The organism is Streptomyces sp. NPDC042346, assembly GCF_055581845.1.
Window position 1 is genome coordinate 502,362 of record NZ_JBVJEH010000001.1, and the last position, 53,661, is coordinate 556,022.

Annotated in this window: 59 protein-coding genes, 3 tRNA genes and 1 pseudogene (2 of these 63 running past the window's edge); 28 read left to right on the top strand and 35 right to left on the bottom strand. The window is 69.1% G+C overall.

Annotated elements, in window-relative coordinates:
• The 5 genes in view from ACZ6K0_RS02405 to ACZ6K0_RS02425 are tightly spaced (each overlapping or abutting the next) and all read right to left on the bottom strand, a layout consistent with a single transcriptional unit that may run on beyond the window.
• Nucleotides 1-131, bottom strand: the start of a protein-coding gene (locus ACZ6K0_RS02405) for an RRQRL motif-containing zinc-binding protein (RefSeq protein ID WP_469229342.1). Its footprint begins 205 nt before the window's first position; 131 of the gene's 336 nt are visible here — the first part of the coding sequence; its start codon is at nt 129-131; its stop codon lies off the left edge, out of view.
• Complete coding sequence (locus ACZ6K0_RS02410; RefSeq protein ID WP_469229344.1) at nt 128-370, bottom strand: hypothetical protein; 243 nt, start codon at nt 368-370, stop codon at nt 128-130. Before ACZ6K0_RS02410 ends, ACZ6K0_RS02405 begins: the two co-directional genes overlap by 4 nt.
• Nucleotides 370-1,377, bottom strand: a complete 1,008-nt coding sequence (locus ACZ6K0_RS02415; RefSeq protein WP_469229346.1) for a DUF2637 domain-containing protein — start codon at nt 1,375-1,377, stop codon at nt 370-372. Before ACZ6K0_RS02415 ends, ACZ6K0_RS02410 begins: the two co-directional genes overlap by 1 nt.
• Nucleotides 1,374-1,712 (bottom strand): hypothetical protein, encoded by a 339-nt coding sequence (locus ACZ6K0_RS02420; protein ID WP_469229348.1) that lies wholly within the window; start codon nt 1,710-1,712, stop codon nt 1,374-1,376. Before ACZ6K0_RS02420 ends, ACZ6K0_RS02415 begins: the two co-directional genes overlap by 4 nt.
• Nucleotides 1,709-1,975, bottom strand: a complete 267-nt coding sequence (locus tag ACZ6K0_RS02425) for a DUF6284 family protein (RefSeq protein WP_469229350.1) — start codon at nt 1,973-1,975, stop codon at nt 1,709-1,711. Before ACZ6K0_RS02425 ends, ACZ6K0_RS02420 begins: the two co-directional genes overlap by 4 nt.
• Nucleotides 1,976-2,695: 720 nt before the next feature.
• Between ACZ6K0_RS02425 and ACZ6K0_RS02430 the strand changes: the two genes are divergently transcribed.
• Nucleotides 2,696-3,466 (top strand): helix-turn-helix domain-containing protein, encoded by a 771-nt coding sequence (locus ACZ6K0_RS02430; protein WP_469229352.1) that lies wholly within the window; start codon nt 2,696-2,698, stop codon nt 3,464-3,466.
• Nucleotides 3,463-3,936 carry an NUDIX hydrolase gene (locus ACZ6K0_RS02435; protein ID WP_469229355.1) on the top strand — a complete coding sequence of 158 codons (474 nt, stop codon included), beginning with the start codon at nt 3,463-3,465 and terminating at the stop codon, nt 3,934-3,936. The genes ACZ6K0_RS02430 and ACZ6K0_RS02435 overlap by 4 nt, the downstream gene beginning before the upstream one ends.
• Here the strand turns inward: ACZ6K0_RS02435 and ACZ6K0_RS02440 are convergent.
• The 6 genes from ACZ6K0_RS02440 to ACZ6K0_RS02465 form a co-directional block, all read right to left on the bottom strand.
• Entirely contained in the window at nt 3,924-4,493 is a 570-nt protein-coding gene (locus ACZ6K0_RS02440) for an HD domain-containing protein (protein WP_469229357.1), read from the bottom strand. The two genes, ACZ6K0_RS02435 and ACZ6K0_RS02440, sit on opposite strands and share 13 nt — an antisense overlap.
• Before the next feature lie 11 nt (nt 4,494-4,504).
• Nucleotides 4,505-4,951, bottom strand: a complete 447-nt coding sequence (locus tag ACZ6K0_RS02445) for a GntR family transcriptional regulator (RefSeq protein ID WP_469229358.1) — start codon at nt 4,949-4,951, stop codon at nt 4,505-4,507.
• A gap of 33 nt (nt 4,952-4,984) precedes the next feature.
• Nucleotides 4,985-5,668 (bottom strand): hypothetical protein, encoded by a 684-nt coding sequence (locus tag ACZ6K0_RS02450; protein ID WP_469229360.1) that lies wholly within the window; start codon nt 5,666-5,668, stop codon nt 4,985-4,987.
• Complete coding sequence (locus ACZ6K0_RS02455) at nt 5,665-6,711, bottom strand: GmrSD restriction endonuclease domain-containing protein (protein ID WP_469229362.1); 1,047 nt, start codon at nt 6,709-6,711, stop codon at nt 5,665-5,667. The genes ACZ6K0_RS02450 and ACZ6K0_RS02455 overlap by 4 nt, the downstream gene beginning before the upstream one ends.
• 296 nt (nt 6,712-7,007) lie before the next feature.
• Nucleotides 7,008-7,664, bottom strand: a complete 657-nt coding sequence (locus ACZ6K0_RS02460; RefSeq protein ID WP_469229364.1) for an NAD(P)H-binding protein — start codon at nt 7,662-7,664, stop codon at nt 7,008-7,010.
• A 2-nt stretch (nt 7,665-7,666) separates the two neighbouring features.
• Nucleotides 7,667-8,956 (bottom strand): amidohydrolase family protein, encoded by a 1,290-nt coding sequence (locus ACZ6K0_RS02465; protein ID WP_376408647.1) that lies wholly within the window; start codon nt 8,954-8,956, stop codon nt 7,667-7,669.
• Between the two features lie 229 nt (nt 8,957-9,185).
• Between ACZ6K0_RS02465 and ACZ6K0_RS02470 the strand changes: the two genes are divergently transcribed.
• The 6 genes and pseudogenes from ACZ6K0_RS02470 to ACZ6K0_RS02495 form a co-directional block, all read left to right on the top strand.
• Nucleotides 9,186-9,258 (top strand) — tRNA-Thr (locus tag ACZ6K0_RS02470).
• Nucleotides 9,259-9,302: 44 nt separating this feature from the next.
• Nucleotides 9,303-9,375 (top strand) — tRNA-Met (locus ACZ6K0_RS02475).
• Nucleotides 9,376-9,461: 86 nt separating this feature from the next.
• Nucleotides 9,462-9,626 carry a 50S ribosomal protein L33 gene (rpmG, locus tag ACZ6K0_RS02480; RefSeq protein ID WP_007265873.1) on the top strand — a complete coding sequence of 55 codons (165 nt, stop codon included), beginning with the start codon at nt 9,462-9,464 and terminating at the stop codon, nt 9,624-9,626.
• A 109-nt stretch (nt 9,627-9,735) separates the two neighbouring features.
• A complete protein-coding gene (locus ACZ6K0_RS02485; RefSeq protein WP_024755361.1) occupies nt 9,736-10,188 on the top strand; it encodes a MaoC family dehydratase N-terminal domain-containing protein in 453 nt (150 codons plus the stop codon).
• Nucleotides 10,189-10,190: 2 nt separating this feature from the next.
• Nucleotides 10,191-10,619: a MaoC family dehydratase gene (locus ACZ6K0_RS02490; RefSeq protein WP_376408643.1), complete on the top strand. Its 429-nt coding sequence runs from the start codon at nt 10,191-10,193 to the stop codon at nt 10,617-10,619.
• Nucleotides 10,620-10,659: 40 nt separating this feature from the next.
• Nucleotides 10,660-11,733: pseudogene (locus tag ACZ6K0_RS02495) on the top strand (UDP-N-acetylmuramate dehydrogenase); the annotation flags it as partial.
• Between the two features lie 23 nt (nt 11,734-11,756).
• Here the strand turns inward: ACZ6K0_RS02495 and ACZ6K0_RS02500 are convergent.
• On the bottom strand, nt 11,757-12,395 hold the full coding sequence (locus ACZ6K0_RS02500) for an NAD(P)-dependent oxidoreductase (RefSeq protein WP_469229367.1): 639 nt from the start codon (nt 12,393-12,395) through the stop codon (nt 11,757-11,759).
• An 87-nt stretch (nt 12,396-12,482) separates the two neighbouring features.
• Here ACZ6K0_RS02500 and ACZ6K0_RS02505 point away from each other — a divergent pair, with 87 nt between their 5' ends.
• Nucleotides 12,483-13,073, top strand: a complete 591-nt coding sequence (locus ACZ6K0_RS02505; RefSeq protein ID WP_376408637.1) for a TetR/AcrR family transcriptional regulator — start codon at nt 12,483-12,485, stop codon at nt 13,071-13,073.
• Nucleotides 13,074-13,125: 52 nt separating this feature from the next.
• Here the strand turns inward: ACZ6K0_RS02505 and ACZ6K0_RS02510 are convergent, their stop codons facing one another.
• Both ACZ6K0_RS02510 and ACZ6K0_RS02515 read right to left on the bottom strand, forming a co-directional pair.
• The gene (locus ACZ6K0_RS02510; protein ID WP_469229370.1) at nt 13,126-14,148 is read right to left on the bottom strand and encodes an adenosine deaminase; all 1,023 of its coding nucleotides are present in this window, start codon (nt 14,146-14,148) and stop codon (nt 13,126-13,128) included.
• 122 nt (nt 14,149-14,270) lie between these two features.
• Nucleotides 14,271-15,497, bottom strand: a complete 1,227-nt coding sequence (locus ACZ6K0_RS02515; RefSeq protein ID WP_376408631.1) for a pyridoxal phosphate-dependent aminotransferase — start codon at nt 15,495-15,497, stop codon at nt 14,271-14,273.
• Between the two features lie 206 nt (nt 15,498-15,703).
• Between ACZ6K0_RS02515 and ACZ6K0_RS02520 the strand changes: the two genes are divergently transcribed.
• The 10 genes from ACZ6K0_RS02520 to ACZ6K0_RS02565 all read left to right on the top strand — a co-directional run bounded on the left by ACZ6K0_RS02520 (nt 15,704) and on the right by ACZ6K0_RS02565 (nt 28,922).
• A tRNA-Trp gene (locus tag ACZ6K0_RS02520) sits at nt 15,704-15,776 on the top strand.
• Between the two features lie 104 nt (nt 15,777-15,880).
• Nucleotides 15,881-16,168, top strand: coding sequence for a preprotein translocase subunit SecE (gene secE, locus ACZ6K0_RS02525; protein ID WP_024755368.1), 288 nt, complete (start codon nt 15,881-15,883; stop codon nt 16,166-16,168).
• 44 nt (nt 16,169-16,212) lie between these two features.
• Nucleotides 16,213-17,151 carry a transcription termination/antitermination protein NusG gene (nusG, locus tag ACZ6K0_RS02530; protein ID WP_376408628.1) on the top strand — a complete coding sequence of 313 codons (939 nt, stop codon included), beginning with the start codon at nt 16,213-16,215 and terminating at the stop codon, nt 17,149-17,151.
• A gap of 158 nt (nt 17,152-17,309) precedes the next feature.
• The gene (gene rplK / locus ACZ6K0_RS02535) at nt 17,310-17,744 is read left to right on the top strand and encodes a 50S ribosomal protein L11 (protein WP_315891551.1); all 435 of its coding nucleotides are present in this window, start codon (nt 17,310-17,312) and stop codon (nt 17,742-17,744) included.
• A gap of 78 nt (nt 17,745-17,822) precedes the next feature.
• Nucleotides 17,823-18,551, top strand: a complete 729-nt coding sequence (gene rplA, locus ACZ6K0_RS02540; RefSeq protein ID WP_024755370.1) for a 50S ribosomal protein L1 — start codon at nt 17,823-17,825, stop codon at nt 18,549-18,551.
• Between the two features lie 127 nt (nt 18,552-18,678).
• Nucleotides 18,679-19,608 (top strand): SCO4651 family lipoprotein, encoded by a 930-nt coding sequence (locus ACZ6K0_RS02545; RefSeq protein ID WP_376408624.1) that lies wholly within the window; start codon nt 18,679-18,681, stop codon nt 19,606-19,608.
• Between the two features lie 245 nt (nt 19,609-19,853).
• On the top strand, nt 19,854-20,384 hold the full coding sequence (rplJ, locus tag ACZ6K0_RS02550; protein WP_024755372.1) for a 50S ribosomal protein L10: 531 nt from the start codon (nt 19,854-19,856) through the stop codon (nt 20,382-20,384).
• A gap of 110 nt (nt 20,385-20,494) precedes the next feature.
• Entirely contained in the window at nt 20,495-20,875 is a 381-nt protein-coding gene (gene rplL, locus ACZ6K0_RS02555; protein WP_376408621.1) for a 50S ribosomal protein L7/L12, read from the top strand.
• Between the two features lie 549 nt (nt 20,876-21,424).
• Nucleotides 21,425-24,907, top strand: a complete 3,483-nt coding sequence (gene rpoB, locus ACZ6K0_RS02560) for a DNA-directed RNA polymerase subunit beta (RefSeq protein WP_376408618.1) — start codon at nt 21,425-21,427, stop codon at nt 24,905-24,907.
• Nucleotides 24,908-25,007: 100 nt separating this feature from the next.
• Nucleotides 25,008-28,922: a DNA-directed RNA polymerase subunit beta' gene (locus ACZ6K0_RS02565; protein WP_376408615.1), complete on the top strand. Its 3,915-nt coding sequence runs from the start codon at nt 25,008-25,010 to the stop codon at nt 28,920-28,922.
• Between the two features lie 98 nt (nt 28,923-29,020).
• Here ACZ6K0_RS02565 and ACZ6K0_RS02570 read toward each other — a convergent pair whose 3' ends face one another.
• The 14 genes from ACZ6K0_RS02570 to ACZ6K0_RS02635 all read right to left on the bottom strand — a co-directional run bounded on the left by ACZ6K0_RS02570 (nt 29,021) and on the right by ACZ6K0_RS02635 (nt 41,526).
• Nucleotides 29,021-29,284, bottom strand: coding sequence for a hypothetical protein (locus ACZ6K0_RS02570; protein ID WP_376408612.1), 264 nt, complete (start codon nt 29,282-29,284; stop codon nt 29,021-29,023).
• Nucleotides 29,271-29,504 carry a hypothetical protein gene (locus ACZ6K0_RS02575; RefSeq protein ID WP_362253242.1) on the bottom strand — a complete coding sequence of 78 codons (234 nt, stop codon included), beginning with the start codon at nt 29,502-29,504 and terminating at the stop codon, nt 29,271-29,273. Before ACZ6K0_RS02575 ends, ACZ6K0_RS02570 begins: the two co-directional genes overlap by 14 nt.
• A 22-nt stretch (nt 29,505-29,526) precedes the next feature.
• Nucleotides 29,527-30,453 (bottom strand): peptidoglycan-binding protein, encoded by a 927-nt coding sequence (locus ACZ6K0_RS02580; protein ID WP_376408609.1) that lies wholly within the window; start codon nt 30,451-30,453, stop codon nt 29,527-29,529.
• 87 nt (nt 30,454-30,540) lie between these two features.
• Nucleotides 30,541-31,098 carry an ATP-binding protein gene (locus tag ACZ6K0_RS02585; RefSeq protein WP_469229375.1) on the bottom strand — a complete coding sequence of 186 codons (558 nt, stop codon included), beginning with the start codon at nt 31,096-31,098 and terminating at the stop codon, nt 30,541-30,543.
• Between the two features lie 32 nt (nt 31,099-31,130).
• Nucleotides 31,131-31,841 carry a hypothetical protein gene (locus ACZ6K0_RS02590; protein WP_376408604.1) on the bottom strand — a complete coding sequence of 237 codons (711 nt, stop codon included), beginning with the start codon at nt 31,839-31,841 and terminating at the stop codon, nt 31,131-31,133.
• Nucleotides 31,841-32,941 carry a hypothetical protein gene (locus tag ACZ6K0_RS02595; RefSeq protein WP_376408601.1) on the bottom strand — a complete coding sequence of 367 codons (1,101 nt, stop codon included), beginning with the start codon at nt 32,939-32,941 and terminating at the stop codon, nt 31,841-31,843. The genes ACZ6K0_RS02590 and ACZ6K0_RS02595 overlap by 1 nt, the downstream gene beginning before the upstream one ends.
• 12 nt (nt 32,942-32,953) lie before the next feature.
• Entirely contained in the window at nt 32,954-34,102 is a 1,149-nt protein-coding gene (locus tag ACZ6K0_RS02600) for a hypothetical protein (RefSeq protein ID WP_469229377.1), read from the bottom strand.
• Nucleotides 34,103-34,136: 34 nt separating this feature from the next.
• Nucleotides 34,137-35,318, bottom strand: a complete 1,182-nt coding sequence (locus ACZ6K0_RS02605) for a hypothetical protein (protein WP_469229379.1) — start codon at nt 35,316-35,318, stop codon at nt 34,137-34,139.
• A gap of 49 nt (nt 35,319-35,367) precedes the next feature.
• Nucleotides 35,368-36,564, bottom strand: coding sequence for a hypothetical protein (locus ACZ6K0_RS02610; RefSeq protein ID WP_376408592.1), 1,197 nt, complete (start codon nt 36,562-36,564; stop codon nt 35,368-35,370).
• A 160-nt stretch (nt 36,565-36,724) separates the two neighbouring features.
• A complete protein-coding gene (locus ACZ6K0_RS02615; protein WP_469229381.1) occupies nt 36,725-37,648 on the bottom strand; it encodes a phage distal tail protein in 924 nt (307 codons plus the stop codon).
• Between the two features lie 132 nt (nt 37,649-37,780).
• Nucleotides 37,781-39,034: a phage tail protein gene (locus ACZ6K0_RS02620; protein ID WP_376408586.1), complete on the bottom strand. Its 1,254-nt coding sequence runs from the start codon at nt 39,032-39,034 to the stop codon at nt 37,781-37,783.
• A complete protein-coding gene (locus ACZ6K0_RS02625) occupies nt 39,031-40,230 on the bottom strand; it encodes a phage tail protein (RefSeq protein ID WP_376408583.1) in 1,200 nt (399 codons plus the stop codon). Before ACZ6K0_RS02625 ends, ACZ6K0_RS02620 begins: the two co-directional genes overlap by 4 nt.
• A 30-nt stretch (nt 40,231-40,260) precedes the next feature.
• Nucleotides 40,261-41,223 carry a hypothetical protein gene (locus tag ACZ6K0_RS02630; RefSeq protein WP_469229384.1) on the bottom strand — a complete coding sequence of 321 codons (963 nt, stop codon included), beginning with the start codon at nt 41,221-41,223 and terminating at the stop codon, nt 40,261-40,263.
• Between the two features lie 90 nt (nt 41,224-41,313).
• Nucleotides 41,314-41,526: a hypothetical protein gene (locus ACZ6K0_RS02635; protein WP_469229385.1), complete on the bottom strand. Its 213-nt coding sequence runs from the start codon at nt 41,524-41,526 to the stop codon at nt 41,314-41,316.
• A 305-nt stretch (nt 41,527-41,831) separates the two neighbouring features.
• Between ACZ6K0_RS02635 and ACZ6K0_RS02640 the strand changes: the two genes are divergently transcribed.
• Nucleotides 41,832-42,608: a hypothetical protein gene (locus ACZ6K0_RS02640; RefSeq protein WP_469229387.1), complete on the top strand. Its 777-nt coding sequence runs from the start codon at nt 41,832-41,834 to the stop codon at nt 42,606-42,608.
• Nucleotides 42,609-42,635: 27 nt separating this feature from the next.
• On the opposite strand, the gene ACZ6K0_RS02645 is transcribed toward ACZ6K0_RS02640, so the two are convergent.
• The 4 genes from ACZ6K0_RS02645 to ACZ6K0_RS02660 all read right to left on the bottom strand — a co-directional run bounded on the left by ACZ6K0_RS02645 (nt 42,636) and on the right by ACZ6K0_RS02660 (nt 44,612).
• Nucleotides 42,636-42,851, bottom strand: a complete 216-nt coding sequence (locus ACZ6K0_RS02645; protein ID WP_376408571.1) for a hypothetical protein — start codon at nt 42,849-42,851, stop codon at nt 42,636-42,638.
• A gap of 215 nt (nt 42,852-43,066) precedes the next feature.
• Nucleotides 43,067-43,357 carry a hypothetical protein gene (locus ACZ6K0_RS02650; RefSeq protein ID WP_376408568.1) on the bottom strand — a complete coding sequence of 97 codons (291 nt, stop codon included), beginning with the start codon at nt 43,355-43,357 and terminating at the stop codon, nt 43,067-43,069.
• A gap of 88 nt (nt 43,358-43,445) precedes the next feature.
• A complete protein-coding gene (locus tag ACZ6K0_RS02655; RefSeq protein ID WP_376412940.1) occupies nt 43,446-44,057 on the bottom strand; it encodes a phage tail tube protein in 612 nt (203 codons plus the stop codon).
• A 144-nt stretch (nt 44,058-44,201) separates the two neighbouring features.
• Entirely contained in the window at nt 44,202-44,612 is a 411-nt protein-coding gene (locus ACZ6K0_RS02660) for a hypothetical protein (protein WP_376412943.1), read from the bottom strand.
• Nucleotides 44,613-44,897: 285 nt separating this feature from the next.
• Between ACZ6K0_RS02660 and ACZ6K0_RS02665 the strand changes: the two genes are divergently transcribed.
• The gene (locus tag ACZ6K0_RS02665) at nt 44,898-45,743 is read left to right on the top strand and encodes an ATP-grasp domain-containing protein (RefSeq protein WP_469229392.1); all 846 of its coding nucleotides are present in this window, start codon (nt 44,898-44,900) and stop codon (nt 45,741-45,743) included.
• Nucleotides 45,744-45,811: 68 nt separating this feature from the next.
• On the opposite strand, the gene ACZ6K0_RS02670 is transcribed toward ACZ6K0_RS02665, so the two are convergent.
• From ACZ6K0_RS02670 to ACZ6K0_RS02680, 3 genes are all read right to left on the bottom strand, one after another.
• Complete coding sequence (locus ACZ6K0_RS02670; RefSeq protein ID WP_376413040.1) at nt 45,812-46,015, bottom strand: MerR family transcriptional regulator; 204 nt, start codon at nt 46,013-46,015, stop codon at nt 45,812-45,814.
• Nucleotides 46,016-46,044: 29 nt separating this feature from the next.
• Entirely contained in the window at nt 46,045-46,776 is a 732-nt protein-coding gene (locus tag ACZ6K0_RS02675; RefSeq protein ID WP_376413043.1) for a hypothetical protein, read from the bottom strand.
• 124 nt (nt 46,777-46,900) lie between these two features.
• Entirely contained in the window at nt 46,901-47,176 is a 276-nt protein-coding gene (locus tag ACZ6K0_RS02680; protein ID WP_125744776.1) for a WhiB family transcriptional regulator, read from the bottom strand.
• A 251-nt stretch (nt 47,177-47,427) separates the two neighbouring features.
• Here ACZ6K0_RS02680 and ACZ6K0_RS02685 point away from each other — a divergent pair, with 251 nt between their 5' ends.
• The 7 genes from ACZ6K0_RS02685 to ACZ6K0_RS02715 form a co-directional block, all read left to right on the top strand.
• Nucleotides 47,428-47,877 (top strand): helix-turn-helix domain-containing protein, encoded by a 450-nt coding sequence (locus tag ACZ6K0_RS02685; protein ID WP_376412949.1) that lies wholly within the window; start codon nt 47,428-47,430, stop codon nt 47,875-47,877.
• A 357-nt stretch (nt 47,878-48,234) separates the two neighbouring features.
• Nucleotides 48,235-48,606, top strand: coding sequence for a 30S ribosomal protein S12 (rpsL, locus tag ACZ6K0_RS02690; RefSeq protein WP_003948652.1), 372 nt, complete (start codon nt 48,235-48,237; stop codon nt 48,604-48,606).
• A gap of 2 nt (nt 48,607-48,608) precedes the next feature.
• Nucleotides 48,609-49,079 (top strand): 30S ribosomal protein S7, encoded by a 471-nt coding sequence (rpsG, locus tag ACZ6K0_RS02695; RefSeq protein ID WP_024755400.1) that lies wholly within the window; start codon nt 48,609-48,611, stop codon nt 49,077-49,079.
• Nucleotides 49,080-49,118: 39 nt separating this feature from the next.
• Nucleotides 49,119-51,248 carry an elongation factor G gene (fusA, locus tag ACZ6K0_RS02700; protein ID WP_376412953.1) on the top strand — a complete coding sequence of 710 codons (2,130 nt, stop codon included), beginning with the start codon at nt 49,119-49,121 and terminating at the stop codon, nt 51,246-51,248.
• Nucleotides 51,249-51,398: 150 nt separating this feature from the next.
• On the top strand, nt 51,399-52,592 hold the full coding sequence (tuf, locus tag ACZ6K0_RS02705) for an elongation factor Tu (protein ID WP_125744782.1): 1,194 nt from the start codon (nt 51,399-51,401) through the stop codon (nt 52,590-52,592).
• 202 nt (nt 52,593-52,794) lie between these two features.
• A complete protein-coding gene (locus tag ACZ6K0_RS02710; protein ID WP_376412957.1) occupies nt 52,795-53,157 on the top strand; it encodes a YciI family protein in 363 nt (120 codons plus the stop codon).
• Nucleotides 53,154-53,661 carry the 5' portion of an RNA polymerase sigma factor gene (locus ACZ6K0_RS02715; RefSeq protein ID WP_469229395.1) on the top strand. Its footprint extends 731 nt past the window's final position, so 508 of the gene's 1,239 nt are visible here — the first part of the coding sequence; its start codon is at nt 53,154-53,156; the stop codon falls past the right edge of the window. Before ACZ6K0_RS02710 ends, ACZ6K0_RS02715 begins: the two co-directional genes overlap by 4 nt.

The window sequence follows — 53,661 nt, forward strand, 5'->3', positions numbered from 1 at the left end:
CGACGGCGGGGACGTTCGAGCTGGGCCACGACCGGCTGACCACCGGGCCGCAGCCCCTGGGCCCGGAGCTGCCGGAACGTTGCCAGCCCCTCGGGGGCCAGACGCCAGCGGTAGACGGGGAGGCTGGTCACGTGCGCAGGTGGTGGTAGGCGCCCCGGCAGACACTGGCGTGATCGTTGGCGAGCTCTCGGGCGTGGTGGACCGCGGTGCCGACACCGGAGAGGGAGCCGTCGGCGCAGCCGTGGCAGACCCAGAGGGCCCGCATCTCGTGGACCTTGCCGGTGACGTCGACGGCGGCGCCGACCTGGTTGTGGAACCGGATCAGCAGCTCGGCGGGCTCGGGCGTGCTGGACTGAACGGTCAGCTTCATCACGCGACTCCTTCCAAGGAGCGGGCAGAGGCGGTGTGCTCGTCGCGGAGTTCCTGGTAGCGGGTGGAGACCCAGCCGACGGACCAGCCGCACAGCTCGGCGGCCTGCCGCACCGGGGCGCCGGCGTGGAACGCGGCGGCCACGGTCTTGCGGGCCTGCTCCTCGGACTGCTTCACCGGTGCGGGGCCGGCGGCGATGAGCTGGGCGCGTTCACGCTCGGCGCGCTCGGCCTGCTCGCGCTGTTCACGCAGCCGCGCCGCCTCACGCTCCCGACGCTCCTTCTCCGCCCGAGCGGCGGCCTCACGTTCAAGGCGTTCACGCTCGGCGCGCTGTTGTTCACGCTCACGCTCACGGCGTTCACGCTCGGCCCGCTCCGCCCTCTCGGCGGCTTCGACCCGCTCGCGCTCCTCACGCCGTGCGCGCTCCTCCCGGTCGGCCTGTTCACGGAGCAGCGAGGCTTCGTGCTCACGCTGTTCACGGGCCATCCGGGCCTCGAACTCCCGCTGCTCCCGCGCCCGCTTCTCGGCCGCGTCGGCACGCTCGACAGCGGCCTTCTCCCGCTCGGCCCGTTCGGCCCGTTCACGCGTCTGCATGGCCGTGAGCGCGTCCGTGATGGCCCGCCGGTAGGCGAGGCCGGTCTCTGCGGTGACGATCAGCAGGAGCGGCGCGACCGCGTGGACCGCGACGCCGACCAGGTCTTTCTTCAGGGCGGAGTCCGCGACGTTCAACGCCAGCGTCATACCGCCGGTCATCCAGCGCAGCGCCACCGGCCACCGTCCGCCGTGCCCGCCCAGGCGGGCCAGGGCGGAGTCGAGGCGGACCACGATGACGACGGCCGCGTCCACCACGAGCGGCAGAATCGGCGACGTCCACCGCCACGCGTCCGGCGTGTGGGCAGCCATCAGCGGCGTGACCGTGAGGACCGAGTACAGCATCGCCCCGCCCACGATCAGCCACGTGCCCACCGACAGGGCCCGCTCCGCTGAACGGATCTGAACGCCGTTCACGACCCGACCCCCGAACCCGCGAGCACCGGTGCCACGGCCGGGACCTTCGCGTAGCCGGTCAGTTCCAACTCGGCCCCGGCGAACGTCGTGAACGCGTTGAGGACGCCGGTCCGGCCGTCACCCTGAACGTGGTGAACGACCGACTCGGGGGCGATGTTCAGGGCCTCGCGCCACGCCTCGAAACCGGCGAAGTCGTCGTGCAACGCCAGCGAGAGACGGTTCGGGTAGACCGTCGAGACGTGAATGCACGGCGCCGGCAGAAGCGGGAACTCCGCCCCCATCATGCGCAGCGCGATCAGCGGGGCGGACATGTCCGCCAGCGTCAGGGTGCTCACGCGGCGCCGCCCGTCCGCACCACGCTGGCGCGGTTCGTCAGGTCCAGGCGGGCCGCCACAACGCGGTGACGGGCCCGGCGGATCCGCCGCTCGTCCAGCTTGGTCGCCGGACGGTCCAGCGTCTTGATCACCGCGTCGAGCAGCTCGACGTCCGCCAGGATCAGCGGCATCTCCTGCTCGATCGCGTCCAGCTCGGCGTCCGTCGGCTCGCCGTCGAACGGGGTGGCCGTAACAACGGCCTGAAGTGCAGCGATGGACAACATTGGGTGTGTTCCTCTCAGACAGGAACGGCCTGAAACGAGGCCCCGGTGGTAGGACACCGGGGCCTCTCGCCGTAGAACCAGGAATCTCCGGCTCCCCTCGACCCCGCCCGTACGGAACCCTCGTACGGGGTCCGGACGGGCGGAGGAGGCAACCGACCGCAGCAACCGCTGCGCAGGTGACCTGACGTCCGCGAATCACCGGATAGCCCGGTGCGCCCGAAGCGGGCGGCGGATCAGGAGGACGCGTTGTAGGCGTGGCCGTCGTGCCGGTCCAGCACGGTCGGCGCCCAGAGCATTCGTCGGTACATCGAGGCCCCCCTTGGGTCGGTTGGACGGGATGAAGCACTGCAAGGGGGACCTGTGTCCCCACTCTCCGGCCGTTGCTCGCGGTCGCCGGGCCACCTCGCCAGTCGGGCCGAAGCCCATTGCGTCCTACCTGGCCTTTAGCGGGATTGCAGCGTCCCCGCCCTGAACTCGTGGGCAGCACACCTCACCGGACCGAAGCCCGATGAGGTACATGTACTACCTGTTCCTCATCATGCTGAGAAGGATTCGCATCGTCAAGTCCCTTGGTTCTTCGGGCTTCGCGAGTCCGTCCCGTTCGATGTGCCCAGCTTGGCTTGATCAGGGCAGACGCTGGACTCCGCGCATGTACGGCTCCGAGACGACTCGCTACGGTGAAAGTCGTCCCAAGTCGTCCCGTCGGGGGGAGAGCACGACATGGCCAATGAGCGGCTGCGCGGCGCGATCATCGAAAGCGGTATGACGCTCGATCAAGTCGCAGAGCGACTCGGAGTCTCGGCGAAGACTGTCGAGCGCTGGATCAACGAGCCCAAGCGTCAGCCGTACCGCCGCTTCAAGTACGCCGCGGCCTCGCTCCTGCAGTGCGAGATGTCCTACCTGTGGCCGGAGGAGCGGACGTCTGCCGAGGTCACCGAAGCGGGGAACGCGGAGCTGGTGAAGCTTTACCCGCACCGCTCCGTAGTGCCGAACCGGCTCTGGCCGCAGCTCTACGCCGGGGCCACGCGGCACTTCGACGTGCTGGTCTACTCGGGCTTCTGGCTCACCGAGGACGCCGCCTTCCATCAGGTGGTCAAGGAGAAGTCGGCCGCCGGCGTCCCGGTCCGGTTCATGCTCGGGGACCCGGACTCCGCCGCGGTCGCGGTACGGGGTGGCGATGAAGGTATCGGGGGCGCGATGGCGAGCAAGATTCGCAACGCGCTGGTCAACTACGCGCCGTTGTTCGGGCTCCCCGGCGTGGAGTTCCGGCTCCACTCCACGACGCTCTACAACTCCATCTACCGGGCCGATGACGAGATGCTGGCCAATGGGCACCTGTACGGCGTGGGCGCGTATATGGCGCCGGTCCTCCACATCCAGCGGATCCCCGGGGGCGAGCTGTTCGACGCCTACGCTGAGAGCGTCGAACGGGTCTGGGAGACTGCGCGCCCTATCTCCTCGCCCACCGACCTGGGAGGTTCAAGCGCATGAGTCGGATCGACTACTTTCGTGACCCCAAGGCACCGAAGGCCAACTCGGTGGTGCCTTCGGTGACGGTGGTCGTCCGTGACGGCGCTGGGCGACTCCTGGTCATCCACAAGACCGACAACGACCTGTGGGCGCTTCCTGGCGGCGGCCACGACATCGGCGAACGGATCTCCGACACAGCCGTGCGCGAGGTGGAGGAAGAGACCGGGATCAAGGTCGTGGTGGACGACATCGTCGGGCTCTACACCGACCCTGAGCACGTGCTCGCGTACGACGACGGCGAGGTGCGGCAGCAGTTCTCGATCTGCTTCCGGGCCCACCCGGTCGGCGGGTCCCTCCGCACGAGCAGCGAGTCGAAAGAGGTCCGCTGGATGGCTCCAGCGGACCTCGATGGGTTGGACATCCACCCGTCCATGCGGCTGCGCATCCAGCACGGCCTGGACGAGTTGCGACGCGAGCCCTACATCGGCTGAGCGTCGGCGGTGGCGGCGGCCAGGCGTCGCTCCACGCGCTCATTGGCGGCGTGGATCTCCGGCGCCGCCCGTTGGATGAAGCGGCCCACGATCGTGTCCGGGCCGTACCGCTGCACGATCTCGTCCAGCCTGGCCGCCGGCGTCGTGTGCTCGCCGTCCGGGGTCGTCGTCATGTCGGACACGATCAGCGCGTCCACCAGCTCCCGCCGCTCCAGCTCGAACTCGGTCTCCAGCTCCTGCCGGAGCCCCCGCTCCTCGGCCTCCAGGAGCGCGCAGGAGTGATGCGCTACGAGCCGGACGACCCGCTCATCGGCACCCTCCTGGTCCCGGAGGAAGCGGGCGCCGTCGAGCGGGTGGAAGCCAGTACTGGCGATGGAGGGGGAGTAGCCGACGTCGTGCAGCACGGCGGCGGCCTCCAGCAGCTCGGCGTCGGCCCCGAGGATCGGGCTCAGAGATCGGGCCCGCTTGGCGACGCCAAGGGAGTGCGCCCAGCGGCGTGGCAACGGCTCGGACAGCAGCGATTCAGAGAGCGAGTACGCCCACTCAGTAAGCCCCATGGGCGCCAAGGCTACGGCTCCTTGAAAGGAGTCGGTAGGGCCCGCACAGTGCGGCCCTTGCCATGGACAGTGTTGAGCATGCCGCTTCCTTCCATCTGAGCGAGTGCACGGCGGATGGCTGTGCGAGAGGCCCCGAAACGATCGCGGAGCTTCGATTCGGACGGATATGGGTCCCCAACAGCGAGGGAGTCTTCCGTAATTACCTCAGTCAGACGCTCAAGAAGAGAGCGGCGTTCGCTGCCATGGGTGACCCGCCAGCCGCTCCCAGGCACCGACTCGACCATGTGGGAGCCCGCGAGCGCATTGAGTGCACGACGGACTGTGTTGCGGGAGACGCTGTGCGATTGCATGAGTTCACCCTCGGACGGAAGCGCGTCGGTAATTTCTCCGGCGTCGATTCTCTTTCGCAGGATTTCTGCGATTACAAGGTAGGTCCCACGCGGACTGCGCTCGGTCACACTCGCTCCTTTCTCGAAAAACGGTGCGAGAGGCTAGGCTGGCGTTCGTTCTTCGAACCAGTAGCAGATGTGTAGCAGTGTGTGGTCGAGGAGGGCTACCAGCTGATCAACCATCTCAACCAACGATGAAGGTCTTTTGCTTCGGCCGATATCAACTGGATCGGCCTCCCAGTGTGCCACATCGTTGCGCTTGGACTTGATCTCCCTTAGTAGGAAGACATCGTTAGGAGAGTTTCTCCACTCTCCAGGTAGATCCAGAAGGGCCCAGAGCGCTTCAAAGTTCTTTTGGCCAATGGTGGAGCCATCCGCCAACTTGAGTGAGTCGCTAAAATCCTCAACAACTCGTGCATCAAAAGCATGAGCAACCGCGCCCTGAAGGATTGCGGTGCGGGCTAGCAGTGCCCCTATTGTTCCATCACCGCACTTTCGGAAGGCGGAAGCCTCTAGCGCCGCGACAAGCCCTAGGGGGAGCTTGCTGCGGGGAATTTTCAATGCGGCAACGTCTGTCGCCAAGGCCCGGGGGAGATCCCGCATGAAGCATTCGAGCACTCCCCCCATGATCACGTACGACAACGCCCTCCCAACTGCTAGGAAGCCGTCGCGGTCAAAGGTCTGGGGCTCAGGCTGGCTGGCGAGATGTTCCAGGCGGCGCCTCTCTCGCGCAAGGCGGGTTACCGCTTCCGAGAACACGCTCTCGACCGCCCCATAGGTCGTCACGACATAAGCTCTTCGGCTCGCGCGATCCTGTTCAGTAGCATCGAGCGGGTGTTTGTGGCGCCCGTGCTGTAACCTACGAGTTTTTCGTCATTGAGCCACCCGGATGGGGGCGTTCTCAAATCCTGTCCTCGACGCAGTATGTTTCCAGCGCCCACGAGTACAGCTTCGAATTGATTCAAGGGGGTAATTGCAACGTTCCGGCGAAGGAAAGGTCCGTTGGTTACGGATAGTAGGAACTCGGTCGCACTCTTGAAGATCTCCCTGTCTTTGCTTAGGTCGCTGTCCGTCATTCGGCTCTTCATGTAGTCGTTCAGGAAGTTTGCGACTCTTCCGTCGAACACGGCTGCGCGATCGAGGTACGCGAAGAATTTGAGCACCACTTCCTCTGGTGTCCCATTGGTCTGGTTCTGCCTTTGAAGCTTCAGGAGGGATTTGAAGTTATCATCTCCGGCCAACTCCTCCAGGAGCTCGTGGAAGGGGCCACGAAAAATGCAGCTACGGATTTCCTGAGGTGTAAGCGCAACGGCGCCTGCGTTGAGTCGACGGAATAGTTCGTAGCGAACTTCCGGTTCGGACTTGTCGCTGAGAACTTGAACTCGCAAGAAGCGTCGATCGAGGGTCATGCGGATCGGCCGTGGGAGTTCTTCGTAAGTGACGTCCCCAAATCCCGTAAGCGTCTTCAGTTTCTGCAGTCGCAGGGGGGTGACGCTGAATCGAAACAGATCCGATTCGGGGGCGTCGACTCCCATGAATCTCAGGATGGTGCAGATCCGCTGCAGGCCGTCCACGACATCCCATGTGGCGTCCTGGTTAGTTGCGACGAAGATCGCTGGCACTGGCAAGCCGAGCAGAAACGACTCGATGAGTGCGGACTGGGTCTCGTCGTCCCAACGGAACTGACGCTGGTAGGCGGGTGCGATCTTGATCTCTTCTTCGGTCACCATGCGCACGAGCTCACGCAGCGAGAGGTCGAAGTAGTCCGTGTCGACGGAGCGCCGGTGTTGGTTGAGTTCGGCCAGCAGTCCAGCCTCATCTAGCAGCATGGTCGTCGTTGTATCAGACCGGCACGGAACGCGACTTGGCGTTGGGTGAGCTGCAGGCATCAGGGCGCGGCTCGATGTGGACGAGACGCGGACGGAGGTAGGCGGTGCGGAGTGCTACCCGCCCCTCTCTGCAGGTCAACTGGCAGGTGTCGAAGGCGGAGTCAGGAGACTGTAAATCCGTCGGCTTAGCCTACCCAGGTTCGAATCCTGGCGTCGCCACGTGAAGAAGGTCCCCGGTGTTCGCACCGGGGACCTTCACTCGTTTCCGGACCTCGCGGGCGCCGCCCGTCCTCGGGTCAGTTTCCGGCCACGTCCTTCACCGCGACCGAGAGCGGCGTCGAGCCGCTGGTCAGTTCCAGGGTCAGACCGGCCGTCGCCGGGGTGTCGAGGAGCTCCGCGAGGACCGCCGCCACGTCGTCGCGCGGGACCATGCCCCGGCCCGTGTGGGCCTCCAGGCGGACCAGGCCCGTGCCCGCGTCGTTCGTCAGGGCGCCCGGGCGCAGGATCGTCCAGTCCAGGGCCGTACGCGCGCGGACCGAGTCGTCGGCGGCGCCCTTCGCGCGGAGGTACGCGTCGAACACCTCGTCGCCCGCCTTGGCCGCGTCGGCGCCCATCGAGGACACGACGACGTAGCGCCGTACGCCCGCCCGCTCCGCCGCGTCCGCGAAGAGCACGGCCGCCGCGCGGTCCACCGTGTCCTTGCGGTCCACCGAGCTCCCCGGACCCGCGCCCGCCGCGAAGACCGCCGCGTCGGCGCCCTGGAGCACCGCCGAGACCATCTCCACCGACGCCGTCTCCAGGTCCAGGACCACCGGCTCCGCACCCGCGTCCCGTAGGGCGTCGCCCTGTTCGGGCCTGCGGATGATCCCCGCGACCTCGTGCCCGCCCGCCGACAGCAGCCTCTCCAGGCGCAGGGCGATCTGTCCGTGTCCTCCAGCGATGACGATGCGCATACTCACGACCGTACGACGGGACCGGCCGGAGGGCTTCCCGGCTCGGGCGGCTGCGGCCGCTCCGGTCGCACCTGCCGGGGCAGGTCCAGGGCCGCCGCCGAGTCGCAGTACTCCCGCACCGCGCTCGTCCGGGCCACCACCCGCCCCCGGTGCACCACGATCCGGCTGTACGCGAGGGACAGCACGCCCGCGAGCCGCTCGCCGCGCACCGCGAGCAGCTCCGCCGGGAAGCCCGCCTCCACCCGCACCTCCGGCAGCCCCATCGCCGCCCGCGCCCCCGCGCTCACCGCCGCGTACGCCTCCTGGGGCGGCAGCCCGCCCAGCGAGGCGAGCAGGTACGCCGGCTCCAGCGGGTCCCCGCGCCCCACCGGGTTGGACACGTCCCGCAGCGCCCCGCTGCCCGCCGCGACCCGCACCCCGGCCGCCCGCAGCAGCCGGACCGGGGCCGCGCCCCGCAGCTCCGTCCCCCCGCAGCCGCCCTGCGGCAGGCACACCACCGTCACCCCGGCCGCCGCCAGCTGGTCCGCCGCCCGCCGCGCCACGTCCGAGGGGAGCCGGCCGAGCCCGGCGCACGGCCCGATGGCCACCCCGGGCCGCAGCCCGCCGGCCATCGCCGCGAGCCGGGCGAGCCGGGCCGGGTCGTCCCCGTCGGTGTGCAGGTCCACCGGGCAGCCGTGCTCGGCCGCGACCTCCAGGACCGCCTCCACGTACCCCGCCGGGTCCGGGTCTAGGTCCGGGCAGCCGCCGACCACCCCGGCGCCCATCTTCACCGCGTCCCGCAGCATCGCGAGCCCGTCCGCGCCCGCGATCCCGGTGAGGAGCCGGGGGACGGCGACGGCCGTGAGGTCGGCGAGGCCGCGCAGCGAACGCCGGGCCTGGAGCACGGCTTCGAGCGGGCCGAGGCCGTGGACGTCGCCGATCCGCACGTGCGCGCGGAGCGCGGTCGCGCCGTGCCCGAGCTGGAGCAGGGCGGCCTCGGTGGCCCGGCGCTGCACCTCGTCCGGGGCGTACGAGACGGGGCCCGGGGTGTCGGCGGAGAGCGCGGTGTCGGCGTGGGCGTGGGGTTCGGCGGCGGCGGGCAGCAGCAGATAGCCGGCGAGGTCGACGCGGGAACCGCCGCCGGCGCTGAGGCTGCCGGCGGTGCCCACGGCCTCGATGCGCCCGCCGACGAGCCGGACGTCCACGGTCCGGCCGTCGGTGAGGCGGGCGTGGGAGAGCAGGAGCGAGGTCGAGTCGGCGGTGGTGGCGGCCCCGTCCTCGGGCGGCTGGGGCTGCTTGCTGTCGGCTGACATCGGGCTCCTCAAGGCCTCTCAAGATCAAGATCGCGCAAGGTGGGGCAGAGCCTAGGGGGGCTCGGACCGACCTTCGAGGAGGAGCGCAATAGTCGTACCGATGAGTCCACGAGTGGCGTACGTGACGCCTGGTGAGAGCCGTCGCGGACGCTTGGCGAAGGCCGTCGCGAGGGCGCGCGGAAACCGATTTGGGTGATGGGCGGGAGACCGTGTAATGTCTTCCTCGCTCGCCCCAATAGCTCAGTCGGTAGAGCGTCTCCATGGTAAGGAGAAGGTCTACGGTTCGATTCCGTATTGGGGCTCTGGTGAGAAGGACCCCGCCCTCGGGCGGGTTCCAGATCATCAAAGCGGTGTAGCTCAGATGGTAGAGCAAGCGGCTCATAATCGCTGTGTCACCGGTTCAAGTCCGGTCACCGCTACACACGGTAGCCGATTGTGGGGTCGGTCCTTCGATCGGCTACTCTTTTATGCGTTCATCCGTCCCATCCGTCCAAGGAGCACTCACGTGGCTGCCACCGACGTCCGCCCGAAGATCACGCTGGCCTGCGTGGAGTGCAAGGAGCGGAACTACATCACCAAGAAGAACCGGCGTAACAACCCGGATCGCATGGAGATGAAGAAGCACTGCCCCCGCTGCAACTCGCACACTGCGCACCGCGAGACGCGCTAAACAGGCTCGTACACGAGGCCGTCCCCACCAGGGGGCGGCCTCGTGTCGTTTCTCCGCAGCATCCGCAGCATTGGCACCATCGGCAATACATCCAGGAGGTATCGAGTCCATGGCGCTCGACCAGTCCTTCGTGGGCCGGACCTATCCGCCCACCCCGCCCTACGAGGTCGGCCGCGAGAAGATCCGCGAGTTCGCCGAGGCGATCGGTGACGCCAATCCCGCGTACACCGACACCGAGGCGGCCAAGGCGCTCGGGCACTCCGATGTGATCGCCCCGCCGACTTTCGTGTTCGCCATCACCTTCAAGGCCGCCGGCGCCGTCATCGAGGACCCGCAGCTCGGCCTCGACTACAGCCGCGTGGTCCACGGCGACCAGAAGTTCGCCTACACCCGGCCCGTACGCGCCGGGGACCGGCTCTCGGTCACCTCCACCATCGAGGCGATCAAGTCCCTCGCCGGCAACGACATCCTGGACATCCGCGGCGAGGTCCACGACGCCTCCGGCGAGCACGTCGTGACCGCCTGGACGAAGCTCGTCTCCCGCGCACCCGAGGGGGCCTGACCATGACCGCCAAGATCGCCTACGACGAGGTCGAGGTCGGCACCGAGCTGCCCGCCCAGAGCTTCCCCGTGACCCGCGCCACACTCGTGCGGTACGCGGGCGCCTCCGGGGACTTCAACCCCATCCACTGGAACGAGAAGTTCGCGGTGGAGGTCGGCCTCCCGGACGTCATCGCCCACGGCATGTTCACCATGGCCGAGGCGATCCGCGTCGTCACCGACTGGACCGGCGACCCCGCCGCCGTCGTCGAGTACGGCGTCCGCTTCACCAAGCCGGTCATCGTCCCCAACGACGACCAGGGCGCCCTCGTCGAGGTCAGCGCCAAGGTCGCCGCGAAGCTGGACGACCGGAAGGTGCGGGTCGACCTCACCGCGACGAGCGCGGGCCAGAAGGTCCTCGGCATGTCGCGCGCCGTCGTCGAGCTCGCCTGACGGTACGAGCGTCACGGGCCCGTCGCGGAAGCGGCGGGCCCGTACCCTTGAGCCCGTGCAGCCACTCCACGACGCCCCCCTCGCGCCCCTGACCACCTTCCGGCTCGGCGGACCCGCCACCCGGCTCGTCACCGCCACCACCGACGACGAGGTGGTCGCGGCCGTCCGCGAGGCCGACGACGCGGGCACCCCGCTGCTGATCATCGGCGGCGGCTCCAACCTCGTCATCGGGGACAAGGGCTTCGACGGCACCGCGCTGCGCATCGCCACCACCGGCTTCGCCCTGGAGGGCACGCGCCTGGAGCTCGCCGCGGGCGAGGTCTGGACGGACGCCGTGGCACGGACCGTCGAGGCCGGGCTCGCCGGGATCGAGTGCCTGGCCGGCATCCCCGGCTCGGCCGGCGCGACCCCGATCCAGAACGTCGGCGCGTACGGGCAGGACGTCTCCGCGACCGTCACCGAGGTCGTCGCCTACGACCGGCGCGCCGAGGAGACCGTCACCCTCACGAACGCCGAGTGCGCCTTCTCGTACCGGCACAGCCTCTTCAAGGACGAGCCCGAGCGGTACGTGGTGCTGCGGGTCCGCTTCGACCTGGAGGACGCGGAGGGTCTTTCGGCGCCGATCAAGTACGCCGAGACCGCCCGCGCCCTCGGCGTGGAGGCGGGGGACCGGGTGCCGCTCGGCCAGGCCCGCGAGACCGTGCTGCGGCTCCGCGCCGGCAAGGGCATGGTCCTGGACCCGGCCGACCACGACACCTGGTCCGCGGGCTCCTTCTTCACCAACCCGATCCTCACGGCGGGGGAGTACGAGACCTTCCTCACGCGCGTGGCCGGACGGCTCGGCCCCGACGTCGCCCCGCCGGCCTTCCCCGCGGGCGAGGACGGCGCCGTGAAGACCTCCGCGGCCTGGCTGATCGACCGGGCCGGGTTCACCAAGGGGTACGGCACCGGGCCCGCCCGGATCTCCACCAAGCACACCCTCGCCCTCACCAACCGCGGCGAGGCGACCACCGAGGACCTCCTCGCCCTCGCCCGCGAGGTCGTCGCCGGCGTGCGGGACGCCTTCGGGATCACCCTCGTCAACGAGCCCGTCACCGTGGGCGTGGAGCTCTAGCACGCTTCGTACGTCTCGTACGCCTAGTACGCGACGCCCACGCCCTGCTTGACCGTCGCCGGGGCGTCGATCATCGCCAGCATCGCGTGGGCCACGTCCGCGCGGGCCAGCGTGCGGCCCCGGGGCGGATTGCCGCCGACGACCGTGCGGTACCGGCCGGTGAGCGGCTTGTCCGTCAGCTTCGGCGGGCGGACCGAGGTCCAGTCCGTGGCGCTCGCCGCCAGCGCGGACTCCATCACCCGCAGATCGGCGTAGACGTCCTTCAGGACGCTGCTGATCACCGCGAGGACGACCTTGTCGAGCAGCCCGTCGCCCGCCGCGGCGGGGCCCACCGGGGCCGCGCTGACCACCAGGAGCCGCCGGACCCGCTCCGCCTCCATCGCCGTGAGCACCGAGCCGGTCAGCCGGGCCGCGACACCCGTGGCCGCGTCCGCGCGACCGCGGGCCCCGAGACCCGAGAGCACGGCGTCCCGGCCGGTGACGGCCGCGCGCAGGGCCTCCGGGTCGGTGAGGTCGGCCCGGTGGACCACGAGCCGCTCCCCGGTGACGGTCAGCCGCGCGGGGTCCCGCACCACCGCCGTCACCTCGTGGCCCGAGGCCAGCGCCTGGCGGACGAGCTCCCGGCCGATGCCGCCGGTCGCACCGAAGACTGTGAGCCTCATGTCGCACCCTCCCAGGGTGGGTAAGTGTTCACTCACCCCCAGGGTGGGTGGATACTCACTCACGCGTCAAGCGTGGCTGGAGGATGCATGGAACGGAAACCGACCCGCGTACGGATCGTCGACGCCGCGCGCGACCTCATGGGGACGGCGGGGCTCGCCCGCACCACGACCAAGGAGATCGCCAAGGCGGCCGGCTGCTCGGAGGCGGCGCTCTACAAGTACTTCACGAGCAAGGAAGAGCTCTTCCTGACCGTCCTCGACGAACGGCTGCCCCGGCTCGGCGGGCTGCTCGGCGCCCTCGCCGCCGACCCCGGCAGCCGGACCGTCGAGGAGAACCTCACCGACATCGCCCGGCAGGCCGCCCTCTTCTACGAGGAGAGCTTCCCGATGGCCGCCTCGCTCTACGCCGAGCCGCAGCTCAAGGCCCGCCACGAGGAGGGCATGCGCCGGCTCGGCGCCGGCCCGCACAAGCCCGTCGAGGGGCTCACCGCCTACCTCCGCACCGAGCAGCGCCTCGGCCGCGTCGCCGCCGACGCCGACCCGCGGGCGGCCGCCGCGCTCCTCCTCGGCGCCTGCGTCCAGCGGGCCTTCGCGTACGAGATGACGGAGGACGGCCCCGGGCCGCTCGACGACTTCGCCCGCACGATCGCCCGCACGCTGATGCGCGGGATCGGCTGACGGACCGGCCGAGGGATACGGAGGGGGATACGGAGAGGGATACGGAGCGGGATCAGCCGGCGATCCAGTCGTCGATCCCCGCGAGCAGCTTCGCCCGGACGCCCTCCGGGGCCGCCGAGCCCCGCACCGACTGACGGGCCAGCTCCGCCAGCTCCTCGTCCGTGAACCCGTGGTACCGGCGGGCGATCTCGTACTGCGCCGCGAGCCGCGAGCCGAAGAGCAGCGGGTCGTCCGCGCCGAGCGCCATCGGGACGCCCGCCTCGAAGAGCGTCCGCAGCGGTACGTCCTCGTGCCGCTCGTACACCCCGAGGGCCACGTTCGACGCGGGGCAGACCTCGCAGGTCACCCCGCGCTCCGCCAGCTTCCGCAGCAGCCGGGGGTCCTCCGCGGCCCGCACGCCGTGGCCGACGCGCGAGGCCCGCAGGTCGTCCAGGCAGTCCCGTACGGAGGCGGGGCCGGTCAGCTCACCGCCGTGCGGGGCCGCGAGGAGACCGCCGTCGCGGGCGATCGAGAACGCCCGGTCGAAGTCGCGCGCCAGGCCCCGCCGCTCGTCGTTGGAGAGCCCGAAGCCGACCACGCCCCGGTCCGCGTACCGCACCGCGAGCCGCGCGAGCGTCCGCGCCTCCAGGGGGTGCTTCATCCGGTTCGCGGCGACGAGCACCCGCATGCCGAGTCCGGTCTCCCGGGCGGCCGCGTCGACCGCGTCGAGGATGATCTCCATGGCCGCGATGAGCCCGCCCAGCAGCGGGGCGTACGAGGTGGGGTCGACCTGGATCTCCAGCCACCCCGAGCCGTCCCTGACGTCCTCCTCGGCCGCCTCTCGGACGAGCCGCCGGATGTCGTCGGGCTCGCGCAGGCAGGAGCGCGCGATGTCGTACAGACGTTGGAAGCGGAACCAGCCGCGCTCGTCGGTCGCCCGCAGTTTGGGGGGCGTACCGCTGCTCAGCGCCTCGGGAAGATGGACGCCGTACTTGTCGGCCAGCTCGATGAGCGTCGTGGGCCGCATCGAACCGGTGAAGTGCAGGTGCAGATGGGCCTTGGGCAGCAGGGTGATGTCGCGTGAAACGTGCTCCATCGACTGATACTGCCGCACCCGAATGGACGAAGGCACCCCGTTTCCCCGATCGGGACCTTGCTAGAACGTAAAAACGGGCCCCGGTTCCGAAGAACCGGGGCCCGTCAGGTCACGCGAGGGGATCAGGCGGTCGCCTCGGCGAGCAGCTTCTGGATCCGGGACACGCCCTCGACCAGGTCCTCGTCGCCGAGCGCGTACGACAGGCGCAGGTAGCCCGGCGTGCCGAAGGCCTCGCCCGGGACGACCGCGACCTCGGCCTCGTCGAGGATCAGGGCCGCGAGCTCGACCGAGGTCTCCGGGCGCTTGCCGCGGATCTCCTTGCCGAGCAGACCCTTCACCGAGGGGTACGCGTAGAACGCGCCCTCCGGCGTCGGGCAGTACACGCCCTCGATCTCGTTCAGCATCCGCACGATCGTCTGGCGGCGACGGTCGAAGGCGGTGCGCATCTCCGCGACCGCGTCCAGGTTGCCCGAGACGGCGGCGAGGGCGGCGATCTGCGCCACGTTGCTCACGTTGGACGTGGCGTGCGACTGGAGGTTCGTCGCGGCCTTGACGACGTCCTTCGGGCCCACGATCCACCCGACGCGCCAGCCCGTCATGGCGTACGTCTTCGCGACGCCGTTGACCACGATGCACTTGTCGCGCAGCTCGGGCACGATCGCCGGCAGCGAGGTGAACTTCGCGTCGCCGTAGACCAGGTGCTCGTAGATCTCGTCCGTCAGGACCCACAGGCCGTGCTCGACGGCCCAGCGGCCGATCGCCTCGGCGTCGGCCTCGGGGTACACCGCACCGGTCGGGTTGGACGGCGACACGAAGAGGACGACCTTGGTCCTCTCCGTGCGCGCGGCCTCCAGCTGCTCCACCGAGACCCGGTAGCCGGTGGTCTCGTCGGCCACGACCTCCACCGGGACACCGCCGGCGAGACGGATCGACTCGGGGTACGTCGTCCAGTACGGCGCCGGGACGATGACCTCGTCGCCCGGGTCGAGGATCGCGGCGAACGCCTCGTAGATGGCCTGCTTGCCGCCGTTGGTCACGAGGACCTGGGAGGCGTCGACCTCGTAGCCCGAGTCGCGCAGCGTCTTGGCGGCGATCGCGGCCTTCAGCTCGGGCAGACCGCCGGCCGGCGTGTAGCGGTGGAACTTCGGGTTCCTGCAAGCCTCGACGGCCGCCTCGACGATGTAGTCGGGGGTCGGGAAGTCGGGCTCACCGGCACCGAAGCCGATCACCGGGCGCCCGGCGGCCTTGAGGGCCTTGGCCTTGGCGTCGACGGCGAGGGTGGCGGACTCGGAGATCGCACCGATGCGGGCGGAGACCCGACGCTCGGTGGGAGGGGTAGCAGCGCTCATACGGCCCATCGTCCCAGACCGCATCCGGGCCCGGCACACAGGTTTCACGGACCGGACAGGAACGGTCATTACCGGTCGTACGCCCGTCCGACGGCAGGTCGGCGTGGTTTCTGTTCGACGCGGACCCCCATCACCACGTATGCTCACTCCTCGTTGGCCCGCACCGACCACATCTCACGATGCGGTACGTTGAGGGACACCAACAAAGGGTCGTAGCTCAATTGGTAGAGCACCGGTCTCCAAAACCGGCGGTTGGGGGTTCAAGTCCCTCCGGCCCTGCTACACACACCGCCAGGTGTTGTGCGCATGTACGTACTTCATTGCACCGCCGTGCGGCTCCATCCCGGGCGCGGCACGGCCGACCCGGAATCAGGTGAGAGATCGTGACGGACGCCGTAGGCTCCATCGACATGCCTGATGCCGACGACGAGGCCTCTGAGTCCAAGAAGAAGGCCCGCAAGGGCGGCAAGCGCGGCAAGAAGGGCCCCCTGGGCCGTCTCGCGCTCTTCTACCGCCAGATCGTCGCGGAACTCCGCAAGGTCGTCTGGCCCACTCGTAGCCAGCTGACGTCGTACACCACTGTGGTGATTATCTTCGTCGTCATCATGATCGGCCTTGTCACCGTGATTGACTATGGCTTCCAGGAAGCAGTCAAGTACGTCTTCGGCTGACTTTTTGTTCCACCCCATCTGTATCGCAGGAAGAAGCAGCCACCGTGTCTGACGCGAACCTGAACGACGCCTTCGAGTCCGAGTCCGTCGAGGACGAGCTGGACATCATCGAGGCCGCCGACGAGGACCAGGCAGACGCTGCTGACGACGCCGCCGGCGACGCCGCCGAGGAAGCCGCTCTCCACGTCGAGGACGAGGACGAGGCGGAAGCCGACGAGACCGAGGAGTCCGACGAGGACGCCGAGGACGAGGTCGAGGTCGAGGAAGACGAGTCGGACGAGTCCGAGGACTCCGACGACGAAGAGTCCGTCGAGGCCGAGGACGCCGAGGACGAGACCGAGGAGGAGGCCGAGCCGGCCGCCCCGGTCGACCCGGTCGCCGCGCTTCGCGAGGAGCTCCGCACCCTTCCCGGCGAGTGGTACGTCATCCACACCTACGCGGGCTACGAGAAGCGCGTGAAGGCCAACCTGGAACAGCGTGCCGTCTCGCTCAACGTCGAGGACTTCATCTACCAGGCCGAGGTCCCCGAGGAAGAGATCGTCCAGATCAAGGGCGGCGAGCGGAAGAACGTCAAGCAGAACAAGCTTCCCGGCTACGTTCTCGTCCGCATGGACCTGACGAACGAGTCCTGGGGCGTCGTCCGCAACACCCCCGGCGTCACCGGCTTCGTGGGCAACGCCTACGACCCGTACCCGCTGACCCTGGACGAGATCGTCAAGATGCTCGCCCCGGAGGCCGAGGAGAAGGCCGCCCGCGAGGCCGCCGAGGCCGAGGGCAAGCCCGCTCCCGCCCGCAAGCTGGAGGTCCAGGTTCTGGACTTCGAGGTCGGCGACTCGGTCACGGTCACGGACGGTCCCTTCGCGACGCTCCAGGCCACGATCAACGAGATCAACCCGGACTCGAAGAAGGTCAAGGGACTCGTCGAGATCTTCGGTCGCGAGACCCCGGTCGAGCTCAGCTTCGACCAGATCCAGAAGAACTGATCTCACCGTCTTCCGACCAGGTCAGAGTGGCTCTCACAGCCGCTCTGACCTGGTCGGTTTTTAGCCGCGCGTCTATACCCGTTATCGTTGTGCGGTATGCCTGCATCCGGATGACCGGAAGGCGGGCTGAACACTCTCACTAGGACCCGGAGAGAGCAATGCCTCCCAAGAAGAAGAAGGTCACGGGGCTTATCAAGCTCCAGATCAACGCCGGTGCGGCGAACCCGGCCCCGCCGGTCGGCCCCGCGCTCGGTCAGCACGGCGTCAACATCATGGAGTTCTGCAAGGCCTACAACGCCGCGACCGAGTCGCAGCGTGGCATGGTCGTGCCGGTGGAGATCACGGTCTACGACGACCGCTCCTTCACCTTCATCACCAAGACTCCGCCGGCCGCCAAGCTGATCCTCAAGGCCGCTGGTGTGGACAAGGGCTCCGGCGAGCCGCACAAGACCAAGGTCGCCAAGCTCACGGCCGCCCAGGTCCGCGAGATCGCCACGGTCAAGCTCCCCGACCTGAACGCCAACGACCTGGACGCCGCGTCCAAGATCATCGCTGGCACCGCCCGCTCCATGGGCATCACGGTCGAGGGCTGATCACCCCCCTCGTGACCTAGTGGTAGGGCCCGCGCCGGCCCGCACCACGACTCCACACCTGAACCAACAGGAGAAGAAGTGAAGCGCAGCAAGGCTCTCCGCGCCGCGGACGCCAAGATCGACCGGGAGCGCAACTACGCCCCCCTCGAGGCCGTCCGTCTCGCCAAGGACACCGCCGCCACCAAGTTCGACGGAACCGTCGAGGTCGCCTTCCGCCTGGGCGTCGACCCGCGCAAGGCCGACCAGATGGTCCGCGGCACCGTGAACCTCCCGCACGGCACCGGCAAGACCGCCCGGGTCCTGGTCTTCGCGACCGGTGACCGTGCCGAGGCCGCGATCGCCGCCGGCGCCGACATCGTCGGCTCCGACGAGCTCATCGACGAGATCTCCAAGGGCAACCGCCTGAACGAGTTCGACGCCGTTGTGGCCACCCCGGACCTCATGGGCAAGGTCGGCCGCCTCGGCCGCGTCCTCGGCCCGCGTGGTCTCATGCCGAACCCCAAGGTCGGCACCGTCACCCCCGATGTCGCGAAGGCTGTCAACGACATCAAGGGCGGCAAGATCGAGTTCCGCGTCGACAAGCACTCGAACCTGCACTTCATCATCGGCAAGGTCTCCTTCGACGAGACGAAGCTGGTCGAGAACTACGCCGCGGCCCTGGACGAGATCCTTCGTCTGAAGCCGTCCGCCGCCAAGGGCCGCTACATCAAGAAGGCGACCCTGACGACGACGATGGGCCCCGGCATCCCGCTGGACTCCAACCGCACCCGTAACCTCCTCGTCGAGGAGGACCCGGCCGCTGTCTAGCCGGGCCGAACCTCACACGGTTCACTGAGTGCTCAACAGGCCCCCGCCTCTCCTCGGAGAGGCGGGGGCCTGTTCTTTGTTACGGTTCAAGGGACCGTAAAGAATCACCAAGGGGTGGGGAACGCTCATGAACATGTCCGCATGGAAGCGCGCGGGCGTCGCCCTGACGGCCACGGCCGCCGTCGTGGCCGTCGCGGGGTGTCAGGACGGCGGGGACGCCAAGGCGGGCGCCGAGGTGCAGAGCCGCGGGGACGTCACCAAGGTCATCCAGGCCGCGTACGAGAAGACCTCGGCCGCCAAGGCCGCCAAGATCAAGATGACGATGAGCATGACCGGCGCCGGCGCGGACTCGGGCACCGCCGAGATGACCGGCGTCCAGGGCTGGGACCCCGCGGTCATGGACATCACCATGAAGGGCTCCATGCTGAGCGCCGCCGGCGCCGGTGCCGGTGCCGGCGGTGACGCACCCGAGCAGGTCCGCATGGTCATGCTCGACAACGTCATGTACATGGACATGGGTGCGAAGCAGGCCGCCGAGATGGACGGCAAGCGCTGGATGAAGCTGGACCTGACGGCCGCCGCGGAGGCCTCCGGCGACAAGGCCCTCCAGAAGCAGATGACCGGCGGCCTGGAGAGCATGAACCAGGACCCGGCCCAGCAGCTCGCCCTGCTCCTCGACTCGCCGAACCTCAAGCACGTCGGCGCCGAGAAGATCAACGGCATGGAGACGCAGCACTACAAGGGGACGCTCACGGTCGAGCAGATGCTCAAGGCCGGCGACTCCTCGAAGCTGCTCCCCAAGGAGGACTACGACAAGCTCCTCGCCGGCGTGAAGAAGTCGGGCCTCAAGGGCTACGACACCGAGGTCTGGGTCAACGAGGACGGCTACCCGGCGCGCATGGACATCGGCATGACCATGGCCGAGGGCTCGATGCAGATGCGGGCGGACTACAGCGACTACGGCACCAAGGCCGCCGTCCAGGCCCCGCCGGCCAAGGACACCCTGGACCTCTTCCAGATGCTGAAGGAGCTCGGCGAGGGCCTCAAGCAGGGCTGATTTGCCCGAACCGCGCCCCGTCACGTACGCTTCCACAGAAGCCAAAGACCGCTGGTCGTCGCTGCTCCCACTCGGGTGCGGTGGCCGAAGGATTCGCTGAGATGCGAACGACCCGCGCAGGTGACTGTGGATGAGTTCCCGAATCCTTGTGATGCGGTCGAGCTAAGCCCTGGCGCCTGCGCCGGGGCGTTTTGTTTTGTTAGCCCCTTCCGCGCGGTCCCATCACCCGGAAGGAGGCCGCGCTCATGGCAAGGCCCGACAAGGCTGCCGCGGTAGCCGAGCTCAAGGACAAGTTCCAGAGCTCGAGCGCCGTCGTGCTGACCGAGTACCGGGGTCTCACCGTCGCGCAGCTCAAGACGCTGCGTCGTTCGCTCGGTGAGAACGCCCAGTACGCCGTGGTGAAGAACACGCTGACCAAGATTGCGGCCAACGAGGCCGGGATCACCTCGCTCGACGACCAGTTCACCGGTCCGACGGGCGCTGCCTTCATCACCGGTGACCCGGTGGAGTCGGCGAAGGGTCTTCGTGACTTCGCCAAGGAGAACCCGAACCTCATCATCAAGGGCGGTGTCCTTGACGGTAAGGCGCTGACCGCCGATGAGATCAAGAAGCTTGCGGACCTCGAGTCCCGCGAGGTTCTGCTCAGCAAGCTGGCCGGCGCGTTCAAGGGCAAGCAGTCTCAGGCTGCCTCGCTCTTCCAGGCGCTGCCGTCGAAGTTCGTCCGCACTGCGGAGGCGCTTCGCGTCAAGCTCGCCGAGCAGGGCGGTGCCGAGTAATTCGGCTCGCGCATTGATCCACGCCGCCTAGTGCGTGGGTCGCAGCGGGCCGTTACGCCCGCCTCTCTATACATCCGGCACCTGCCGAATTAGTGGAAGGATCGCCCATCATGGCGAAGCTCACCCAGGACGAACTTCTCGCCCAGTTCGAGGAGCTCACCCTCATCGAGCTCTCCGAGTTCGTTAAGGCGTTCGAGGAGAAGTTCGACGTCACCGCCGCCGCGGCCGTCGCCGTTGCCGGCCCGGGTGCCCCGGTTGCCGCCGAGGCCGCTGAGGAGCAGGACGAGTTCGACGTCGTCCTCGAGGGCGCCGGCGACAAGAAGATCCAGGTCATCAAGGTCGTGCGCGAGCTCACCTCCCTGGGCCTCAAGGAGGCCAAGGACCTCGTCGACGGCACCCCGAAGGCCGTCCTCGAGAAGGTCGCGAAGGACGTCGCCGAGAAGGCTGCCGAGTCCCTCAAGGCCGCCGGCGCCTCCGTCACGGTCAAGTAAGACCGTTTCGAGTCGCTGAAGCTGACTCCTGCCCTCGTGTAACGCGAGGGCATCGAAAGGCGATCACCCTTCTGGGTGGTCGCCTTTCGGCGTTCCCCGGGAAGGGCGTGGCGGGGCCCCCGAGGGCCGCCGGAGGCGGAGTATGGTGATCTTCGCCGTGCGCCCCGCAGACCGGGGGGCCTTGACGAACCGCACGCAGCGCGCAATTCTCAGGACGCGTCGTCACAACGATCCGTATCCGAGGCATGGATCGACGACTGAACGGGCAGTATCGAGGTGCGCCGCACGGCGCGAGGTACCGCGGAGTTGAGAGCAACGAGGGTCGCGAATTATTCGCCCTGGACATCAGTGAGCCAAGTGGCTACACTGACCCTTTGCGCTGCCTGTTAGCTGCCCCCTGCCCGTCACCAGGGGCATACCTTCGCATCCGCTTCGTGGACCGACCCCGTCTGAACTGGCCTTTCGGTCATCTCAGGAAAAGTCTGCCGCAAAGCATTGCTGGGGACCGGTACGCGCGTAGTGAGTCCGAGCCCTCGGAAGGACCCCCTCTTGGCCGCCTCGCGCAACGCCTCGACCAATACGAACAACGGCGCAAGCACCGCCCCGCTGCGCATCTCCTTTGCAAAGATCAGGGAGCCCCTCGAGGTTCCGAACCTCCTCGCGCTGCAGACCGAGAGCTTTGACTGGCTGCTCGGCAATGCCGCCTGGAAGGCTCGCGTCGAGGCTGCCCTTGAGTCGGGACAGGACGTCCCCACGAAGTCCGGCCTGGAAGAGATCTTCGAGGAGATCTCGCCGATCGAGGACTTCTCCGGGTCGATGTCGCTGACCTTCCGCGACCACCGCTTCGAGCCGCCGAAGAACTCGATCGACGAGTGCAAGGACCGTGACTTCACGTACGGTGCCCCGCTCTTCGTCACCGCCGAGTTCACCAACAACGAGACCGGCGAGATCAAGTCCCAGACGGTCTTCATGGGCGACTTCCCGCTCATGACCAACAAGGGCACCTTCGTCATCAACGGCACCGAGCGTGTCGTGGTGTCGCAGCTGGTCCGATCGCCGGGTGTCTACTTCGACTCCTCGATCGACAAGACGTCCGACAAGGACATCTTCTCCGCCAAGATCATCCCGTCCCGGGGTGCCTGGCTGGAGATGGAGATCGACAAGCGCGACCTGGTCGGTGTCCGCATCGACCGCAAGCGCAAGCAGTCGGTCACCGTTCTGCTGAAGGCTCTCGGCTGGACCACCGAGCAGATCCTGCAGGAGTTCGGCGAGTACGAGTCCATGCGCGCCACCCTGGAGAAGGACCACACCCAGGGCCAGGACGACGCGCTGCTCGACATCTACCGCAAGCTGCGTCCGGGCGAGCCGCCGACCCGTGAGGCCGCTCAGACGCTGCTCGAGAACCTCTACTTCAACCCGAAGCGCTACGACCTCGCGAAGGTCGGCCGCTACAAGGTGAACAAGAAGCTCGGCGCCGACGAGCCGCTGGACGCCGGCGTGCTCACCACCGACGACGTCATCGCCACGATCAAGTACCTGGTCAAGCTCCACGCGGGCGAGACCGAGACGGTCGGCGAGAACGGCAACGAGATCGTCGTCGAGACCGACGACATCGACCACTTCGGCAACCGTCGTCTGCGCAACGTCGGCGAGCTCATCCAGAACCAGGTCCGCACGGGTCTGGCTCGTATGGAGCGCGTCGTCCGCGAGCGGATGACCACGCAGGACGTCGAGGCGATCACGCCGCAGACCCTGATCAACATTCGCCCGGTCGTGGCGTCGATCAAGGAATTCTTCGGCACCTCGCAGCTGTCGCAGTTCATGGACCAGAACAACCCGCTGTCGGGTCTGACGCACAAGCGTCGTCTCTCGGCGCTGGGCCCTGGTGGTCTGTCCCGTGAGCGGGCCGGCTTCGAGGTCCGAGACGTGCACCCGTCCCACTACGGACGCATGTGCCCGATCGAGACCCCCGAAGGCCCGAACATCGGTCTGATCGGTTCGCTCGCCTCGTACGGCCGCGTCAACGCGTTCGGCTTCATCGAGACGCCGTACCGCAAGGTCATCGACGGCCAGGTCACCGACGAGGTCGACTACGTCACCGCCGACGAGGAGGACCGCTTCGTCATCGCGCAGGCCAACGCCGCGCTCAACGACGACATGCGGCTCACCGAGAACCGCGTCCTGGTGCGTAAGCGTGGCGGCGAGGTCGACTACGTCCTGCCGGCCGAGGTCGACTACATGGACGTCTCGCCGCGCCAGATGGTGTCGGTCGCGACCGCCATGATCCCGTTCCTCGAGCACGACGACGCCAACCGTGCCCTCATGGGCGCGAACATGATGCGTCAGGCGGTGCCGCTGATCAAGTCGGAGGCCCCGCTCGTCGGCACCGGCATGGAGTACCGCTGCGCCACCGACGCCGGCGACGTGCTCAAGGCCGAGAAGGACGGTGTCGTCCAGGAGCTGTCGGCCGACTACGTCACGGTCGCCAACGACGACGGCACGTACATCACGTACCGCCTGCACAAGTTCTCGCGCTCGAACCAGGGCACCTCGGTCAACCAGAAGGTCGTCGTCGACGAGGGCGACCGCGTGATCGAGGGCCAGGTCCTCGCCGACGGTCCCGCCACCGAAGACGGCGAGATGGCGCTCGGCAAGAACCTGCTCGTGGCGTTCATGCCGTGGGAGGGTCACAACTACGAGGACGCGATCATCCTGTCGCAGCGCCTCGTGCAGGACGACGTCCTCTCCTCGATCCACATCGAGGAGCACGAGGTCGACGCCCGTGACACCAAGCTCGGCCCGGAGGAGATCACCCGGGACATCCCGAACGTCTCCGAGGAGGTCCTCGCCGACCTCGACGAGCGCGGCATCATCCGTATCGGTGCCGAGGTCGTCGCCGGCGACATCCTCGTCGGCAAGGTCACGCCCAAGGGCGAGACCGAGCTGACGCCGGAGGAGCGCCTGCTCCGCGCGATCTTCGGTGAGAAGGCCCGTGAGGTCCGTGACACCTCGCTGAAGGTGCCCCACGGCGAGATCGGCAAGATCATCGGCGTCCGCGTCTTCGACCGCGAAGAGGGCGACGAGCTTCCCCCGGGCGTGAACCAGCTGGTCCGCGTCTACGTCGCCCAGAAGCGCAAGATCACCGACGGTGACAAGCTCGCCGGCCGTCACGGCAACAAGGGTGTCATCTCCAAGATCCTTCCGATCGAGGACATGCCCTTCCTTGAGGACGGCACGCCGGTCGACATCATCCTCAACCCGCTGGGTGTCCCGTCCCGAATGAACCCGGGACAGGTCCTGGAGATCCACCTCGGCTGGCTCGCCAGCCGCGGCTGGGACGTCTCCGGCCTGGCGGACGACTGGGCGCAGCGCCTGCAGGCCATCGGTGCCGACCAGGTCGCCCCGGGCACCAACGTCGCCACCCCCGTCTTCGACGGTGCGCGTGAGGACGAGCTCGCGGGTCTGCTGAACCACACCATCCCGAACCGCGACGGCGAGCGCATGGTGCAGCCGACCGGTAAGGCGAGGCTGTTCGACGGCCGCTCCGGCGAGCCGTTCCCGGACCCGATCTCCATCGGGTACATGTACATCCTCAAGCTCCACCACCTGGTCGACGACAAGCTGCACGCTCGGTCGACCGGTCCCTACTCGATGATCACCCAGCAGCCGCTGGGTGGTAAGGCCCAGTTCGGTGGCCAGCGCTTCGGTGAGATGGAGGTGTGGGCGCTTGAGGCTTATGGCGCCGCGTACGCCCTCCAGGAGCTGCTGACGATCAAGTCCGACGACGTGACCGGCCGCGTGAAGGTCTACGAGGCCATCGTCAAGGGCGAGAACATCCCTGAGCCCGGCATCCCCGAGTCCTTCAAGGTGCTCATCAAGGAGATGCAGTCCCTGTGCCTCAACGTGGAGGTGCTCTCTTCGGACGGCATGTCCATCGAGATGCGCGACACCGACGAGGACGTCTTCCGCGCAGCGGAGGAGCTCGGTATCGACCTGTCCCGGCGCGAGCCGAGCAGCGTCGAAGAGGTCTGACGGGAGTCCGGACCGGGGGTTCAGCAATGAACCCCCGGCCGGCCCCAGGACCCCCGTTCCAGACCCCAAGACTTACAACCCTGAGAGGGATTGACGCATAGTGCTCGACGTCAACTTCTTCGACGAGCTCCGGATCGGTCTGGCTACCGCTGACGACATCCGTCAGTGGAGCCACGGCGAGGTCAAGAAGCCGGAGACCATCAACTACCGCACGCTCAAGCCCGAGAAGGACGGACTCTTCTGCGAGAAGATCTTCGGTCCGACCCGGGACTGGGAGTGCTACTGCGGCAAGTACAAGCGTGTCCGCTTCAAGGGCATCATCTGTGAGCGGTGTGGCGTCGAGGTCACCCGCGCCAAGGTGCGTCGTGAGCGGATGGGCCACATCGAGCTCGCCGCTCCCGTCACCCACATCTGGTACTTCAAGGGCGTCCCGTCGCGCCTCGGATACCTGCTCGACCTCGCCCCGAAGGACCTCGAGAAGGTCATCTACTTCGCGGCGTACATGATCACGTTCGTCGACGACGAGCGTCGTACGCGTGACCTGCCCTCGCTCGAGGCGCACGTCTCCGTCGAGCGTCAGCAGATCGAGAACCGTCGCGACTCCGACCTGGAGGCCCGCGCCAAGAAGCTCGAGAACGACCTGGCCGAGCTTGAGGCCGAGGGCGCGAAGGCCGACGTGCGCCGCAAGGTGCGCGAAGGTGCCGAGCGCGAGATGAAGCAGCTGCGCGACCGTGCGCAGCGCGAGATCGACCGTCTGGACGAGGTCTGGTCGCGCTTCAAGAACCTCAAGGTCCAGGACCTGGAGGGCGACGAGCTCCTCTACCGCGAGCTGCGTGACCGCTTCGGCACGTACTTCGACGGTTCGATGGGTGCGGCTGCCCTGCAGAAGCGCCTGGAGTCCTTCGACCTCGAGGAGGAGGCCGAGCGCCTCCGCGAGATCATCCGTACCGGCAAGGGCCAGAAGAAGACCCGTGCGCTCAAGCGCCTCAAGGTCGTCTCCGCGTTCCTGCAGACCGCGAACAGCCCCAAGGGCATGGTTCTCGACTGCGTGCCGGTCATCCCGCCGGACCTGCGTCCGATGGTGCAGCTGGACGGTGGCCGCTTCGCGACCTCCGACCTGAACGACCTGTACCGCCGCGTGATCAACCGCAACAACCGCCTCAAGCGTCTCCTTGACCTCGGTGCCCCCGAGATCATCGTGAACAACGAGAAGCGGATGCTGCAGGAGGCCGTCGACGCGCTGTTCGACAACGGCCGCCGTGGTCGCCCGGTCACCGGTCCGGGTAACCGCCCGCTGAAGTCCCTGAGCGACATGCTCAAGGGCAAGCAGGGTCGTTTCCGTCAGAACCTGCTCGGCAAGCGTGTGGACTACTCCGCGCGTTCCGTCATCGTCGTGGGTCCGCAGCTGAAGCTGCACCAGTGCGGTCTGCCGAAGGCCATGGCGCTGGAGCTCTTCAAGCCGTTCGTGATGAAGCGCCTGGTCGACCTGAACCACGCGCAGAACATCAAGAGCGCCAAGCGGATGGTCGAGCGCGGCCGCACGGTCGTGTACGACGTCCTCGAAGAGGTCATCGCCGAGCACCCGGTTCTGCTGAACCGTGCGCCCACGCTGCACCGCCTCGGCATCCAGGCCTTCGAGCCCCAGCTGGTCGAGGGCAAGGCCATCCAGATCCACCCGCTCGTCTGCACCGCGTTCAACGCGGACTTCGACGGTGACCAGATGGCCGTGCACCTGCCGCTCTCCGCGGAGGCGCAGGCCGAGGCCCGCATCCTGATGCTGTCCTCGAACAACATCCTGAAGCCGGCCGACGGCCGTCCGGTCACGATGCCGACCCAGGACATGGTCCTCGGTCTGTTCTTCCTGACCACCGACGGTGAGCTCCGTGACACCAAGGGCGAGGGCCGTGCGTTCGGTTCCACGGCCGAGGCGATCATGGCGTTCGACGCCGGCGAGCTGGCGCTGCAGTCCGAGATCGACATCCGCTTCCCCGTCGGCACGGTCGCTCCCCGCGGCTGGGTTCCCCCGGTCACGGAGGAGGGTGACGACTCCGTCGCCGCCGGTGAGTGGCAGCAGGGTGACTCGTTCCGTCTGCGGACGACCCTGGGTCGCGCGCTCTTCAACGAGCTGCTGCCCGAGGACTACCCGTTCGTCGACTACTCCGTCGGCAAGAAGCAGCTCTCCGAGATCGTCAACGACCTCGCCGAGCGTTACCCCAAGGTCATCGTGGCGGCGACGCTCGACAACCTGAAGGCGGCGGGCTTCTACTGGGCGACCCGTTCCGGTGTCACCGTGGCCATCTCCGACGTCGTCGTTCCCGAGGCGAAGAAGGAGATCGTCAAGGGCTACGAGGCGCAGGACGAGAAGGTCCAGAAGCAGTACGAGCGCGGCCTGATCACCAAGGAAGAGCGCACGCAGGAGCTCATCGCGATCTGGACCAAGGCGACCAACGAGGTTGCCGAGGCGATGAACGCGAACTTCCCCAAGACGAACCCCATCTTCATGATGGTTGACTCGGGTGCCCGAGGAAACATGATGCAGATGCGTCAGATCGCCGGTATGCGTGGTCTGGTGTCGAACGCCAAGAACGAGACGATCCCGCGTCCCATCAAGGCGTCGTTCCGTGAGGGCCTCACCGTCCTCGAGTACTTCATCTCCACGCACGGTGCCCGTAAGGGTCTCGCCGACACCGCCCTGCGTACCGCCGACTCGGGTTACCTGACCCGTCGTCTGGTGGACGTCTCGCAGGACGTCATCATCCGCGAGGAGGACTGTGGCACCGAGCGCGGTCTGAAGCTGCGGATCGCGGCCAAGGACGAGACCGGTGTCCTGCGGAAGACGGACGACGTCGAGACCTCCGTGTACGCGCGGATGCTCGCCGAGGACGTCGTCGTCGACGGCAAGGTCATCGCGCCGGCCAACGTCGACCTGGGTGACGTGCTCATCGACGCCCTCGTCAACGCGGGCGTCGAGGAGGTCAAGACCCGTTCGGTCCTGACCTGTGAGTCCGCCGTCGGTACCTGTGCGTTCTGCTACGGCCGTTCGCTCGCCACCGGCAAGCTGGTCGACATCGGTGAGGCGGTCGGCATCATCGCCGCCCAGTCCATCGGTGAGCCCGGTACCCAGCTGACGATGCGTACCTTCCACACCGGTGGTGTGGCCGGTGACGACATCACCCAGGGTCTGCCCCGTGTCGTCGAGCTCTTCGAGGCTCGTCAGCCCAAGGGTGTCGCCCCGATCTCGGAGGCGGCCGGCCGCATCCGTATCGAGGAGACCGAGAAGACCAAGAAGATCGTCGTCACCCCGGACGACGGCACCGACGAGACGGCGTTCCCGATCTCGAAGCGTGCCCGTCTGCTCGTGGGCGAGGGCGACCACGTCGAGGTGGGCCAGAAGCTCACCGTGGGTGCCACCAACCCGCACGACGTGCTGCGCATCCTCGGTCAGCGTGCGGTCCAGATCCACCTGGTCGCCGAGGTCCAGAAGGTCTACAACTCGCAGGGCGTGTCGATCCACGACAAGCACATCGAGATCATCATCCGGCAGATGCTGCGCCGCGTGACGATCATCGAGTCCGGCGACGCGGAGCTGCTGCCGGGCGAGCTCGTCGAGCGCTCGAAGTTCGAGACCGAGAACCGTCGTGTGGTCACCGAGGGCGGTCACCCCGCCTCCGGCCGTCCGCAGCTGATGGGTATCACCAAGGCCTCGCTCGCCACCGAGTCGTGGCTGTCGGCGGCGTCCTTCCAGGAGACGACCCGGGTTCTGACCGATGCGGCGATCAACGCCAAGTCGGACTCCCTGGTCGGCCTCAAGGAGAACGTCATCATCGGTAAGCTCATCCCGGCCGGTACGGGCCTCGCCCGCTACCGCAACATCCGGGTCGAGCCGACCGAAGAGGCCAAGGCCGCGATGTACTCGGCCGTCGGCTACGACGACATCGACTACTCGCCGTTCGGCTCGGGCTCCGGCCAGGCCGTTCCGCTGGAGGACTACGACTACGGTCCGTACAACCAGTAAGTAGTGCGAACCGAAGGGCGGTCACCCCGATTGCGGGGTGGCCGCCCTTCGGCGTTTCCGGCCGGCTTCGTCGGCCGGGCCCCGTCACCCGGGTGTCGTCAGCGCGCGGCCAGTTCCCAGACGGCGACGAGCACGCCGGCGCTCGCGGTGAGCGCGGCGATGCTGGTCAGCGGCCAGCGGGCGCGTTCCAGGGCGTCGAGCCGGGCCTCGTGGTCGGCCAGCTGTTTGTCGGTCTGGTCGCTGCGCTGGACGAGCAGCGCGAGCGAGCCGTCGACGCGGGCGAAGCCGGCCTCCAGGGTGCCGCGGAGGCGTTCCAGTTCGAGGGCGACGGCGACGGGGTCGTTCGGGTCAGACTCGGTCATCGGCACCGCCGGGGGAGCTGCGCAGCCAGGACGGCAGCAGGTGCTGTACCGCGTCGAGGGCCATCACCCGGGTCAGTCCGCCGGCGACGGCCAGCGCCCCGGCGACCCAGGGGAGGGTCGCGGGGACGCCGGAGGCGTCGACGATCGCGGGGAGCACGACGGCGATGCCGACGGCGGACTGGAGGACGGTGCGGGCCGTGCGCTTGGCGGCATCGGACATCGGGGGTCTCCTCTCGTGCGGGCTACTTCGTGTACGGGACCTTCAGCGCGCTCCAGGAGGCGGCGCCGGGGATGCCGTCGGCGTCGGAGCCGCGGAAGCCGAGCTTGTGCTGCCACTTGGCGTAGCTGAGCCGGTCGGCCTCGCCCCAGCGGGGGCTCGGGCCGACGGTGTACGCGGAGCAGCCCTCGGCGACGAGGCGGCGGCCCATCGCCGTGATGACCGGGGAGCTCGTCTCCTTGCGGAAGAACGAGGTGCCCGGGAAGGGGTGGAGGCGGGGGGCGGCCGGCTTTCCGGCGCCGGGCCCGCCGCTCCCCGGGGTGTTCTTGGCGGGTGCCTTGGCGAGGCGGGCCTGGACGCGGTCGCGCATCGTCGGCATGCCGAAGCCCTTGGGGTCGCTCTTCCAGTCGGACCACTCCAGGTGGCCGATGACGGAGCGGGCGCCCCAGCCGTGGGCCCGGCAGAGGGCGGTGGAGACCCGTTCGATCGCGTCGAGCTGGGCGGCCGGCCAGGGGTCGGCGCCGTTGCCGAGGTTGATGCACTCGAAGCCGTAGAAGCGGGAGTTCCCGTCGACGGCGTTCGGGCTGCCCTGGTGGGCGCGGGGGGTCGGCGGCCGGTCGCCGTACGTCTCGCTGATCACGGCCTGGAGGACGGACGGGTCGCCGCCGCCGGCGTGGTTGGCGCGGCCGTTGGCGACGAGGTGGACGGTGCCGTCCTTGGCGATGACGCCGTGGCAGAGCGGTCCGGGCAGGCCTTCGTAGCCGTTGAAGCAGAGCTCGACGGAGGAGGCGGTGCCGGTGGAGACGGTGTGGTGGATCATCACGCCGGTGACGGGGCCCCAGGCGCCGGTGTGGTTGCGGTTGTGGGTGCGCCAGCCGGGGTGTTCGACGACGGTGACGCCTTCGGCGCGGAGTGCGGCGAGGAGCCGGTCCGCGGGCAGGGGAGTGGCCATCTGGTGTCCTCCGGACATGAAGAAGGCCCGCACTCGGGCGGGCGGACGTACGGGTCGGGCGTTCGTACGGGTGGGGCGGGGCCGCGGCTACGGGGCGGGGCTGGGCTCCGCGTCCTTGGGCGCTTCGGCGGTGGCCTCCGGGGCGTCGGCCGCTTCGGGGGCGGCCTGCGGGTCCTTGGGCGTTTCGGTGCCGGGCTGCTCCGGGACGGGTTCCGGGGTCGGCTCGGGGGTCGGCTCGGGAGTGGGCTCCGGCGTGGGGGCCGGGTCCGGCGTCGGGTCCGGGGCCGGCGGTGCCCAGGTGGCGCAGAGCGCGGCGTAGGCCGCCCGGCGGGTCTCGAAGTCGGCGAGCGCGGCGGCGACGGCGTCGCGTACGGCCTCCGGGCTCGGGCCGACCGGCCGGCCGCCCTGCGCGTTGAGGATGACGAGCCCGCTGCCGCGCAGCGCGGAGCCGGCCGCGCCGGCCTCGCCGAGCTGGGCGGTCACGTAGACCTGCGGGTACTCGCCGGTCATCGGGTCCACCTCCAGCGCGCCGCCGAGCGTGGTGTCGTAGATGCGGACGTCGAGCGTGTGGCCGCCGTCGGTGACGGTGGCGCGGCCTGCGTAGTCGATGGCCACGCCCCAGGGCTGTGCCGGGTCGATGATCATGCGGGTGTTCCTCTCCATGGGGGCGGGACGGCTCAGCTCTGGGTGCCGTACATCAGGACCGGCTTGGCGTAGACGGTGCCGGAGGCACTGGTGACCCGGGCCTGGATCTCGATCTTGGCGGTGGTGCCGAAACGCGTCGTGATGTCGCTGACGATCGCGTCGGTGACGTCGAACTGGCTGCCGGCGGCGACGGTCCCGCCGAACTGGGTGGCGCCGTCGATGATCACCTTCACCTCGCCGGTCGCGCCCGCGCTGACGCGGGTCTCCATCAGCAGGCGCATCCGCGGCTGCCAGACCGGGTTGTACGAGCGGGCGATCGTCGCCCAGTTGTTCAGGGAACCGGTCGCCGGCCAGTTCACGGAGGCGAGGTCCTGCGGCGGCAGCATCGCGAGCCAGGGCCGGGCGAGGCCGCCGGCGCCGATGTCGTCGGAGAAGACCTCGTGGCCGTACGCGTCGTAGAACCGCAGCACCTGCTTGGTCGTGTCGCTGCCGCTGCCGTTGTACAGGGCGATGGCCAGCTCGCCGGTCTGGCGGCGCACCGCCACCCCGTACTCGCTCTTCTCCGGGTCGGCGTCCCACTTGCCGACCTGGAGGACGGAGGTGCCGTTCGGCAGCTTGACGTTGAGGGCGCCGTCGGTGACCTCGTTCATGGCGGGCCGGGTGTTGACCGCGGTGGACAGCGCCTGGATCCGGCGCTCCATCTGGGTCAGCCGGTCGATGATGTCCTCGGGCAGCTGGGGCATCAGGCCTCCTCAAGGTAGAGCTCGGCGGTGTCGGGGCGGCCGCGCTCCGGCGGCCTGACCTTGACGCCGACGATGCGGTAGCGGGCGTCGAGGCCGGGGGTGTGCCACTCGTCGGTGATCCGGATCCGGGCGGAGCGGCCGAGCAGCGCCGGCGGCACGACCCCGCCGAGCCGGATGGTGATCTCGGGGATGACGACGGCGCCGGCGGCCTGGGCGAGCTCGTTCTCGGCCATCTTCTCCAGGGTGGCCTGGGAGGTGATCTCGTTGTGGTCCGAGGACAGGTCGATCCGCGGCCAGCCGCCCTTGATCAGCGGGGATTCCTTCTCGCCCGAGTACAGCGGCCGGGACTCGGCGGCGGCGTTGGAGTTGATCGACGCGCCGCGCGCCATGGAGGTGGTGCCACCGCGGGTCGCGTCGCGCGGGAAGGAGTACGACAGGATCGTGCCGGGCCGGTCGAAGACCAGGTCGGTGGCGCCGGTACGGATCTTGGGCGCGCCGAGCCGGAGCTGGCGGATCCGTCGTCCGTCGACCGGGTCCCGGTAGACCATGATCTGGTGCTCGAAGCCCTCGTCGAGGGAGGCGAGCTGTTCGAGCGCCTCCGAGTAGAGGGTTTCGTCGCCCTTGCGCCAGCTCGCGGTCCGCTTGGTCGTGGAGACCTCCTCCCCGTACTCGACACGGATCTTGCCGCCGTTGGCCTTCTGGAGCTCCTTCCAGAGCGTCCGGGCGATCTCCAGCTGGTCGGTGGGCGTCGTGACGTCGATCTTCGTACGGATGCGGCGGCGGGCGGCGTACGAGTCGAAGGTCGCGGCCTGGATGGAGAGCGTCATCACCCCGCGCTCGCTGCTCTGCAGGGTGCTGGTCCAGATGATGCCGCCCCACCACAGGTCGCCGCCGCGCTCCAGGTAGACCGCGGTGCGGCCCTCCTCGACCTGGCGGACGCGCTCGGCGATCGCCCGGTCGGGGATGGGGATGGTGCCGGAGAGGGAGCCGGCCTTGCCGATGTAGTCGTCGAACTGGACGTCCCGCAGGGGCAGGATGTCGATGGTCTGGTCCGAGAGCAGATCGCAGAAGATCGCCCGGTAGGGAGTGTCGAGTGCCATCGCGTTCCTCCCTTACAGGATGTAGGTGGCGGAGACGTTCAGTCCCCCGGTGTTGGCGAGGGTGCCGTTGGCGCTCCAGTCGCGCAGGGTGACCGGCGAGTTGGTGTAGGTGTAGAAGGTGGCGGTGCCGGAGCCCACGGAGTTGGAGGCCACGGCGTCGAACGTCGTGCCCGGGTTCCAGCCCGCGGGCAGGGTGGCGAGGGGGAAGTCGGAGATGCCGCCGCTCGCGCTGGCGACGATGTCCGCACCGGCGCGGGTGACGCTGAGGCGCACCGTGACGACGCCGTCGCGGGTGCGGCGGGCCCAGAACGACGACACGCTCCAGCCGGGCTGCGCGACGGCGCCGGTGGTGATCGTCTCGTGGTCGTACGGCGCGTGGTAGTTCACCCAGGAGGTGCCGTTCCAGCGCTGGAGGACACCGCTCGCCTCGCGGAACTGTCCGGCGTAACTGCCCGTGGGCAGAGAGCCGTTGGGGGCGATGCCGCCGATCTCCCGGGGGTACGCGACCCAGCCGGTGCCGTCCCAGCGCTGGAGGAAGTGCGTGTTGTCGTTGTCCTGGTACTGCCCCGGGTAGGCGCCGGGCACGGCCGCGTTGTTGTAGACGGGCAGGATGCCGCCGACGCCGGCCGTCGTGACGCGCAGGTCGGTGACGATGCCGGTCGCCGACCAGAGGATGCCGTTGCTGCCGGCGGAGGTGCCGGCCGCCACCTTGACGCTGAACAGGGGGAGGGAGACCGGGGGCGCCGCGGGGACCGCGGGGACGGCCGACGGGGTGCCCTTGACGATCTCGATGGCGGCCTCGCTCCGCCGCGAGCTGTCGTACTGGTCGTCGTACACGCGGAGGACGACGAGGTCGAGCCGGTCGTTCAGCGGGTCGCCGTCGGCGAAGGTGACGACGGTGTCCTGGTCGAGCGTGACGGGGTAGGCGCCCTGGGCGGCGGGGCCCTGGATGACCGCCCGGCCCGCGTAGACGGTGGCGGTCATCGGGCCGTTGCCGCTCAGCCACAGACCGCCGACGCGGTACTTGCCGTCATTGGTGCCGGGCAGGATGCCGGAGCGGGCGGTGAGCGGAGTGGCCGGGGTGGTGGCACCGACGGCGATGTGGCGGGTGCCCTGGCGGGTCTGTCCCGTGGGGGCGAGCCAACCGGTGTGCAAGGTCATGGGTTCTCCCGGAGAGAGGGGGGGCGGACGGCGGTTACGCCAGCGGGTCGACGCGGATGAACGTGTTGTCGAAACCGGCCTTGAGCCCCAGGGTGTTGGCGAGGATCCGGAAGTACGCGGTGAGCGTGTAGGTCGTGCCGGGCGTCAGGTTGGAGATCCGGCGCGTGGTGGAGGCCGAGATCGTGGTGGTGCTGGCGACGATGGTCGCGTGCTCGTCGTCGAGGTCCTGGACGACCGTGGCGCCCGATGTGAGCTTGAGCGCCATGAAGCAGTAGTGGTCGTCACGGGACTTCATGCGGCCGCCGAAGCTGACGATGACCTTCGACGTCGTGGCGGTGAAGGAGACCGCGAGCGGGTTCGTGGCCCGCGCCGCGAGCGTCGGGGTGTACGTGGTCGACGCGGTGTCCCCGTAGTCGGAGTTGTCGACGAAGGCCGGGCCCGGCACCGCCGGCGCCCACGCCGTGCCGTTCCACCGCTGGAGCACGCCGCTCGCGGTGTCCCGGTACTGGCCCGTGTAGCTGGCGACGTTGACCGCGCCGGCCGGGGCGATGCCGCCCAGCGCGGACGGGTACGGCACCCAGGCGCTGCCGTCCCAGCGCTGGAGGGCGCCGCCGGAGTCCTGGTACTGGCCCGGGTAGGCGCCGGGGAAGACCGGGCCCTCGACCGGGAGGATGCCGCCGAGGGAGACGATCGGGGTGCGCAGGTCCTTGAGGGAGGTCGCCCACGGGATGCCGCCGTTGCCGGCGCTGACGGTGGCCGGGACGGTCACCTCGTACAGCGCGAGGGTGCGCGGCGGGACGGCCGGGGCCTGCGGAGTCGGGGCGGGGACGCCCTTGATGATCTCGACCTTCGCCTCGTTGCGGTTCGAGGAGTCGTAGAGGTTGTCGTAGATCCGGACGACGATCAGGTCGATGCGGCCGTACTGGGCGTCGCCCGGTTCGAAGGTGACGACCACGGAGGTCGGCAGGGTCACCGGGTAGACGCCCTGGGAGATCTCGCCCTGGACGACGGCCCGGCCCTCGGAGACGGTCGCCGTCATGGCGGAGGTGCCGGTCGTCCAGAAGCCGGACAGCCGGTACTGGCCGGAGTACGAGCCCGGCAGGACGCCGGACCGGACCTGGACGGGGTTGGCCAGCGTCGTCACGCCGGTCTGGGTGAGGCGGGTGTCCTCGCGGGTCTGGCCGGTCTCGGCGACCCAGCTGCTGCGCAGGTTCATGGGGTTTCTCCGTTCGAGGAGGGGAAGGACGGTTCAGCGGTCGGGGGCGTCAGGACTTGACCCATTCGGCGGAGAGGTTGCAGGCGTAGCCCGAGCCGCCGAGGGTCTTGATCGCCGCGGTGTGGTTGTGGAAGCCGGAGAGCTGGAGGGTCTCGCCGGCGACCAGCCGGAGCAGGCCGCTCCCGCCCACGGAAATGGCGCCGTTGCCGGCGGGGATGAGCCAGGTCAGCCGGGACTGGCCGACACCGCCGACCATGACGCGGGCGCCGCGCATGCCGGTCTGGGACTCGTTGGCCCAGGTGGCGTGTCCGGAGACCCGCCACCAGCCGGTGCGCGGCACGACGTAGGTGGTGTTCGTGGTCCAGGCGGCGGCGTCGTCGATCTCGACGGTGGGCAGGCTGAGCACGGTCCAGGTGTTGGGGGCGACGCTCTGCGCCTGGGCGGTCTGCCACTGCGTGGCGCTGAACAGCACGGTCGAGGCGCCTTCGACGTACTGCCAGGAGGAACCGTTCCAGCGCTGGAGTCCGCCGCCGTTGTCCCGGTACTGGCCGGTGTAGCCGCCGGCGGCCGTGGTGCTCGGGGCGATGCCGCCGATGGGCTTGGGGTACGAGACCCAGGTCGTCCCGTCCCAGCGCTGGAGGAGCCCGGCGGTGTCGCGGTACTGGCCGACGTACGCGCCCTTGAAGCCGCTGGCGGGCAGGATGCCGCCGAGCGCCACGACCGGCCAGTGCATGACGGTGACGGCCGAGGTGCTCCACAGGATGCCGCCGGCGCCGGCGGAGATGCCCTTCGGCACCAGGACCGTGTAGAGCGGGATCGTGCTGCCCGGTCCGCTCGCCGGGGCGGCGGGGGAGGCGGCGGGGGTGCCCTTGACCAGGCGGACCACCGCCTCCGTGACACCGGTGCGGTCGTAGGCGTCGTCGACGACCGCGAGCTCGATCAGGTCGATCCGGTCGTACATCGGGTCGCCGTCGGCGATGGTGAGGAGCTCCGGGGAGGTGACGGCGACGAGGTAGGCACCCTGGGCGGTGTCCTTGCCCTGGACGATCGCCCGGCCGGTGCCGATGGAGCACTGCATGGGCGAGCTGCCGGTCAGGACGAAACCGCCCGGCAGGATGCCCGGCCGCGAGCGCAGCGGGGTCTCCTCGGCGCTCTGGCCACTGGGGGTGAGCAGGGCGGCGAGGGCGAGCCGGGTGTCCTCGCGGGTCTGGCCGGTGGTCTGGAGCCAAGCGGCGCGTACGGTCATGGGTCACCTCTCCGTGACGGTCGGGGCGGCGGGATCAGGGGTGGGATCGGGTGGCCGGGGATCGGTGGCCGGAGGCCTGAGATCGGGTGGCCGGGGTCGGCTGCCGGGATCGGCGCCGGGGCGGCGGCCGGACCGGAGGCCGGGGGTCAGCGGTGGCGCGTCACCATTCGGCGCTGCGCCAGCGGACCGTCATCTGGGCGTCCGGGGTGGCCGAGTCGGGCCGGAAGGACAGTTCGGTACGGCCCGGTTCGAGTGCGAACAGCTCCTCCGGGTTGGAGTCGGCCATCGCGGTGTGCCGTCGCGACGCGGAGTTGTTGAGCATGACCGTGCCCGCGCCGGTGTCGACGACGAGTTCGTCGCCGGCGGCCAGGTCGATCGCGTACCGCAGCCGGCGGCGGGTGGTCCGCTCGGTGACGGTGGGGACGGAGCACGGGCCGCGGAAGACGATCACCGGATGGCAGGCGGCGGAGCCGGTGTTCACGGCGACGGCGTCACCGGTGCTCTTGGCCTCGCCCCAGGTGAGCGGCCATGTGAGGGGCCATTCGAGACCCCGCTCGGGCTGCGGGGCCGTCGTGCTGACCATCTGCTCGGTGACGCCGTACCGGCGGGGGTCGGACGCCAGCCACTGGACCGACATGCGCGAGCTGCCCTGGGTGGCGAAGCCCTGGTCGGCGGGGACGACGCGCTGGGCGATCCGGGCGCGGACGGCGAGCAGCTCGCCGTGCAGCCGGACGGTGAGCCAGCGCTCCTCGTCGAGGAGGGCGAGCGCCTGGCGCAGCGCGCGGATGGCCTCGGAGGCGAGGTCGTACTCCGGCATCAGCACGATCGTGCCGCCGACCTTGCGCGGCTTGGCGAACCGGGAGCCCGGCCAGGCTCCGTGGGAGGTCGGCCGGTCGGCATCGGAGGAGTCGTACTCGGGCAGGTCTTCCCAGCCGGAGAGGCCGGACTTGTCGACGGCGAACGGCGTGCCGGGGCCGATGAGCAGCCCGGCCCACTGGATCTGCCCGTCCTGGGTGATCAGCGAGCCGGGCGCGAGGTCGGCGGTGTAGGTGTTTCCGGCGTATGCGGTGGTGGTCTCGGCCATGGCGGCCGTCACCTCACTTCTGATGGGAGGTCGGCGGGGTGTGTCAGGGGCGGGCGGTCGCTCGCGGGCGGGCCGTCGCCCGGCGGTGCGGGCGGGCGGTCAACGGCGGACGGCCGATCCGCAGGCGAGCGGTCAGCCGTGGGCGGCCGCGAGGAAGAGCAGGTCCTCGGCGGTCGACCGGGGGCCGGCGCCCGGCGCCTCGTGGAACTCCCGGACGCGGTGCGGCTGCCGGGGCGCCTCGGTGAGGGCCGGGACGCGGCGGTTCTCCAGCTGGGAGAGCGAGTCGATGCGGTACTCGTCCGCGTCGCCGCCCGGGAAGACGATGCCGCCGTCGGCGAGCATCGGGATCTTGTCGAGGTCGACGCCGAACTTCTTGCCGGTGAAGGGGATCTCGAAGCTGAGCTTGTTGAGACCGTCGATGATCCAGTTGACGAAGGCGATCAGGCCGTTGATCGGTCCCTTGACGACCCCGATCACGGTGCTCAGGGCGCCTTCGATCAGGTCGCCGATCCCGCGCAGGGCCCCGGAGACCGCGTCCTTCGCGGTCCGGAAGAAGCCGGGGACGGACTCGGTGATCCAGGAGACGACCGGCCGTACGGCGTTCTTGATGCCGTCCATCGCGCCGGAGGCGATCCCGCGCAGCGCGTTCCACGCCGAGGAGACGGCGGACTCGAGCTTCGTGATGCCGCCGATGACGGCGCCGATGCCCGTGATCACTCCGGTGATCAGGGCCAGGTACCCCTCGAAGTAGGTCCCGATCGCCGTCCCGATCAGCTCCACGAACGGGGCGAGGAACGCCCAGATCTCCTCGATGACCGCGAAGGCGTGCTCGAAGACCTGCTCCATGATCCGCTGGCCGGTCTCGGAGTTCAGTGCGAACTCGATGATGGCCGCCGCGATCGGCACGATGATGCCGACGACGAAGCCGAGCGGGTTGGCCCGCATGGCGACGTTGATGGCGGTCATGGCGACGGAGGCGACGGTCATGACGGTGCCGAAGGTGCCCATCAGGCCGGTGATGACGTCGGCGACGGGGAGCATCGGGAGCAGCAGGGCGAGGATCCCGCCGACGCCGGTGCCGATCTTGCCCGCGGCGGTACGGGCCTTGCCGGCCGCGGTGCCGATCCGCTTGATGCGGTCGGGTGCGGTGGACCGGCGGATCCTGTCGACGGAGCCGGCGGCGCCGGCCGCGCCCTGGCCGAGGGGCTTCAGGGTCGTCCCGGCGTTGCGGGCCATGGTGTGGAGGCCGCCGAGCCCCCTCGAGGCCTGCTGGATGCCCTGCTTGAGCTGCTTGAGGGAGCCGCCCGCCGAACCGATTCCCCGCAGCAGGTTGTCGACCGGTCCGACGGCCCCGCGGAAGTTCGGCATGGCTGCGACCGCACTCATCCGCGTGCCTTCGCCAGGTACATCAGGGCGTCGGCCGTGGACTGCGGGTCACTGCCGCGGGCGGCGTGGTAGTGCTCGATGTGCAGTCCGGCGCCGTCCCGGCCGGCCTGCGGTCCCGCGGCGGTGCGGGCGCGCTGTGCGGTGAGGGCGAGCAGCCGGTCCAGCTTGGAGAGCGGGAGGACGGCCTCGGCCTCGCCGGCCTCGGCGAGGATCGCCGGGACACCGCCGTGGCGGGGCATGACGACACCGCCGGTGGCGAGCATGGGGATGGTCGGCAGGTTGACGCCGAAGGTCTTGCCGCCGACGATCGGGACCCAGCCGGGGACGCTGACCTTGACGCGGTTGAGGCTGCCGATCATCGAGTTGATGAGGCCGATGACGGAGTTGATCGGGCCCTTCACGCCGCTCTTGATGCCGTCGAACGCCCGGGACGCGATGTCCTTGAGCCCGTTCCAGATGTCCGACATCTTGTCCTTGACGGCGGTGAACGCCTTCGGGATCGTGGTCTTGATCCAGTCGACGACCGGCGTGATGACGGCCTTGATGCCGTTCCAGACCCCGCTGATGATGCTCTTGATCGCGTTCATCACCGTGGTGATGACCGTCTTCCAGATGTTCACGTAGGTCTTGATGACCGTGGCGACGGCCTTGACGACGGTGGAGATGGCGGTCTTGATGCCGTTCCAGACCGTCTTGATCAGGTCGCCGGCCTTTTTCATGATCGGGCCGATGGCCTTCATGACGGCGCTGATGACGGTCTTGATGGCGTCGAACGCCTTCTTCATGACCGTCTGCATCGTCTTCGAGCGCATCGCCATCTCGACGATCTTCTCGATGAGCGGCATGAAGAGTTCGAGGAGCCGGGCGAGGATGTTGCCCTTCATGGACTTGTTGAGCTTGTCCTGGCCCTTGGCGGCCTTGCCGGCGCCCGACTCGTACTTGCCGAGCTTGCCGCCGGCGGACTGAGCGGTGTCGCCGGCCTTCTTCATGGCGCGTTCGGCCTGGTCCGACGCGGTCTTCAGGTTCTTGAGCTGGCCGGTGGAGCCCTGGGCGTTGGTGCGCAGGTTCTTCAGGTGGCCGGAGGCCGCCTTGCCGGCGTCGCCGACCTTCTTGACCGAGGTGCCGGCGCCGGACGCCTGGGTCTTGAGGTTGCCGAGGGCCGTGGACGCGTTCTTGAGGTTTCTGACGAGAGACATGGGTGTTCCTCCTTTCGTGGTGACGTGGGATCAGGGATTGGTGGCGCCGCCGAGCTCTGCGTTGATGCTGCTGACCTCCCGGGCGAAGTCGCGCATCTTCTGGGCGAGGGTCCCGGTCTTCTCGGCGAGTCGCTGGGCGGCGTCGGCCGCCTGCCCCAAGGTCCCCGCCTTCGGGACCTTGTCCACGTCGAGGCCGGTCATGGCGATCTTGAGCTTCCCGATGCCGTCGGCGAACCTGGCCGTCTTCTTGGGGTCCGAGTTCTTCACGGCGCCGTTGATCTTGCCCATGCCGCTGGCGACCAGGGGCATCGCCTGGTGGTCGACGTTCGCGACGGCTTCGGCGACGGCCTTGACGCCCTTCGCGGCCTTGGTGGCCTTGCTCTCGGTCGGCAGCTTCTTGAAGTGCGTGACGAAGTCGGGGGCGTGCCTGTTGAACGTCTCCAGGTGCGGGTTCAGCAGCATGAGCTGGTTGCGCAGGGCGTCGAAGTTGGCGTTCGCCGGGAGGTCGGCGATGCCGCCGCCGGCGACGCCGTTCCGCTCGTTCTGGATGTCCGTGAAGTTCCGCCGGCCGAAGCTGCCGTCGGGGCGCATGCCGACCGTCTGGTTGTTGGCGTTCCTGCCGGCGTGCCACTTCTGCAGCTGGAAGACCAGGAGGGCACCGATCGCGATCATGAGGAGGGGGACGATGATGCCGCCGAGGGCGACGATGCCGGCGATGATGGCGGCCCCGATGCCCCCCTCGATGCCCTTCTTGATGATCTCGGCCACCGGTCCGAGGCCCAGCTTCTCCATGACCTGTTCCCAGGTGGGCTTGACGACCTCCTCGGCGACCTTGTCCTGCTGTGCCTTGAGGTCCTCGATCAGCTTGTTGACGGGTGCCAGCTGCTGCTTCATCCATTCGGTCGTGGGCAGCGGGGCGTGGTCGATCTTCGAGAGGTAGTGCCGGAGTCCGGCTATCTGGATCGAGAGATCCTCGGTCGTTACTTCTGCCATGAGTTGCTCCGCTTCCGGCCGGTGACGGCCAAGCGCCGAAAAGCCCCCGCCGGTTCCGGCAGGGGCTCGTTCGTCTGGGCAGCAGGGCGGCTAGGCGTCCTCGTCCCGGCGGGGTCCGCGGCGCGCCGTCGCGAGGGCGTCGTTCCAGCCGGCCGTGTACGCGACGGTCTCGCGGCGGGACACCTCGGCGTACAGCGTGCCGAGCAGCGCTCTCTTGTCGAGGGCGACGGGTCCGTCGAGGAGCTGGCGGAGGCGGTCCTGGAGAGGGATCTGCGGTCGCGATGCCTCGGCCTGCTGGGTCATGGACGCCTGCCTTCCGGTTGCTTGCCCGTGCGTGTGTGGCGGCGCCGCGGACTGAGGAGCGGGGGCACCACGTGTGTTCGAACTGTTGTGCGAACAGAGTGTGGAGCATCTGTTCGATGTTTGTCGAGCGGGAAACGACTGACGGCGTGTCTCCTCCGGCGTTCCCCCTACGGGTTGGCCCTTGATCTGTTCATGCGTTCGACCGGGTAACCTGGAGGACGCATTCCTGGGGCCGACCACTTCGGGGCGCGAGGGGCGCGAGGGGCGCGCGGGGACCCCAGGGGGCTGGAAGGCAGCACTGACGCATGGAAACGGAGCCGGGCGCCAATCGGGGGGAGCGGGTAGTCGACTGGCTCGACGCCCACCCAGATCTGCCCCACCTTTTCGCCTACCTTTCGGAGCTCGTCCACCTTGCCGGGTACGCGCCCGACGAACTCGTCGTGATCCCGCGGGCCGAGATCGACCGACGGGAGACCGCCGCCTTCACCGCCGGCTGGGCCGAGGCGGTGTCGGACGAACTCCCCCGTATCCGCAGGGAGTACGAGAAGCGGGTCGCCGACGCCTACGCGCAGGGACAGGGTGACGCGCGGGGAATCCGCCGCCCCCAGCGCCGTACGGACGTCGGCCAGGAGGGCGCCAGGGTCATCGCGCTGCCCTTCGCCCGGCTCCTCGAACCCCCCGCGGCCGTCGTCGAGGCCGAGGAGCGCGTCCGCAAGGAGCGCGAGCTGTTCGACCAGCGCGCCGAGCCCGAACCGGAGCACCGCACGGGACCCGAACCGGACGCGGAACCCGAGGTCCTGCTGACCGCCCAGGAGAGCCGTACCCGCCGGAACGCCCAGCCGGTACGGAAGGTCGTCCGCGGCAAGGGCGGGCGCCCGATCGTCCCGCCGCTCGCCGGGGTGCCGATCCAGCCCGGCGTGGCCGCTGACCGCCGCGAACCGGAACCCGACCCGGAGCCCGACCCGGCCGTACCGGAGTCGCGCGCGAGCAAGGGGCGCCGGCTGTCCGACCGGGCCAGGGCCCTGGCGGAGGACATGGCCGCCGAGCGAGCACAGGAAGCGCCCCCGGAGCCCACTCCCTGACGGGAGGGGGCTCCGGGGGCCGCGGGATCACCCGAAGAACCGGGCGAGGGCGTGGGGGGACGTGGCGTCGTCCGCCCCGGCGGGCGTGTTCCGCCCGCCCTGTTCCGTGCCCTGCCGGCCCTCGTCCTCATCCTCGTCCGCGTTTCCCGGACGGGGGACGGGCTTCGGTGCCTCGGGCGCATCGCCGTCCTCGCCCACGTTGACGCAGGCGAACATCCAGTTGGCGACGGCGAGATGGTCCACCGTGGCCGCCAGCAGATGGTCGGTGACCGACCACTCGGCGGCCTCGCCGTGGAGCTCGCGCTGGACGGCGCTGTCCTGCGGCAGGTGTTTGATCAGCGCCAGGACCCGACGGCTGGAGAGCTCGCCGCGGTGCCAGTCGAGCAGATCGGTGGCGTAGTAGCGGAGGAAGTCCGCCTCAAGGGCCTCGGCGTGTTCTTCGACGAACTCGACGAGGCTCAGTCTTCCCCCAGGCCGAGCCCGGTCTCCTTGCCGTAGGCCTCCAGGATGGCGGCGATGTCCTGCACGGTGACGTCGTGGTGCTCGAAGCGCGCGAACTGTTCCTCACCCATCAGGAGTGCGAGCAGGCCGTCCACGTCGTTGTCGTCGAGCTTCCGCAGCGCCTTGGCGGTGGCGCGGCTCAGCTCGGTGGGCAGGGTGTAGCTCTCGCCGTCCAGCTCGAAGGACCAGGCGCGGCCGTGGGCCTCCTGTCGCTGGGCGCGGGCGGCGTTGACGTCGAAACGGGCCATGGTGATGCGTACTCCTTGTTCGAGTGAGTGAAGAGGAGAGGGGTGGGGCGGGACGGCGGTCCGCCGTCCCGCCCCGGGTGGAGAAGGATCAGACGGTCGCGGAGTACTGGCTGTCCTTCATGAGGAAGGTCGCCAGCGGCTTGCCGTCGCCCTTCGACATGGCGGAGAAGGTGACACCCAGCTGGGAGGCCGCCTTGCGGGCCAGCTTGATGTCGTCGGAGGCGGTGACCTGGCCGCGCGGGATGATGAAGCGGTACGTGACCGCGGTCGTGCCACCGGCCTTCACGTCGGTGAACTCCAGGCCGAGGGCGCGCACGTCGGCGAACGGACGCTCGGCGATCTCGTAGCGGTAGGTGTCGACCGCCGGGGTCGGCTCCGCCTTGACGGCGCCGCCGCCCATGAAGAAGGGCAGCGTGTCCTCGTTGAACTGGAGCATCGAGAACTTCAGCGAGAGGTCACGGCTCGAGTAGATGTAGTGCACCGGGGAGACCGACTGCCACGAGTCGATGGCCTCCAGCTTGTCCTTCTTCGAGAAGGTGACGCCGTCGCCGGTGGTGAAGCCCAGGTCCTTCCAGCCCGCACCGGTCCAGTCGACGGCGGTGTCGGTGCCGAAGGTGGCCGGGGCGGTCGTGCCGGCGTCGGCCACGTAGAGCTTGCCGGTACCTGCGACGCGGATCTCGGCAGAGTTGTTTCCAGCCATGGTGGTGTTTCTCCTTGGGTTGGTCGGGTTGCTCGGGTTGAGAGGGCGACCGTTCCCGGACATCCGGTCCGGGTACGGCAAAGGCCCCGCCGGACGGCGAGGCCTGGTCTGTGGGGTGAGCGTCCGTCAGGGAGCCGGGCGGGCTCAGAAGACGCTCAGGGAGAGGCGGATCACGCAGAGGTAGCGGTTGGCGCCCCGGTAGAGGTAGTCGGGCAGCCAGCGCGGCCCGTCCTGCTCCTCGACGTCGTGGACGACGTTGTTGGCGCCGAGGTGCTTGCCGATGGTGGCGAGCAGCGCCCGCCGGGCCGCGTTGGCGAGGACGTGGGCGGCGGTCTTGCTCGGCCCGTACACCTCGAACTCGATCAGCGGCATGTCGACGTGCTGGTCGCCGATCCAGGCGCCGCCGCGGCGGTTCACCAGGACGGCGCTCGTCGTGCCGTCGAAGCCGGCGGGCGCGTTGACCGCGATCGTGGCGCCGGCCAGGGCGGGGTCGGCCTTGAGGACGTCGACGACCAGCTTCTCGACGTCCGGGAAAGCACTCGGGGGAGTGGTCATGACGGTTCTCCTCGGGAGAGGGGAGGGAGGGCGGGACGGGTGTGCCGCCCGGGGAGGGCGGGACGGGTGCCGCCCGGGGCGCTCCGACGGGAGGGGGCGGGGCGCGGCAGCGCACCCGGACGGCGGACGGCGGAGCCGCGTCCCGTCCTGCGGGCGCAGCTCCGCCGCTGCACCAACTGTGACAGCGATCGTGCGCGCACGCAACTAGAACGGGGAACGGATCCGCCGCGGCCGGGGGACACCTCCCTCGATAGGTTGGCCGCCACCGAACCGAGGGAGCCGCCCGTGTCCGCCGACCGCCCCCGCCTGCTCTACGTCACCGACCTGACCTACCCGGCCAAGGGGCGGCGCTACGGCGACGAGGACGTCCACCTCACCGCCCGGCTGCGCGCCGACTTCGACCTCGCCCTCTGCCACCCGCTCGACGCCGCCGCCCTCATGGAGGGCTTCGACGCCGTCGTCGTCCGCAACAGCGGCCCCGTCCTCGCCTACCAGAAGGAGTACGAGGCCTTCCGCGAGCGCGCCCGGGCCCTCGGCACCCGCGTCTACAACCCCCTCCACGGGCGCGGCGACATGGCCGGAAAGCAGTACCTGCTCGACCTCACCGCCGCCGGGTACCCCGTCATCCCCACCGCCGACCGCCCCGAGGACCTCCACCGGCTGCCCGCCGCCGCGGAGTACGCGGTCAAGCCCAAGGCCGGCGCCGACTCCATAGGCCTGCGCTTCGTGGCGTACGAGGAGCTCGCCGCCCTCCCGTACGGCGAGCTCCTCGTCCAGCCCCGCATCGACTTCCGGTACGAGGTCTCCTTCTACTTCGTCGACGACCTCTTCCAGTACGCCCTCTACGCCCCCGACCCCGAGCGCCGCTGGGTCCTGGAGCCGTACGAACCGACCGCGGAGGACCTCGGCTTCGCCCGCCGGTTCGTCGACTGGAACACCCTCGACCACGGCATCCAGCGCGTCGACGCCTGCCGCACCCCGGAGGGCGGGCTGCTCCTCGTCGAGCTGGAGGACCTCAACCCGTACCTCTCCCTCGACCGCGTCGCCGAGCCGGTGCGCGAGCGCTTCGCCGACGCCCTGGTCGGCTCCCTCCGCGCCTTCCTCGCGAGGCGTGAGGGCGTGACGGCATGACGGCATGACGAAGCGCCCCGATTCCGGATCCGGAATCGGGGCGCTTCGGTGACGAACGATCGGAACGATCAGGCGGTACGGGTACGGCGGCGGGCCAGCCGCTCCGCGGCGAAGACGTCCTCCAGGCGGAAGAGCTGCGCGCGGCCCGCCTTGCCCGCGGCCCGCAGATGACCCAGCTGGACCCACTTGCGGATCGTCGCGGGGGCGACCCCGGCCTCCTCGGCGGCGAGCGGCCCGGGGATCAGCGCGGGCAGCGCGGGCAGTCCGGCCATCGCGGGCATCGCGGGCATCGCGGGCGAGCTCAGCATGAGGTCTCCTTCGTGTCGTCCATCGCCGCTTCGATCTCCTCGGTACGGGTCCCCGAGGCCTCCGTCAGTTCCCCCCACGCGCTCTCCGGCCACAGGTGCCGGTACGCCGGGTCGTCCTGACAGCCGCACGCCGCGTCCGTGCACACGCACGCCGGGTTCACGCACAGCACCGCGCGCCGGTCGGGGAACGCCCGCAGCGACACCGAGTCGCACCACGGGCAGCGCCCCGAGACCCGGACGATCGTCTCCGAGTCGCCCAGCGTCCTGGCGCACCGGCGGGCCATCCGCCGGATCTCGTCCCGGACGTGCCGGGCGAGGACCGGGTGGCCGGCGACGGCGTCGAGCAGCCCGACGATCCGCCGCAGCCGCTCGATCACCCCGGCGCGGCGCGGCCGCGGCAGGCCGAGCCGGGCGCAGACCGCCTCCTCCAGCTCCACCACGCCGTCGGTGATGTCCCGGATGGCGTCGGAGATGTGGAGCCGGATCGGGGCGGCGCCGTGCCCGGGAACGGAGAGGCCGTGCCGCTGTTCGAGGAGCAGCGCCTCGCGCCGCTCCTCGCGGATCAGCTCGTCGCGGCCGGGGTGCGGGGCGGTGGGGGCGGTCCCTGCGGGGGAGCGGCGACCGGGGGCCAGCTCCTCGGCGAGCTCGGGGAACTGCCGTACGAGGGAGGCGGTCCAGAGGGCGATGTCCCGCAGCACGAGCTCGACGGTGCTCGCGCTGTTCAGGTTGCTCGCGCCGCTCGGCGTGCTCGGCGTGCTCGGGCTGTTCGGCGAGCTCGTGCCGCTCGGCGTGTGCGCGCTGCTCGGCGTGCGCCCGCTGCTCGGCGTGCTCGTGCCGCTGTCGGTGAGGTCAGCCACGGCGGCGGCTCCCCGCCATGGCGACCGCCTTCGCGACGCGCTGCGCGTCCGCCGCGCGGCCGTTGCGCCACAGGCGGCCCGCGCAGACGCCGTCGAAGTAGCTCTCGGCGGGGGCCACGGCCGCCTCGCACTCGCGGCGGACGGGGCAGTCGGCGCAGGCGCGGAGCGCCGGGGCCGCGTCCTTGGGCCGGCGGGCGAAGACGACGGACGGGGAGAGGCCGGCGCACGCGGCGGAGGCCTGCCAGGGGGACGGGTCGGTCGGGAACAAGAGGTTTCTCCACGGTCCGGGGCCACCGGGGCGTCCATGGGGCCGGTGGGGCTTCTGGGGCTCAGGGGGCCGACGAGTGCGGCGATGAGCAGCCTTACACGTTGCGTGCGAGCGCGCAACAAACTTGTGGGGATGTCCCGACCGGGTCTTCATCGATTCGACACGATTGCGTGCCCGAAAGCACGTAATTCTGTGCGCGCAAGCACGCTAAGGTAGATATCCGGAGGGTGGGGAGTAAGGGAGCGGTACACATGACCAGTCAAGGGCTCGACGAATTCGCGGGCTGGGTCGAAGGCCTGATGAGGGCGCGCGGGTACGACATCGACAGTCCCCGGGGCGGCGGGAAGTCCCGTATCGCCGACGAGGCCGGGGTGCACCGCGCCGCCGTGACCCGTCTGCTCCAGCGGCAGAGCATGCCCGACCTGGAGACGATGCGCCGGATCGCCCCGCTCCTCGGGGTCTCCGTCCGGGACATGCTGATCCGGTCCGGCCGGGTCACCCCCGAGGAGCTGCCGCTCGCGGCGGACCTGCTGCCGCCCAACGACTGGCAGCCGACCATGGAGGACTTCGCCCGCTGGCTCGGCGTGCCCGACGAGCGCCTGGGCGTCTTCGTCAAGGTCGTGAACCAGTTCCTGGAGCCCGACGAGGAGGGCCTGGACGACGCCGCCGCCGTCGAGGCGAGGCGCACCGCGCGCGACTGACCGCCGCCCGCCGGACGGTCCCGGGTGCCGGGTCCGTCCCGGCACCCCTTCTCCGGGCGGCCCCCGGGGTGATCCCCGGGGTGATCCGGCACGCCCCGACGCGCCCGGAGCTCCGTGCGCGTGGGCATTTGTTTTGACCGGAGTCCATGCGATAGGTACGCTCATGCCTTGTGCCTGGGGTGTGCCTGGGCTCGCGTGCGTGTCTTCCGCCGCACGGCGAGTCCGCGAAACGGCCACCGTGATCCGCGCCTTTTCCGCCTTTCGGCGGAGGTCCGCGAGATTCGACACACCCGACCGCGTGGGTCGGTGAGTGTTCCAGGTTAGTTACACCGACGGCACACAGAAACCGGAGAAGTAGTGCCTACGATCCAGCAGCTGGTCCGTAAGGGCCGGCAGGACAAGGTCGAGAAGAACAAGACGCCCGCACTTGAGGGTTCCCCTCAGCGTCGTGGCGTCTGCACGCGTGTGTTCACGACCACCCCGAAGAAGCCGAACTCGGCCCTCCGTAAGGTCGCGCGTGTGCGTCTGACCTCGGGCATCGAGGTCACGGCCTACATCCCGGGTGAGGGCCACAACCTGCAGGAGCACTCCATCGTGCTCGTGCGCGGTGGCCGTGTGAAGGACCTGCCGGGTGTTCGCTACAAGATCATCCGCGGTTCCCTCGACACGCAGGGCGTCAAGAACCGTAAGCAGGCTCGCAGCCGCTACGGCGCCAAGAAGGAGAAGTAAGAATGCCTCGTAAGGGCCCCGCCCCGAAGCGCCCGGTCATCATCGACCCGGTCTACAGCTCTCCTCTTGTCACCTCGCTGATCAACAAGATCCTGCTGGACGGCAAGCGTTCCACCGCCGAGCGCATCGTGTACGGCGCCATGGAGGGTCTTCGTGAGAAGACCGGCCAGGACCCGGTCATCACGCTGAAGCGCGCTCTCGAGAACGTCAAGCCGTCCCTCGAGGTCAAGTCCCGCCGTGTCGGTGGCGCCACCTACCAGGTGCCGATCGAGGTCAAGCCCGGTCGCGCCTCCACCCTCGCGCTGCGCTGGCTCGTCGGTTACTCCCGCGCCCGTCGCGAGAAGACCATGACCGAGCGCCTCCTGAACGAGCTCCTCGACGCCTCGAACGGCCTCGGAGCTGCGGTCAAGAAGCGTGAGGACACGCACAAGATGGCCGAGTCCAACAAGGCCTTCGCGCACTACCGCTGGTAGTCGCAACCCACATCGAGACCGAGAGAAGACTGAGCCGATATGGCTACCACTTCGCTTGACCTTGCCAAGGTGCGCAACATCGGCATCATGGCGCACATCGACGCGGGCAAGACGACCACCACCGAGCGGATCCTGTTCTACACCGGCGTCTCTTACAAGATCGGTGAAGTCCACGACGGCGCTGCCACGATGGACTGGATGGAGCAGGAGCAGGAGCGCGGCATCACGATCACGTCCGCCGCGACGACCTGCCACTGGCCGCTCGAGAATGTCGATCACACGATCAACATCATCGACACGCCGGGTCACGTCGACTTCACCGTCGAGGTGGAGCGTTCGCTGCGCGTGCTCGACGGTGCTGTCACCGTGTTCGACGGTGTGGCCGGCGTTGAGCCCCAGTCCGAGACCGTTTGGCGACAGGCGGACCGCTACGGCGTCCCGCGTATCTGCTTCGTCAACAAGCTCGACCGTACGGGCGCCGACTTCCTGCGCTGCGTCGACATGATCGTGAACCGCCTTGGCGCGGTCCCGATCGTCATGCAGCTGCCCATCGGCGCCGAGATGGACTTCCAGGGTGTTGTGGACCTCGTCCGCATGAAGGCCCTGGTCTGGTCCGCGGACGCGTCCAAGGGCGAGATGTACGACGTCGTCGACATCCCGGCCGACCTCGTCGAGCTCGCCGATGAGTACCGCGGCAAGCTGATCGAGTCCGTCTCCGAGAACGACGAGGAGCTCATGGAGCTCTTCCTCGAGGGCGTCGAGCCCACCGAGGAGCAGCTCTACGCTGCCGTCCGTCGCATCACCATTGCCTCCGGCAAGGGTGGCGGCGAGAAGACGGTCACCCCCGTCTTCTGTGGCACCGCGTTCAAGAACAAGGGCGTCCAGCCCCTGCTCGACGCGGTCGTGCGCTACCTTCCCTCCCCCCTGGACGTCGAGGCCATCGAGGGCCACGACGTCAAGGACGCGGAGCTGGTCGTCAAGCGCAAGCCGTCCGACGAGGAGCCGCTGTCGGCCCTCGCGTTCAAGATCGCGAGCGACCCGCACCTCGGCAAGCTCACCTTCGTCCGGATCTACTCCGGTCGCCTGGAGGCCGGCACCGCGGTGCTGAACTCCGTCAAGGGCAAGAAGGAGCGCATCGGCAAGATCTACCGCATGCACGCGAACAAGCGTGAGGAGATCGACTCGGTGGGCGCCGGCGACATCGTCGCCGTCATGGGCCTGAAGCAGACCACCACCGGTGAGACGCTGTGCGACGACAAGAACCCGGTCATCCTGGAGTCCATGGACTTCCCGGCGCCGGTCATTCAGGTCGCGATCGAGCCCAAGTCCAAGGGTGACCAGGAGAAGCTGGGTGTCGCCATCCAGCGTCTCGCGGAGGAGGACCCCTCCTTCCAGGTGCACTCGGACGAGGAGACCGGCCAGACCATCATCGGTGGTATGGGCGAGCTTCACCTCGACATCCTCGTCGACCGTATGCGTCGCGAGTTCAAGGTCGAGGCGAACGTCGGCAAGCCGCAGGTCGCGTACCGCGAGACGATCCGCAAGACCGTCGAGCGCGTGGACTACACCCACAAGAAGCAGACCGGTGGTACCGGTCAGTTCGCCAAGGTGCAGATCGCGATCGAGCCGATCACGGACGGCGACGCCACGTACGAGTTCGTGAACAAGGTCACCGGTGGCCGCATCCCGAAGGAGTACATCCCTTCGGTCGACGCGGGTGCGCAGGAGGCCATGCAGTTCGGCATCCTGGCCGGCTACGAGATGACTGGCGTCCGCGTCATCCTTCTCGACGGTGGCTACCACGAGGTCGACTCCTCCGAGCTCGCGTTCAAGATCGCCGGTTCGCAGGCCTTCAAGGAGGCCGCGCGCAAGGCTTCGCCGGTCATCCTCGAGCCCATGATGTCCGTCGAGGTCACCACGCCCGAGGACTACATGGGTGAGGTCATCGGCGACATCAACTCCCGCCGTGGTCAGATTCAGGCCATGGAGGAGCGCAGCGGCGCTCGCGTCGTGAAGGGCCTCGTGCCCCTCTCGGAGATGTTCGGCTACGTCGGAGACCTCCGCAGCAAGACCTCGGGTCGCGCAAGCTACTCGATGCAGTTCGACTCCTACGCCGAGGTTCCGCGGAACGTCGCCGAGGAGATCATCGCGAAGGCCAAGGGCGAGTAACTCTCCCGAGTTCACGCTTTAGGCTTGACACCAGTCGCCGGGGTTTCACCCCGGAACCCCGAGGATCGGGCCCCGGCGACTGGCATCCCAGCAAAGATCACCTGGCGCCGATGAAGCAAGGCGTACAGAACCACTCCGCAGGAGGATTCAGTGGCGAAGGCAAAGTTCGAGCGGACTAAGCCGCACGTCAACATCGGCACCATCGGTCACATTGACCACGGTAAGACGACCCTCACGGCCGCCATTACCAAGGTGCTGCACGACGCGTACCCGGACCTGAACGAGGCCTCGGCCTTCGACCAGATCGACAAGGCTCCCGAGGAGCGCCAGCGCGGTATCACCATCTCGATCGCGCACGTCGAGTACCAGACCGAGTCGCGTCACTACGCCCACGTTGACTGCCCCGGTCACGCGGACTACATCAAGAACATGATCACGGGTGCGGCGCAGATGGACGGCGCCATCCTCGTGGTCGCGGCCACCGACGGCCCGATGCCGCAGACCAAGGAGCACGTGCTCCTGGCCCGCCAGGTCGGCGTTCCGTACATCGTCGTCGCCCTGAACAAGGCCGACATGGTGGACGACGAGGAGATCCTGGAGCTCGTCGAGCTCGAGGTGCGTGAGCTCCTCTCCGAGTACGACTTCCCGGGCGACGACCTTCCGGTCGTCCGTGTCTCGGCGCTCAAGGCGCTCGAGGGCGACAAGGAGTGGGGCGAGGCTCTCCTCGGTCTCATGAAGGCCGTCGACGAGTCGATCCCGCAGCCCGAGCGCGAGGTCGACAAGCCGTTCCTCATGCCGATCGAGGACGTCTTCACGATCACCGGTCGTGGCACCGTCGTCACCGGTCGTATCGAGCGTGGTGTCCTCAAGGTCAACGAGACCGTCGACATCATCGGTATCAAGACCGAGAAGACCACCACCACGGTCACCGGTATCGAGATGTTCCGCAAGCTGCTCGACGAGGGCCAGGCCGGTGAGAACGTCGGTCTGCTCCTCCGTGGCATCAAGCGTGAGGACGTCGAGCGCGGCCAGGTCATCATCAAGCCGGGCTCGGTCACGCCGCACACCAACTTCGAGGCCCAGGCCTACATCCTGTCGAAGGACGAGGGTGGCCGTCACACCCCGTTCTTCAACAACTACCGCCCGCAGTTCTACTTCCGTACCACGGACGTGACCGGCGTCGTGACCCTCCCCGAGGGCACCGAGATGGTCATGCCGGGCGACAACACCGCCATGAGCGTTGAGCTGATCCAGCCCATCGCCATGGAGGAGGGCCTCAAGTTCGCCATCCGTGAGGGTGGCCGGACCGTCGGCGCCGGCCAGGTCGTCAAGATCACTGCCTGATCTGTGATCTGACCTGGTAGCTCCAACGAGCTCCAAGAGAGGGCCCCGCACCGAAAGGTGCGGGGCCCTCTCGCGTTCCCGCCGAGTGATCTTCGAAGATTTCCGGGAAATACTGTCGTCCGATGTCGAGCCCGCGCCCGCGGCTCCGACCCATGGGTGACAGCGGGCCACAGGGGCACGCGGGACGGGGAGGACACCCGAGATGAAGTACGTCGCGATGATCTACGGCAACCAGGCCAAGTGGGAGTCCTTCCCGGCCGAGGCCTGGCCCGAGGCGATCGCCAAGCAGGAGGCCTTCAACCGGCGGTACCGGGAGAGCGGCGAGCTGATCGGCGCGTACGGACTCGCCGACGCGGCCGCCGCCCAGCTCGTCCGCCGCCAGGGCGGCGCCCCCGTGATCACCGACGGGCCGTACCTGGAGACCAAGGAGTACCTGGCCAGCTTCTACCTGCTCGACTGCGACAGCCTGGAGCGGGCGCAGGAGATCGCCGCGGACATGCCCTTCGCGGACGTCGACCCCGTCGAACTCTGGCCGATCCTGCACGAGTCCGCGGCGGACGTGTGACCGGGCCCCAGGAGATCGAGGACCTGCTGCGCACGTACGCGCCGCAGGTCCTCGGCGCGCTCGTCCGGCGGTACGGCGACTTCGACCTCTGCGAGGACGCCGTCCAGGAGGCGCTGATCGCCGCCGCGCGGCAGTGGCCCGACGAGGGCGTCCCCGACAGCGCGCGCGCCTGGCTGCTGACCGTCGCCCAGCGCCGGTACATCGACCTGGTACGCAGCGAGGCCGCGCGCCGGCGCCGCGAGGACGCACTCTCGCTCGCCACCCCGGACTCCGAGCTCGTCGCCCGGCCCGCGGACGCCCCCGCGGGCGGCGAGGACGACTCGCTGTCCCTGCTCTTCCTCTGCTGCCACCCGGACCTGTCGCCCCCCAGCCGGATCGCGCTCACCCTGCGCGCCGTCGGCGGCCTCACCACCGCGCAGATCGCCGCGGCCTTCCTCGTGCCCGAGTCGACCATGGCGCAGCGGATCAGCCGGGCCAAGCAGACGATCAAGGCGGCGGGCGGCT

Excerpts from the sequence above, each read along its gene's own strand:
- ACZ6K0_RS02410 (WP_469229344.1), bottom strand. The coding sequence starts at position 370 with ATGAAGCTGACCGTTCAGTCCAGCACGCCCGAGCCCGCCGAGCTGCTG.
- ACZ6K0_RS02425 (WP_469229350.1), bottom strand. The coding sequence starts at position 1,975 with ATGTTGTCCATCGCTGCACTTCAGGCCGTTGTTACGGCCACCCCGTTC.
- ACZ6K0_RS02430 (WP_469229352.1), top strand. The coding sequence starts at position 2,696 with ATGGCCAATGAGCGGCTGCGCGGCGCGATCATCGAAAGCGGTATGACG.
- ACZ6K0_RS02435 (WP_469229355.1), top strand. The coding sequence starts at position 3,463 with ATGAGTCGGATCGACTACTTTCGTGACCCCAAGGCACCGAAGGCCAAC.
- ACZ6K0_RS02440 (WP_469229357.1), bottom strand. The coding sequence starts at position 4,493 with ATGGGGCTTACTGAGTGGGCGTACTCGCTCTCTGAATCGCTGCTGTCC.
- ACZ6K0_RS02455 (WP_469229362.1), bottom strand. The coding sequence starts at position 6,711 with ATGCTGCTAGATGAGGCTGGACTGCTGGCCGAACTCAACCAACACCGG.
- ACZ6K0_RS02460 (WP_469229364.1), bottom strand. The coding sequence starts at position 7,664 with ATGCGCATCGTCATCGCTGGAGGACACGGACAGATCGCCCTGCGCCTG.
- ACZ6K0_RS02465 (WP_376408647.1), bottom strand. The coding sequence starts at position 8,956 with ATGTCAGCCGACAGCAAGCAGCCCCAGCCGCCCGAGGACGGGGCCGCC.
- ACZ6K0_RS02485 (WP_024755361.1), top strand. The coding sequence starts at position 9,736 with ATGGCGCTCGACCAGTCCTTCGTGGGCCGGACCTATCCGCCCACCCCG.
- ACZ6K0_RS02490 (WP_376408643.1), top strand. The coding sequence starts at position 10,191 with ATGACCGCCAAGATCGCCTACGACGAGGTCGAGGTCGGCACCGAGCTG.
- ACZ6K0_RS02500 (WP_469229367.1), bottom strand. The coding sequence starts at position 12,395 with ATGAGGCTCACAGTCTTCGGTGCGACCGGCGGCATCGGCCGGGAGCTC.
- ACZ6K0_RS02505 (WP_376408637.1), top strand. The coding sequence starts at position 12,483 with ATGGAACGGAAACCGACCCGCGTACGGATCGTCGACGCCGCGCGCGAC.
- ACZ6K0_RS02510 (WP_469229370.1), bottom strand. The coding sequence starts at position 14,148 with ATGGAGCACGTTTCACGCGACATCACCCTGCTGCCCAAGGCCCATCTG.
- ACZ6K0_RS02515 (WP_376408631.1), bottom strand. The coding sequence starts at position 15,497 with ATGAGCGCTGCTACCCCTCCCACCGAGCGTCGGGTCTCCGCCCGCATC.
- rplK (WP_315891551.1), top strand. The coding sequence starts at position 17,310 with ATGCCTCCCAAGAAGAAGAAGGTCACGGGGCTTATCAAGCTCCAGATC.
- ACZ6K0_RS02545 (WP_376408624.1), top strand. The coding sequence starts at position 18,679 with ATGAACATGTCCGCATGGAAGCGCGCGGGCGTCGCCCTGACGGCCACG.
- rplJ (WP_024755372.1), top strand. The coding sequence starts at position 19,854 with ATGGCAAGGCCCGACAAGGCTGCCGCGGTAGCCGAGCTCAAGGACAAG.
- rplL (WP_376408621.1), top strand. The coding sequence starts at position 20,495 with ATGGCGAAGCTCACCCAGGACGAACTTCTCGCCCAGTTCGAGGAGCTC.
- ACZ6K0_RS02570 (WP_376408612.1), bottom strand. The coding sequence starts at position 29,284 with ATGACCGAGTCTGACCCGAACGACCCCGTCGCCGTCGCCCTCGAACTG.
- ACZ6K0_RS02575 (WP_362253242.1), bottom strand. The coding sequence starts at position 29,504 with ATGTCCGATGCCGCCAAGCGCACGGCCCGCACCGTCCTCCAGTCCGCC.
- ACZ6K0_RS02580 (WP_376408609.1), bottom strand. The coding sequence starts at position 30,453 with ATGGCCACTCCCCTGCCCGCGGACCGGCTCCTCGCCGCACTCCGCGCC.
- ACZ6K0_RS02585 (WP_469229375.1), bottom strand. The coding sequence starts at position 31,098 with ATGATCATCGACCCGGCACAGCCCTGGGGCGTGGCCATCGACTACGCA.
- ACZ6K0_RS02590 (WP_376408604.1), bottom strand. The coding sequence starts at position 31,841 with ATGCCCCAGCTGCCCGAGGACATCATCGACCGGCTGACCCAGATGGAG.
- ACZ6K0_RS02595 (WP_376408601.1), bottom strand. The coding sequence starts at position 32,941 with ATGGCACTCGACACTCCCTACCGGGCGATCTTCTGCGATCTGCTCTCG.
- ACZ6K0_RS02600 (WP_469229377.1), bottom strand. The coding sequence starts at position 34,102 with ATGACCTTGCACACCGGTTGGCTCGCCCCCACGGGACAGACCCGCCAG.
- ACZ6K0_RS02605 (WP_469229379.1), bottom strand. The coding sequence starts at position 35,318 with ATGAACCTGCGCAGCAGCTGGGTCGCCGAGACCGGCCAGACCCGCGAG.
- ACZ6K0_RS02610 (WP_376408592.1), bottom strand. The coding sequence starts at position 36,564 with ATGACCGTACGCGCCGCTTGGCTCCAGACCACCGGCCAGACCCGCGAG.
- ACZ6K0_RS02615 (WP_469229381.1), bottom strand. The coding sequence starts at position 37,648 with ATGGCCGAGACCACCACCGCATACGCCGGAAACACCTACACCGCCGAC.
- ACZ6K0_RS02620 (WP_376408586.1), bottom strand. The coding sequence starts at position 39,034 with ATGAGTGCGGTCGCAGCCATGCCGAACTTCCGCGGGGCCGTCGGACCG.
- ACZ6K0_RS02625 (WP_376408583.1), bottom strand. The coding sequence starts at position 40,230 with ATGTCTCTCGTCAGAAACCTCAAGAACGCGTCCACGGCCCTCGGCAAC.
- ACZ6K0_RS02630 (WP_469229384.1), bottom strand. The coding sequence starts at position 41,223 with ATGGCAGAAGTAACGACCGAGGATCTCTCGATCCAGATAGCCGGACTC.
- ACZ6K0_RS02635 (WP_469229385.1), bottom strand. The coding sequence starts at position 41,526 with ATGACCCAGCAGGCCGAGGCATCGCGACCGCAGATCCCTCTCCAGGAC.
- ACZ6K0_RS02640 (WP_469229387.1), top strand. The coding sequence starts at position 41,832 with ATGGAAACGGAGCCGGGCGCCAATCGGGGGGAGCGGGTAGTCGACTGG.
- ACZ6K0_RS02650 (WP_376408568.1), bottom strand. The coding sequence starts at position 43,357 with ATGGCCCGTTTCGACGTCAACGCCGCCCGCGCCCAGCGACAGGAGGCC.
- ACZ6K0_RS02655 (WP_376412940.1), bottom strand. The coding sequence starts at position 44,057 with ATGGCTGGAAACAACTCTGCCGAGATCCGCGTCGCAGGTACCGGCAAG.
- ACZ6K0_RS02660 (WP_376412943.1), bottom strand. The coding sequence starts at position 44,612 with ATGACCACTCCCCCGAGTGCTTTCCCGGACGTCGAGAAGCTGGTCGTC.
- ACZ6K0_RS02670 (WP_376413040.1), bottom strand. The coding sequence starts at position 46,015 with ATGGCCGGACTGCCCGCGCTGCCCGCGCTGATCCCCGGGCCGCTCGCC.
- ACZ6K0_RS02685 (WP_376412949.1), top strand. The coding sequence starts at position 47,428 with ATGACCAGTCAAGGGCTCGACGAATTCGCGGGCTGGGTCGAAGGCCTG.
- rpsG (WP_024755400.1), top strand. The coding sequence starts at position 48,609 with ATGCCTCGTAAGGGCCCCGCCCCGAAGCGCCCGGTCATCATCGACCCG.
- fusA (WP_376412953.1), top strand. The coding sequence starts at position 49,119 with ATGGCTACCACTTCGCTTGACCTTGCCAAGGTGCGCAACATCGGCATC.
- ACZ6K0_RS02710 (WP_376412957.1), top strand. The coding sequence starts at position 52,795 with ATGAAGTACGTCGCGATGATCTACGGCAACCAGGCCAAGTGGGAGTCC.